This is a genomic window from Virgisporangium aurantiacum (assembly GCF_016863635.1).
GTDB lineage: Bacteria > Actinomycetota > Actinomycetes > Mycobacteriales > Micromonosporaceae > Virgisporangium > Virgisporangium aurantiacum.
This window is the reverse complement of record NZ_BOPG01000023.1, coordinates 171,018-228,688: the sequence shown is the minus strand read 5'-3', so window position 1 is coordinate 228,688 and position 57,671 is coordinate 171,018. Positions and strand designations below refer to the sequence as shown.

Annotated in this window: 39 protein-coding genes and 1 pseudogene (1 of these 40 only partly in view); 20 read left to right on the top strand and 20 right to left on the bottom strand. The window is 69.0% G+C overall.

Features of this window, described 5'->3' with window-relative positions; all coding sequences use genetic code 11:
* Positions 1-22 precede the first annotated feature (22 nt).
* From Vau01_RS18170 to Vau01_RS18155, 4 genes are all read left to right on the top strand, one after another.
* Positions 23-1,726: an RNA ligase family protein gene (locus Vau01_RS18170; protein ID WP_203993941.1), complete on the top strand. Its 1,704-nt coding sequence runs from the start codon at positions 23-25 to the stop codon at positions 1,724-1,726.
* A gap of 7 nt (positions 1,727-1,733) precedes the next feature.
* Positions 1,734-4,478: a poly(A) polymerase gene (locus Vau01_RS18165; RefSeq protein WP_203993939.1), complete on the top strand. Its 2,745-nt coding sequence runs from the start codon at positions 1,734-1,736 to the stop codon at positions 4,476-4,478.
* Between the two features lie 87 nt (positions 4,479-4,565).
* Entirely contained in the window at positions 4,566-4,784 is a 219-nt protein-coding gene (locus tag Vau01_RS18160) for a hypothetical protein (RefSeq protein ID WP_203993936.1), read from the top strand.
* Between the two features lie 54 nt (positions 4,785-4,838).
* Positions 4,839-6,194, top strand: a complete 1,356-nt coding sequence (locus Vau01_RS18155; protein ID WP_203993934.1) for an SPFH domain-containing protein — start codon at positions 4,839-4,841, stop codon at positions 6,192-6,194.
* Here the strand turns inward: Vau01_RS18155 and Vau01_RS18150 are convergent.
* The 4 genes from Vau01_RS18150 to Vau01_RS18135 form a co-directional block, all read right to left on the bottom strand.
* Positions 6,172-6,642: a GNAT family N-acetyltransferase gene (locus Vau01_RS18150; protein ID WP_203993932.1), complete on the bottom strand. Its 471-nt coding sequence runs from the start codon at positions 6,640-6,642 to the stop codon at positions 6,172-6,174. The two genes, Vau01_RS18155 and Vau01_RS18150, sit on opposite strands and share 23 nt — an antisense overlap.
* A 65-nt stretch (positions 6,643-6,707) precedes the next feature.
* A complete protein-coding gene (locus Vau01_RS18145; RefSeq protein WP_203993930.1) occupies positions 6,708-7,346 on the bottom strand; it encodes a hypothetical protein in 639 nt (212 codons plus the stop codon).
* Positions 7,347-7,431: 85 nt separating this feature from the next.
* Positions 7,432-8,304 carry a sulfite exporter TauE/SafE family protein gene (locus tag Vau01_RS18140; protein ID WP_203993928.1) on the bottom strand — a complete coding sequence of 291 codons (873 nt, stop codon included), beginning with the start codon at positions 8,302-8,304 and terminating at the stop codon, positions 7,432-7,434.
* Between the two features lie 119 nt (positions 8,305-8,423).
* Positions 8,424-9,893: a M28 family metallopeptidase gene (locus Vau01_RS18135; protein ID WP_239151678.1), complete on the bottom strand. Its 1,470-nt coding sequence runs from the start codon at positions 9,891-9,893 to the stop codon at positions 8,424-8,426.
* A gap of 367 nt (positions 9,894-10,260) precedes the next feature.
* On the opposite strand from Vau01_RS18135, the gene Vau01_RS18130 reads away from it, so the two are divergent.
* The 4 genes from Vau01_RS18130 to Vau01_RS18115 all read left to right on the top strand — a co-directional run bounded on the left by Vau01_RS18130 (position 10,261) and on the right by Vau01_RS18115 (position 14,485).
* Positions 10,261-11,796, top strand: a complete 1,536-nt coding sequence (locus Vau01_RS18130) for a hypothetical protein (protein ID WP_203993924.1) — start codon at positions 10,261-10,263, stop codon at positions 11,794-11,796.
* Between the two features lie 183 nt (positions 11,797-11,979).
* Entirely contained in the window at positions 11,980-12,465 is a 486-nt protein-coding gene (locus Vau01_RS18125; RefSeq protein ID WP_203993922.1) for a hypothetical protein, read from the top strand.
* A 33-nt stretch (positions 12,466-12,498) separates the two neighbouring features.
* Positions 12,499-13,206: a DsbA family oxidoreductase gene (locus tag Vau01_RS18120; RefSeq protein ID WP_239151677.1), complete on the top strand. Its 708-nt coding sequence runs from the start codon at positions 12,499-12,501 to the stop codon at positions 13,204-13,206.
* 94 nt (positions 13,207-13,300) lie between these two features.
* Complete coding sequence (locus tag Vau01_RS18115) at positions 13,301-14,485, top strand: sialidase family protein (protein ID WP_203993919.1); 1,185 nt, start codon at positions 13,301-13,303, stop codon at positions 14,483-14,485.
* 175 nt (positions 14,486-14,660) lie between these two features.
* Here Vau01_RS18115 and Vau01_RS18110 read toward each other — a convergent pair whose 3' ends face one another.
* Positions 14,661-15,206 carry a DUF1697 domain-containing protein gene (locus tag Vau01_RS18110; protein ID WP_203993916.1) on the bottom strand — a complete coding sequence of 182 codons (546 nt, stop codon included), beginning with the start codon at positions 15,204-15,206 and terminating at the stop codon, positions 14,661-14,663.
* Between the two features lie 22 nt (positions 15,207-15,228).
* Here Vau01_RS18110 and Vau01_RS18105 point away from each other — a divergent pair, with 22 nt between their 5' ends.
* Genes Vau01_RS18105 through Vau01_RS18090 form a run of 4 tightly spaced genes read left to right on the top strand, consistent with a single transcriptional unit; the run spans position 15,229 to position 17,523 of the window.
* On the top strand, positions 15,229-15,675 hold the full coding sequence (locus Vau01_RS18105) for a hypothetical protein (RefSeq protein WP_203993913.1): 447 nt from the start codon (positions 15,229-15,231) through the stop codon (positions 15,673-15,675).
* Entirely contained in the window at positions 15,672-16,391 is a 720-nt protein-coding gene (locus Vau01_RS18100) for an MOSC domain-containing protein (protein ID WP_203993910.1), read from the top strand. Before Vau01_RS18105 ends, Vau01_RS18100 begins: the two co-directional genes overlap by 4 nt.
* A gap of 23 nt (positions 16,392-16,414) precedes the next feature.
* Positions 16,415-17,083 carry an NAD(P)-dependent oxidoreductase gene (locus Vau01_RS18095; RefSeq protein ID WP_203993907.1) on the top strand — a complete coding sequence of 223 codons (669 nt, stop codon included), beginning with the start codon at positions 16,415-16,417 and terminating at the stop codon, positions 17,081-17,083.
* Complete coding sequence (locus Vau01_RS18090; protein WP_203993904.1) at positions 17,083-17,523, top strand: hypothetical protein; 441 nt, start codon at positions 17,083-17,085, stop codon at positions 17,521-17,523. The genes Vau01_RS18095 and Vau01_RS18090 overlap by 1 nt, the downstream gene beginning before the upstream one ends.
* On the opposite strand, the gene Vau01_RS18085 is transcribed toward Vau01_RS18090, so the two are convergent.
* Together Vau01_RS18085 and Vau01_RS18080 are read right to left on the bottom strand one after the other, a co-directional pair.
* Positions 17,506-17,964, bottom strand: a complete 459-nt coding sequence (locus Vau01_RS18085; RefSeq protein WP_203993901.1) for a hypothetical protein — start codon at positions 17,962-17,964, stop codon at positions 17,506-17,508. The two genes, Vau01_RS18090 and Vau01_RS18085, sit on opposite strands and share 18 nt — an antisense overlap.
* 114 nt (positions 17,965-18,078) lie before the next feature.
* Positions 18,079-18,318 carry a hypothetical protein gene (locus Vau01_RS18080; RefSeq protein WP_203993898.1) on the bottom strand — a complete coding sequence of 80 codons (240 nt, stop codon included), beginning with the start codon at positions 18,316-18,318 and terminating at the stop codon, positions 18,079-18,081.
* Between the two features lie 182 nt (positions 18,319-18,500).
* Between Vau01_RS18080 and Vau01_RS18075 the strand changes: the two genes are divergently transcribed.
* From Vau01_RS18075 to Vau01_RS18055, 5 genes are all read left to right on the top strand, one after another.
* A complete protein-coding gene (locus Vau01_RS18075; RefSeq protein ID WP_203993894.1) occupies positions 18,501-19,109 on the top strand; it encodes a helix-turn-helix transcriptional regulator in 609 nt (202 codons plus the stop codon).
* 5 nt (positions 19,110-19,114) lie between these two features.
* On the top strand, positions 19,115-20,263 hold the full coding sequence (locus Vau01_RS18070; RefSeq protein WP_203993891.1) for a pyridoxal phosphate-dependent aminotransferase: 1,149 nt from the start codon (positions 19,115-19,117) through the stop codon (positions 20,261-20,263).
* 81 nt (positions 20,264-20,344) lie between these two features.
* Positions 20,345-21,022, top strand: coding sequence for a hypothetical protein (locus Vau01_RS18065; RefSeq protein WP_203993888.1), 678 nt, complete (start codon positions 20,345-20,347; stop codon positions 21,020-21,022).
* A complete protein-coding gene (locus tag Vau01_RS18060) occupies positions 20,970-22,130 on the top strand; it encodes a hypothetical protein (protein WP_203993885.1) in 1,161 nt (386 codons plus the stop codon). Before Vau01_RS18065 ends, Vau01_RS18060 begins: the two co-directional genes overlap by 53 nt.
* Complete coding sequence (locus Vau01_RS18055; RefSeq protein ID WP_203993882.1) at positions 22,127-23,701, top strand: DUF885 domain-containing protein; 1,575 nt, start codon at positions 22,127-22,129, stop codon at positions 23,699-23,701. The genes Vau01_RS18060 and Vau01_RS18055 overlap by 4 nt, the downstream gene beginning before the upstream one ends.
* A 39-nt stretch (positions 23,702-23,740) precedes the next feature.
* On the opposite strand, the gene Vau01_RS18050 is transcribed toward Vau01_RS18055, so the two are convergent.
* Positions 23,741-24,781, bottom strand: a complete 1,041-nt coding sequence (locus tag Vau01_RS18050) for an LUD domain-containing protein (protein WP_203993879.1) — start codon at positions 24,779-24,781, stop codon at positions 23,741-23,743.
* Positions 24,782-24,811: 30 nt separating this feature from the next.
* The gene (locus tag Vau01_RS18045; protein ID WP_203993876.1) at positions 24,812-25,702 is read right to left on the bottom strand and encodes a sigma-70 family RNA polymerase sigma factor; all 891 of its coding nucleotides are present in this window, start codon (positions 25,700-25,702) and stop codon (positions 24,812-24,814) included.
* 88 nt (positions 25,703-25,790) lie between these two features.
* Here Vau01_RS18045 and Vau01_RS18040 point away from each other — a divergent pair, with 88 nt between their 5' ends.
* Complete coding sequence (locus tag Vau01_RS18040) at positions 25,791-26,114, top strand: VOC family protein (protein ID WP_203993874.1); 324 nt, start codon at positions 25,791-25,793, stop codon at positions 26,112-26,114.
* A 269-nt stretch (positions 26,115-26,383) separates the two neighbouring features.
* Positions 26,384-26,722 (top strand): annotated as a pseudogene (locus Vau01_RS65680) (DUF2637 domain-containing protein); the annotation flags it as partial.
* Between the two features lie 379 nt (positions 26,723-27,101).
* Here the strand turns inward: Vau01_RS65680 and Vau01_RS18030 are convergent.
* Positions 27,102-27,794 carry an excalibur calcium-binding domain-containing protein gene (locus tag Vau01_RS18030; protein WP_203993872.1) on the bottom strand — a complete coding sequence of 231 codons (693 nt, stop codon included), beginning with the start codon at positions 27,792-27,794 and terminating at the stop codon, positions 27,102-27,104.
* Between the two features lie 788 nt (positions 27,795-28,582).
* Here Vau01_RS18030 and Vau01_RS18025 point away from each other — a divergent pair.
* Positions 28,583-32,416 (top strand): Eco57I restriction-modification methylase domain-containing protein, encoded by a 3,834-nt coding sequence (locus tag Vau01_RS18025; protein ID WP_203993870.1) that lies wholly within the window; start codon positions 28,583-28,585, stop codon positions 32,414-32,416.
* A gap of 19 nt (positions 32,417-32,435) precedes the next feature.
* On the opposite strand, the gene drmD (Vau01_RS18020) is transcribed toward Vau01_RS18025, so the two are convergent.
* The 10 genes from drmD (Vau01_RS18020) to Vau01_RS17975 all read right to left on the bottom strand — a co-directional run.
* Positions 32,436-35,561, bottom strand: coding sequence for a DISARM system SNF2-like helicase DrmD (drmD, locus tag Vau01_RS18020; protein ID WP_203993868.1), 3,126 nt, complete (start codon positions 35,559-35,561; stop codon positions 32,436-32,438).
* Between the two features lie 245 nt (positions 35,562-35,806).
* Positions 35,807-37,960 carry a UvrD-helicase domain-containing protein gene (locus Vau01_RS18015; RefSeq protein WP_203993866.1) on the bottom strand — a complete coding sequence of 718 codons (2,154 nt, stop codon included), beginning with the start codon at positions 37,958-37,960 and terminating at the stop codon, positions 35,807-35,809.
* Between the two features lie 2 nt (positions 37,961-37,962).
* Complete coding sequence (locus tag Vau01_RS18010; RefSeq protein ID WP_203993863.1) at positions 37,963-41,658, bottom strand: AAA family ATPase; 3,696 nt, start codon at positions 41,656-41,658, stop codon at positions 37,963-37,965.
* A 20-nt stretch (positions 41,659-41,678) separates the two neighbouring features.
* Positions 41,679-43,199, bottom strand: a complete 1,521-nt coding sequence (locus tag Vau01_RS18005) for a serine/threonine-protein kinase (protein ID WP_203993859.1) — start codon at positions 43,197-43,199, stop codon at positions 41,679-41,681.
* 21 nt (positions 43,200-43,220) lie between these two features.
* A complete protein-coding gene (gene drmC, locus Vau01_RS18000; RefSeq protein WP_203993856.1) occupies positions 43,221-43,991 on the bottom strand; it encodes a DISARM system phospholipase D-like protein DrmC in 771 nt (256 codons plus the stop codon).
* Between the two features lie 5 nt (positions 43,992-43,996).
* A complete protein-coding gene (gene drmB / locus Vau01_RS17995; RefSeq protein ID WP_203993852.1) occupies positions 43,997-45,889 on the bottom strand; it encodes an MrfA Zn-binding domain-containing protein in 1,893 nt (630 codons plus the stop codon).
* Entirely contained in the window at positions 45,889-49,695 is a 3,807-nt protein-coding gene (drmA, locus tag Vau01_RS17990; protein WP_203993849.1) for a DISARM system helicase DrmA, read from the bottom strand. Before drmA ends, drmB begins: the two co-directional genes overlap by 1 nt.
* Positions 49,695-53,771 carry an Eco57I restriction-modification methylase domain-containing protein gene (locus Vau01_RS17985; protein ID WP_203993846.1) on the bottom strand — a complete coding sequence of 1,359 codons (4,077 nt, stop codon included), beginning with the start codon at positions 53,769-53,771 and terminating at the stop codon, positions 49,695-49,697. The genes drmA and Vau01_RS17985 overlap by 1 nt, the downstream gene beginning before the upstream one ends.
* Positions 53,768-56,914 carry a DISARM system SNF2-like helicase DrmD gene (drmD, locus tag Vau01_RS17980; RefSeq protein WP_203993843.1) on the bottom strand — a complete coding sequence of 1,049 codons (3,147 nt, stop codon included), beginning with the start codon at positions 56,912-56,914 and terminating at the stop codon, positions 53,768-53,770. The genes Vau01_RS17985 and drmD (Vau01_RS17980) overlap by 4 nt, the downstream gene beginning before the upstream one ends.
* Before the next feature lie 273 nt (positions 56,915-57,187).
* Positions 57,188-57,671 carry the final stretch of a DEAD/DEAH box helicase gene (locus Vau01_RS17975; RefSeq protein WP_203993840.1) on the bottom strand. The gene runs 2,627 nt beyond the window's last position, so the window shows 484 of its 3,111 coding nt (coding positions 2,628-3,111); the start codon falls outside the window, past its right edge; the stop codon is at positions 57,188-57,190.

Genomic DNA, 57,671 nt, shown 5'->3' with positions numbered 1-57,671 from the left:
ACAAGCGAACAAGGGAGGGGACGTGCGAACGCACTATCCGCGTACCCCGCACCTGCCGTGGTCGCCGGGGAAGGCGGCCGACGACGTCACCGCCGGCGACCTGTCCGGGTTCGTCGGGCGCGAGGTCGTGGTCACCGAGAAGCTCGACGGCGAGAACACCACGATGTACGCCGACGGGCTGCACGCGCGGTCGCTCGACTCGGCGCACCACCCGTCGCGGGCGTGGGTCAAGGCGTTGCACGGGCGGATCGCCGCCGGCATCCCGGCGGGCTGGCGGGTGTGCGGCGAGAACATGTTCGCGCGGCACTCGATCGCGTACGACGACCTCGAGAGCTACTTCTACGCGTTCTCGGTGTGGACCGGCGACGGCTGTCTCGGCTGGGACGACACGGTGCGGTTCGCGCGCCGCGTCGGCGTGCCGACGCCGCCGGTGTTGTGGCGCGGCACGTTCGACGAGCGCGCCGTGCGCGCGATCAAGCTCGACACCGCGCGGCAGGAGGGCTTCGTCGTCCGCACCGTGGAAGGCTTTGCCCGCAACGACTTCGGCGTCCGGGTCGCGAAGTGGGTGCGGCCCGCACACGTGCAGACCGACACGCACTGGATGCTGGCGCCCGTCGTCCCGAACGGTCGCGGCCCGGCGGCGGCCCTGTGGGACGTGCGGTCCGGCGCCACGCCCGACGCCGCGGCGCTGGGCGCCGCGATCGGGCTTCCGGCGACGGAGAGCGATGCGGTGGTCGAGGCTTCGGCACGATTGGACGTCGGGCAGCGGACGGGTGACGCGCGACTTGCCGGCGTTCTCGCGACGCTGCTGCACGACCGGCGCCGTTCGGAGCTGGCACCCGAGCTGGCCGTCCACATCGGACTGCCGCTCGCGCGGCGGGTCGCCGATCTCGTCGGGCTGCACAGCAACCTGCACCGCGCCGTCCCCGACGAGCAGCGGCGGGCCGGCCTGGCCCGGATGGCGATGTCGGCCGATCTCGGTGTGCTGCACGCGGTCGCCGCCGCGGTCGCACCGGAGCGGGCCGAGCGCGAGCAGGTCGAGTGGTCGCTGCTGCACGCCGACGACGCCGGCCTCCTCGGTCCGGAACCGCTGAAACCGTTGCGGGACGGGATGCGTGACGCGCTCGACGGGCTCGACGGCGCCGACCGGTGCTGGGCTGAGGCCCGCGACGCGTTCGCCGCCGGCCGCATCGCCACCGCCGAGGAGGGCCGTGCGTACACCTGGCGCTGGCGCGACGGCGGCTTCCCCCGGCTGGTGCTGACGAGCGGTCCGTCGGGCAGCGGCAAGAGCACGTTCATCGCCGGCCTGGACAACACCGACGTGATCTCGCTCGACGACCTCCGCACGGCACGAGGCGACCGCGGCGATCAGAAGGCGAACACCGGGATCCTCCACAGTGGACTCGACGCGCTCGACGCGGCGCTGGCCGCCGGCCGGTCGGTGGTGTGGGACGCCACGTCGATCAACGGCCAGCAGCGCGGTGTGGTGCAGGCGGTCGCCCGGCGCCGCGACGCGTGGCTCACCCACGCGGTGCTGCTGGTGCCCGCCCGGGAGCTGGAACGCCGCAACGCCCGGCGCGAGCATCCCGTGCCGGCGAAGGTGCTCGACGCGCAACTGCACCGGTTCGTGCCGCCGTACCCGGGCGAGGCGCACCGCACCTGGTACATCGGCGCGGCCGGCACCGTCGACGACGTGGCCGGCACGCTCGACAGCGAAGACCCGTGAGGCAGTGATGCGTACCAGCGAGGAGATCTACCACCGGGTCCGGTGGGATCCGCGGTTCGACCCGGCCCGGTTCGTGCTCGGCATCAACGTCCGCGGCGCGGCGCCCAAGCGCGTCCCGTTGCCGAACTTCGTTCCCGGCGGCGACATCCCGTGGCACCGCGTGCTGTTCGTGGAGGCCGACGGCGAGGTGGTCTGGGACCGCGCGGCGGGGGTCGACCGGGTCGACTCGTCGGGCGCCGGCCGCGTGCGGGAGGCGCGGCTGCTGCGCGCGCCGTTCTTCACCGCCCGCACGCCGTACGGCTACGACAACGGCTGGCGGCCGGCCGAGAACGAGGGAGCCGGAACGGCGACAGCGATTCGGCTGCTGACGTGGAACACGTTGTGGGACCGCTACGACAGCGACCGCATCGACACCGCCCGCCGGTGGCCGCTGCTGCTCGCCGCCCTCCGGAACGCCGACGCCGACGTCATCGCGCTGCAGGAGGTGCAGGCCGGGCTGCTGGCGATGATCCTCGCCGCGCCATGGGTCCGCGAAGAGTACACAGTGGACACCGACGAGCGCGGCCGCGAGGTCGAGGCGAGCGGGCTGCTGATGCTCAGCCGGCTGCCGGTGCGGGAGGCCGGCCGGCACGCGTTCGGCCCGTACAAGGCCGCCGCCGGGCTCACCGTGCTGACGGCCGCCGGCCCGCTGGTGGTGGTCGGCACCCACCTGACGAGCGACCACACCGACGGCGGTGCCACGCACCGGACGCGCGAACTCACCGAACTGGCCGACGGGCTCGGCGGGGTCGACGCCGACGTGGTGCTGCTCGGCGACTTCAACGACGGCAGCGCCACCCCGGCCATGACGCTGGGAATGCGTGACACCTGGACGGAGCTGACCGGCGACGACACGGCGACGTTCGACCCGGGCGTCAACCCGCTCGCCGCCGTCTCGTCGTTGTCGATGCGGGCCGCGCGGATCGACCGGGTCCTGCTGCGCGGGCCGACGTTCCGCCCGACCGGAGCCGTCCTCTGTGGACAGACGCCCGCGACACCCGACGGGCTGTTCGTCTCCGACCACTTCGGCGTGTGCGTCGAGCTCGCGGCGGGCGCACCCGACGGCACCGCGGTGCTCGACGTCGCGCCGACCGCCCGCACGGCCGTCGCCTGGTTGCCGCCAGACGAGTTGTGGCCGGCGATCCAGCGCGTCCGCGCCGCACACGATCCGCAGGTCGACCGGTGGCCGCCGCACGTGAACCTGCTCTTCGGCTTCGTGCCGGAGGCCGACTTCGAGCGGGCGCTGCCGCTGGTCGCCGACGCCGCCGCGAAGGTGGCGCCGTTCACGGCCCGCCTCGACGGGATCAGGACGTTCCGGCACCGCGACGAGATGACGGTGTGGCTCGACCCGGCCGCGGCCGATCCGGCGCCGTGGGCGGCGCTGCGGCGGGAACTGGAGCTGCGGTTCCCGCGGTGCCGCGGGCGGGCCGAGGGTTTCACGCCGCATCTCACGCTCGGTCGCACCGCCGATCCTGACGGCGCAACCGTACAGGTAAAGGGATCCACGGCACCCGTGGGCGAACTCGTGCTCCTGTCGCGCCGCGGCGACGGCCCGATGGAGACCCGCGCGACGGTCGCATTGGGAACGGGTGCTACGCGGTGGGCGTCATCTATTTTGTCCTTTGTAGACAGTGGCCGCGATGGCCCGGCACCGGCGATCGCGGCCAGGCTGGCGGTGGCGCTGGCCCCCGGCGTCGTCGAGGTGGTCGGGTCGCGGCGGATGGGATGCGCGCGGCCGGGATCGGACCTCGATCTGGTCGCCGCGTTGCCGGGTGTCGGAGACCTGTCCACAGTGGAGTCCGCTGTTCGAAGCGTATTGCCCGGGGCGGCGATCCGGGAGGTGGTCGGTGCGCGGGTGCCCGGCCTACGGCTGCGGATCGATGGTCTCACCACGGATCTCGTGGTGGTGTTCACCGGCGACGTCGCGCCGGCGGAGGCGGTCGCGCGGCGCATGGAGCTCGGTGAGGCGGCGGCGGTGGCGTTGCGGGCAGTCAGCGACGCCGACGCAATACTCGCCGCCGTCGACGGGAAGCGTGCCGCGTTCGCCGCGTTGGCCCGCACGGTCAAGGGGTGGGCGCGGGCGCGCGGGCTGGATTCCGCGCCGCACGGCGGGATCCCGGGCATCGCGTGGGCGGTACTGGCGGCGCGTGTCGGGCGCGAGCACGGCGACCTGCCGGCCGACGCGCTGGTTCGGGAGTTCTTCGGGACGTGGGCGGCGTGGGACTGGCGCGAGCCGGTGACGCTGGCCGGGCCGCCCGGTGACGCGGTGGGCCGCGCCCTGTCGATCTACACGCCGACGGCGCCGGTGCGGCTGTGCACGGAGCAGGTCGGTGCGGGCTGGCGTGACCTGGTGACGCAGGAGTTGTACGAGGCGTGGGAGAACCCGGCGGAACTGCTGGCGCCGCCGCCGATGCACCGCCGGCACGCGGCCTGGGCCGTGCTCTCCGTGCCGGCCCACGAGGCGACGAAGGGGCGGGTGCGCGGGCGGGTGCGGTCGTTGCTCACGGCGCTGGAAGAGGCCGGTGTGACGGATGCGCACGCGTGGCCCCGGCCGTTCGAATCCACTGTGGACACCGTGCGGTACGCGATCGGCCTCGGACGCCGACCGGTCGACCGGCCGGCGCTCGCCGCGCTGGCGGAACCGTGGTGCGCCGGGCTGGCCGGGGTCGAGGTGTCCTGGGTGGACGGTGGATCGGTGCCCACCTTGCGCTAAGGCCGGCCGACCGGCCGCCGATTGTCATATAGCCAAACTCCGTCGCTGGGCGAACCGTCGTCCGGCACCGGCCCAAAGGCAGGTCCCATGGCGATCAACGCAATCGGTTCCGGAAACGCACTGCAGCTCAGTTTTCCCACGGCCAACAACCAGAACCGGGATCCCGAGGCGTACCAGGCGGCGGTCAACGCACAGGCCGACCTCCTGCAGGCGGTCCGGCACGTCGACCTGCCCGCGAAGGTCGCCGCCGACCTGCCGCAGCCGAGCGAGCGGACCGACGGGGGACGGCTCGACGTCTACCTGTGATCGCTTGACTCGCCCCGCTAAACATTGGGTGGACATCGAGCGGGAAGGGTACCGATGGCGTCCACCCAGAACCGGAACGAGTATCTCGACCGGGTCGTCGCGCAGCAGCAGGTCCTCGAGGAGAACCTGAAGTCCAACCGCGGCGCGGCACCGGCGCCCGCGCAGGCTCAGGCGCCCCACGCGGCACGCGGCCGGGCAGCCGCGCGGCCGCCGGCCGACCGGCCCCGGCCGGCCGGGGTCGAGGTGCGGGTCACCGGCTTCTGGCGGTGGAGAACCGTTCTGGTGCCGCCGAACGCGTTCGTGGTGCACACCCGCCGCAGCCGGCCCGAGCCGCTGCACATCGGGCTCGGGGTGTCGTTCCGGTACCGGCCGCAGACCGACGCGTTCCTCGTCGTGCCCGGCGCGATGCAGACGATCCTCCTCAGCGCCTTCTCGATCTGCCGCGAGCTGCAGGGCGTGGTGGTGCAGGCGTACGTCCAGTGGATCATCGAGGACTTCGCCACCGCGTACCGCAAGCTCGACTTCAGCGATCCCGACGACCCGATGCGCCTGGTCAACCTGCAGCTGAAGGAGCAGGCGGAGGCCGCCATCAAGGACAAGGTCGCCACGATGGGCGTCCACGAGGTCCTCAGCGACAAGCAGCCGATCATCGAGGAGCTCACCGCCCGCCTGAGAGCGGTGGCCGAGGGCGACAGCGGGCTCGGGCTGCGCATCGTCACCGTGCAGATCAAGGAGGCCGTGGTCAGCTCGTCCCGCCTCTGGGAGAACCTGCAGAAGCCCTACCGCGCCGAACAGGAACGCGTCGCGCGGCTCGCGGAACTCACGGCCGCCGACGCGGTCTCCGAGCGCGAGATGAGCGTCGCCCGTGCCCGCGAGACCCGCCGCCTGGCCGACGAACGCGAACTCGGCGACCTGCGCCACCGCGACGAGTCGGCGGGCTTCGACCGCGACACGGCCGAGCGCGTCCGCCGGGCCGGCCGCGAGCAGGAGGACGCGCGGACGCTCGCCGACCTGGAGAACGAGACGGCGGCCCACGCGTTGGAGTTGCGCCGTGCCCGGCAGCGGCAGGAGCACGAGGTCACCCTGGCGCGGATGGAGAACGAGCAGGCATTGCGCGCCCTCGAACGGGAGGACGAAGCGGCGACCGCGGCGGCCGCACACGAACAGGCCCTGCTGGTCCTCGACCGGGACCGGTTGCGCGGCGACATCGCGAACGCCCAGTCGGCGGAGAGCATCCAGGCCCAACTGGTGGAGCGGCTGCCGGAGATCGTCGCGAGGATGCCCAAGCCGGCCGAGCTTCGCGCGGTGACCATCGGTGGCAACGACGGCACGTCGGTGGGCGGGCTGATCGCGGAGCTCGCGGCCGTCGTCAACGCCTTGCGTGACGCTAAAGGTCCCGGCGCAGGGTGACCGACATCGGCGCGAAGCCGTGCCGTCGGTAGAAGCGTTGGGCGCCGTCGTTGGCGGCGTATGCGCTGACGCTGGCATGGCTGGCGCCGTTGGCCCGGGCCCACGCGAGGAAGTGCTCCACGAGCCGGCTGCCGACCCCGCTGCCCCGGGCGGCGGGGTCGACCCGGATGCTCTCCAGCACCGCGACGGCAACGGGGCGCAGGTCGCCCGGGGCCTGCAGCTTGCCCACCAGATGGCCGACGGTCGCGGTGCCGGCCCGGGCGACGGTCAGCAGGCAGTCGTCGGTGCCGACCAGCCCGCCGTAGTACTCGGCGCCGCCGCGGGCCGGCCAGGTGATGTCCATTGTGGAGTCATGGGTGCCGGCGTCCTCCCGGAACAGGCCGGCCACGGAGACGAGTAGGTCGTCGATGTCGTCGGCGGTCACCACATGGATGTCGATTCCCGTCACCCGCCCGACTGTACGGGCCCTCCGCGCGGACGGAGGGCCCGTGACGCTCAGGCTCAGGCTCAGGCTCAGGTGAGGGTGAACCGCCAGCCCTCGTTGATGGTCGGAACGTGGGCGGTTTCCCGGGTGACGTTGCTGCCCAACCGGTACTCGCACGTCTGCATGTCGTGCCGCATGCCGACGGTGTGCACGTCCATGACGACGTCGAAGCTCTGCAGCCCGTACTCACCGAGCATGGTGCGGAACGGCGGGATCGGGGCGGTGGCGCCGACACCGATGGAGGTGGTGCGCGACACCTGGATCTGGAAGCCGGTGGCCAGCGTGACGGTCAGCGCCAGCGTCTCCGGGTTGGCGCGGCCGCCCTGGATGGTCAGGGTGATGGAGGCGGTCATCGTGACCGTCCGGGACTCGGTGGCGGTCCAGTTGCCGTTGATGGTCTGGTCGGTGCGGTTCTCGTTGAACCGGCCGTACGCCAGCTCGAATACGGGCGTCGTCGAGACGACGATGTACCGGATGCCGTCCCGTGCGTAGCCGCCCTGGTTGGTGCCCCACCAGTCGATCGGTCCGAGCGACGAGCACGGCGCCACCTGGATGGGAGCGTGCGGGAATCCGGGGCCGATGGCCGGGTCGGCGAGCGCGGCACCGGGTGTGGCCGTGATCAGGGCGACGAACGCCGCGAGGGCGCCGAGCCTCCTTGTCAGTTTCACATCGGGCTCCTTCCTGTCGACGAAACGCCGCCAGTCTGGAGTGGGGGACTGGACAACGACTGGTCGTCGACTGGGCGCCGAATGTCTAGCGCACCGGAACGGCGTCCTTCGTGGCGGGGGCGTCGGTCCGGCGCCGGCGCAGCGCCCGGGCGACGAGGACCGACGTCACCGCGACGGCGACCACGGCGACCGCCGGGTCGGGCAGGCGGAGCAGCTTGAGCCCGCTGGCGAGCAGGACAACGGCCAGGGCCGCCCGGACGAAGCCGGCCGGTGCGCGCGTGGACAGGTGCGCGCCGAGCAGCACGCCGGGGATCGACCCGACGAGCAGCGCACCGGCGACGTCGAGGTGCAGGTCACCGAAGAACAGGTGCCCGAGCGCGGCCGCGGTGACCAGCGGAACGGCCTGGATGAGGTCGGTGCCGACGAGGTCGTTGGCCCGCAGCGTCGGGTACAGCATGAGCAGGAAGACGATGATCAGGGACCCGGAGCCGACCGACGTCATGCCGACCACGAGCCCGCCGACCGCGCCGAGCAGCAGCGTGGGGAGCGGGCGGACCCGGATCGCGGCGGCCGTTCTCGCTGCCCGGGCCATATAGGCCTTGCCGACGAGACCGGCGACGGCCAGGATCAGCGCCACCCCGAGCGCGATCCGGACGACGTTCTGGACGTCACCGCCGCCGACCGCCCGGGCGAGGAGCGCGCCGCAGAACGCGCTGGGCACGCTGCCGGCGCACAGCCAGCCGACGAGGCGCCAGTTCACGGTGCCCCGCCGGGCGTGCACGACCCCGCCGAACGGCTTCATCACGGCGCTGACGACGAGGTCGCTCGACACCGCGGCGAGCGGCGGGATGCCGAAGAACAGCACCAGGATCGGCGTAATGAGAGCGCCCCCGCCCATGCCGGTCAGCCCGACCACGATGCCCACGCCGAAGCCAGCGGCCGCGAGTACCACGTCCATCCGACGAGTCTGAAGAGCGAATCCCCACCTTGTCCACCTTTCCTACTGAGAAGGGTGACTTTCAACACGACCGGGGCGGCGCCGTAGCGCCGCCCCGGGATGTGCAGGTGTGGTTGCGGTTACCGGACCGCTTGCGATCCGCGGTGGTCGAAGTCGTAGTTCTGAGCGGACCGCGCGGCGGCGCGGCTGCCGTCCGGGAAGAACCCGGACTTCGTCAACGCCAGCGTCAGGACGGCGTGCGCGGCGCCGTCACCGAGTTCGGCGAGTGCCTTGACGTTGAGGTTGTTGATGTCGTCGCAGGCCTGGTGGTAGCACGGGTCGTAGGCCACCCCCGCGGTACCGCCGTAGACCGCCGCCTGCGCCGGCGTCTTGACGCCCTCGGCGCCGCTGAACAGACCACCGGCCGGGATGCCGACGGCGATGAACGGACCGTAGTCCGACCGGCCGTCGAACGCGGTCGGGTCGGTGGCCAGGCCCTGGCCGGCGAAGTACTTGCCGAAGATCTCCTCGATCTGCGCCGAGCCGGCCGGACCGGCGGTGCCGGTGGCGGAGCCGTCTCCGTCGTAGACGAACCGGACGTAGTTCGGCGAACCGACCATGTCGAAGTTGAGGTTGGCGTAGATCTTGGCCAGTTCCGTGGCGGGCAGCGTGTCGACGTAGTGCTCGGAACCCAGCAGGCCGGCTTCCTCGGCACCCCAGAACGCGAAACGGAGCTTCTGCCGCGGCTTGATCTTCAGCGCGGAGATCTGCTTCGCGATCTCCAGGATCGTGGCCGTGCCGGACCCGTTGTCGTTGATGCCCGGACCGGGGACGACCGAGTCGAGGTGTGCGCCCACCACGACGACCTTGTTCGGGTCGCCGCCCGGCGAGTCGGCGATGACGTTGGTGGTTGGCCGGTTGCTGCTCTCGGTGCTCGTGACGACGTGCGCCGTTACGGTCCCGGCCTGGGTCTGCTGGTACAGGGCCGCCCCGTCGGCGAAGCTCAGCCCGACGCCGGGGATGGTGAACGGCCGGTTCATGGACCCGTGGAACAGTGCGTCCCGGCCCGGCTGGCCCTCGTTCATGAAGATGACCGCGTCGTAGCCGGCGGCCTGCGCGTTGGCCGCCTTCAACTCGAAGAAGCAGGTGCCGCGCTGGATCAGCGCGATCGACGGCCCGGCCGGTGCCGGCGCGAAGTCGCTGGCCTCGCAGCCCGAGGTGGAGCTGGGTGTGGGCGTCGGCGGCACCAGGATGTCGTTGGTCGGCACGACCGTTCCGGTGACGTCGCCACTGCCGGAGAAGTCGTAGGTGACGGTGTTGTACGTGGTCGGGGTCGGCGAGACCTGCGACAGCTGCGCGGGCGCGAGTTCCTGGTAGAACGGGAACTCGAAGGTCTGCTCCTTGACCTTGTACCCGGACTGCTTGAGCACCTGCTTCACATACGCCGCCGAAGCGGCGTATCCGGGCAGACCGGAGGCGCGGGTGCCGTTGTTCTGGTTGGCGACGCGCTGGAGAACCCGTTCGTGGGAAAGAATCCCGTTGACGGTCACCGCGTCACGCAGACGCTTGGAGTTGATGTCGTCGACGGCCTGTGCGGGCGTCGCGGACACGGCAATGACCACCGCAACTGCGACCGGAATGACGAGTTTTCGCATATTCCCCCCAGATCGTGGCCCATCGCCGGGGCCCAGCGATGTCAATCGAACTTATACCGATCGACGTGCCCGGAGGAGCAGATCTGTCACCCAGGCGTCGCTCAGCGTTCCCATATGGGTCGATCCCGCCGCCCGGTGGCTGGAGCCGGGTCGAAGCGGCGCACGCCTGGTGGCGCATCACCGGTGACGCGGTCGCGGCGGTTCCGGTGCTCGTCGCCGCCGTGGAACCGTTGCGCCGCCGCCGCCCTGCCGCTCAGGGTCGACAGGATTGGTAGCATGATCGGATGACGTCGAACTGGAAGGGCGGATTCCGCCCCGCTCGATGAGCGCCCGGGAGTGGCCGGAGCGCCACACCTATCTCGCACACGCCCTCGCGTTGTCCGCGCTGCACGGTCCCGGCCCCTGGCCCGACGGCGGCGCCCCGTTGCCCGACGCGAAACCACCGGCCGAGCAGCCGTTCCTGTCGGAGGTGGTCTTCGAGGGGATACGCACACACCATGGCGCGGCCGGCGACGACGAAGCCGACGCGATCCTCGATCTGGTGGCGCGGATCGAGGCGCTGACAAGCGGTCCACCCGACGCCGCGGCGCTGCACGACGCCGCGGCGCTGGAGGCGCTGCACGACGCCGCGGCCGCGGTCTCTCCGCTCAGTGTCGCCGACGTTCTGGTGCGCGAGTGCACGGAACGCGACCTCGACGGGGGACGCTTCCGCGAGGTCGGGCGGTGGCTGGCCGAGAACGGCGGTCGCCGGGCGGCGGTAGCGGTCGGCATCGTCCTCCTCGGGGTGGCCGGCGACACCCGCGACCGGTCCCTGCTGTTGCTGCTCGGCGCGTTGGAGGATCTGACCCTGTACGCCACGGTGGCCCTGCTGCGGTCGCAACCCGACCGCGACCGTGCGGTTTTCGACCTGGCCCGGCGGGTGGACGGATGGGGCCGCATCCACGCCGTCGAACGGTTGGCCGGCACCGGCGACCCGGAGATCAAGGGATGGCTGCTGCGCGAGGGCTACCGCAACGGAATCATGAACGAGTACCTCGCCCACCTCGCCGCCACCACCGGGGATCTGGCCGGTGCGCTGGCCGCCGACCCGGTCAGCGACGATGTGATCGACGGCGCCGGCGGAATCCTGCTCGCCCTCTGCAACGGCGGACCGGCCCGGGACATGACCGACTACGAGGACGGGCCGGTCGCGGTCGAGCGGTACCTGGTCCAGGTCGGTCGGCGACCGCCGGTGCTGCGCCGCATGGCGATCGTGGGGACGCTCAACAGGTCCCTCACGGATCTGCCGTGGGACGGAGCGGTGCGCGCTGCGCTGTCGGCACGCTGTACCGGGCTGACCGACCGCGCGGACTGGCGGGCGACGCTGGCCGACGCCGTCGGTAGCGACGACCTGGAGGTGTTCCGCCGGGCGATCTGGCCGGCCACCACCGTCGGGGTGCCCATCCGCGATCGGTTGAAGCACCATCTGCCCGCCGCGCCCTTCGACATGGATCTGTGGTGGCCGCTCGTCGACGATCCCGGCGACTTCGACGAGGTCGTGGAGCTCGCGACGGAGCTGCTGCCGCTCGACGACCTTGCCACCGGTCCCGGCCTGACCCTCACGTTCTGCGCCGGCCCGGCCGGCATCCTCGACGTGGTGGTGAGCCGACTCGCCGACCACCCGGGCACGGGCTGGCCGCTCATCCGCGCGGCCCTGTCGAACGAGACGATCCGCAACCGGAACATGGCACTCCAGGCCCTCGCGGCGTGGCCCACCGTTCCTGCGGAGGTCGCCGCCGCGGTCCGCGAAGCCGCACGGATCGAACCCGACGACCGGCTCCGTGCCGCCATGGCGGCGCTGCTCGCAGACAGGGGTTAGCTGGTCGCGCTGAGTGGTGTCGGCGGGTCGGGTTGCGCCCGGGTGCCGGGTTCGGTACCCGGGGGTGACCCGGTTCCCGCGTAACGGCCGTGGCTGCCGGCCGTTCGGCGCTGACCGGGTGCCCGGCAACGCCTCTATCGTCGCCCCGGACCGGAACGGGGTGCGGAACGGGGGCAAGGGCTGATGGGCGTCGCTCATTTCTGGAAGCGGGTGCCCGGCGCGGCCATCGACGGCCGGCGGCCGAAGGAGCTCAGCGACCTGGTCCCGTACTGGTTCGACCCCGGCTTCCCGGCCGAGCGCGACCGCGGTCTCCTGGTGGGCGTCCTGAACACCGGCGACCTGATCGGCACGCTGCTCGCCTTCGGCGCGGTCGGCACGGGACACGAACCGGCCGCCGGTGTCGTCTCGGGCCGCCCGCACGATTGGGACGAGGAGTGGACCGTCGGCACGATCGGCGTCGCCGATGTCCGTCAGGTGGCGGCGTTCCTCCTCGCGGCGCCGTTCCAGCAGTGGGCCGTCCGGCACCATGCCCCGCTCGCGGCCGAGGCGGAGTCGCTGGGCTTCGACCTCGAAGCCGCCGACGTGGTCGGCGGCGCGGAGCGGCTGGCCGCGTTGTTCGTCGCCGCCGCCGCGCACGACCAGGCGGTCGTCGTGAAGGTCTCCGCGTAGGTCTCCGCGTAGGGAATAGCCGTTGGCGGTCCGGTGTTGCCAGGCTTCGTGCAGATCGAGGTGTGGTCCGACATCGTGTGCCCGTGGTGCTACATCGGGAAGCGGCGGCTGGAGACGGCGCTGAGCCGGTTCCCGCACCGGGACGCGGTCGAGGTCGTCTGGCGGTCGTTCCAGCTCGATCCCCGCATCCCCGAGGGTCACACCGAGCTGACGCTGCCCGCGGTGGCCGCCAAGTACGGCATCGGCGAGGAGCAGATGCGCGCGCAGATGGCCCGCGTCGAGCAGTTGGCCGCAGCCGAGGGTCTCGACTACGACCTCGCCAACGGGGTCAGCGGCAACGCGCTGCTCGCCCACCAGCTCATCCACCTCGCCGCCGGGCACGGGCTGGGCGGGGCGATGAAGGAGCGGCTGCTGCACGCCCACTTCGAGGAGCGCCGCTCGGTCTTCGACATCGAGGCGCTGGTGCCGCTGGGCGTCGAGGTCGGGCTCGACGAGGACGAGGTGCGCACGGCGTTGACCGACAAGCGTTTCCTGCCCGCGGTGCGGGAGGACATCGCGACGGCGCGGGCGCTGGGCGGCAACGGGGTCCCGTTCTTCGTGGTCGACCGCACGTACGGCGCGTCCGGCGCGCAGCCACCGGAGGTGCTGCTCCAGCTTCTGGAGCGGGCATGGGCCGACAGCCACCCGCTCACGACCGTCCCGGCGGCCGACGGCTGCGACGACGGAAGCTGCGCCGTCTGACGCCGATTGACATGGAATAACGTTCCAGATAGCTTCGGCCCGCATCGGACCTGATCATCGAATGGCTATCCCTCGATGGAGTGATCCTGTGCGAATGCTTCGGCATGCCCTGCTGGCCGCGGTCGTCACGGCCACCGCGCTCACCGCTGCCCCCGTTGCCGTCCACGCCGCTGTTCCCGCCGCTGTTCCCGCCGCTGTTCCCGCCGCTGTTCCCGCCGCGCCCGGCGCGGGAACGCCGACCGACCCGGTCGTCGTCGCCACCGCCGAGCCCGGTAAGCGCGCGTTCTTCGGCGACATCATCAAGCTCCACAATGGACGGTTGCTCGCGGCCTACCGCGAGTCCGTCGCCCACATCAACCAGGACGGCCGCATCATGGTCGTCGAGAGCCGCGACCAGGGACACACCTGGAGCACGCCGCGGCTGGCGATCGACACCGCGATCGACGACCGCGATCCCAAGCTGATGCAGACGCGCGGCGGCGCGATCCTGTTGAGCTTCTTCCGCACCGACTGGACCGGCTACCCGCCGGGGCCGGTGACGCTCGTCGGAACGTTCGTCGCCCGGTCCACCAACGGCGGTGCCTCGTGGAGCGACCCGGTCGAGGTGGGCACGGCGATGGAGGGCCCGTCGACCGTGGTCGTCGGCGCCTACTACGCCGGGCACGCCGCGACCCACGGTCCGATCGTCGAACTTCCCAACGGCGAACTCCTCGTGCCGCTCTACGGCCGTCTCCCCGAAGGCGGAAGGCAACCGGCGACGGTCGTGCGCTCGCGCGACGGCGGACGCACCTGGCCGAAGGAGACGGAGTCGATGATCGGCCACACGACCGACCTCGACTTCCAGGAACCCAACCTGAGCCTGCTGAGGAACGGCTCGCTCCTGGCGATCCTCCGGACGTCGATCAACATCGCGTACGCATCCTGGTCGTACGACTTCGGTCGCACGTGGACGACGCCGGTCTCGACCGGGCTGCCCGCGTCGTCGCACCACCAACTGGTGCTGCACAACGGCGACGTCCTGCTGACCTACGGCGACCTGTCCGGCCAGTTCGGCCCCGGCCGCCCGACCGCCGGCCGGATCCTCGAACGCCCCGAACGAAACATCGAGGCCCGCCGGGACATCCTCATCTACGACGCGGTGATCCACGGCCCGGCCACCACCGACCAGGCCAACCCGTCGAGCGTCGAACTACGACCCGGCCGCTACTTCACGATCACCTCGGACCCCCACATCGCCGCGATCGTGGGCATCTACACCAACCACCGCGACTACCGCTAGAAAGACATGGCCCCATGGTCGGGCGGCGGCCCGAGCCCGGATCCGGGAGACAACGGTCGGCTGAAACCGAACGTTGTCTCCCGAAAGGCGGCCACCCGTCCGTACCGCAACAACGTGGTTGATTTTCCGTGTTATGACACGGGCCATCCACCGCATTGATGCGGTAGCCGGATGGTCAGCCCGGAGAGAGCAGGGCTTCGATCGCGATCAGCGTGCGCCAGTTCCGCGCCGTCCCTCCCACGCCGAGGCGCTTGAGTAACGGCGCGTGCTGCAACCGGCTCGCCCGGCTGGCCGCCGCATAACAGACGCACACCTCCAGGCCGCGCACGGCCAGCGCATCGGGCGACCAATCCGATTCCAGGAGGGGCGCCACTCCAGCCGGATCCGGCGGGGCGTCGAGGTGGATGACCTGGACGCCCGTCGGGCGCGCGGCCGCCTCCGACGGGAACGGGTTCCAGGCGAGCACGTCGCGGATCTGTTGCGGCGTGCGGACGACCACCGATGTGGTCACACCGAACTCGGCGTGGATCACCGCTTCCACCGCCTGCGCGGCCCGGGAGGCGCTGCGGTGGCGGGACCGCGCGACCACGTTGCCGCTCTGCACGTAGGTGCGGACGTCGTCGAAGCCGGCCACCGTCAAAGCCTGGCGCAGCTGTGGCATGGCGACCTTGTTGCGGGCGCCGAGGTTGATCGCGCGGGGTAGGAGGACCCACTCGGGCATGCCTGATCGTAAAGTAACCAGCGTGGAACCGTTGTACCGGCGGGTCAACACCCGGGCCCGGAACGTCCGTCACCGCCATGGTGGCGACTTCCGGCATCGGCGGAACACCGAGGCGGAGCGGGTCTCCGACGCCACGCGTGGGCCGATGAAACGACAGCGGCGCGGCCTGGACTACACGCCGCTGTTCCGGTTCCTGCTGTCGAAGGTCGGCGAGGACTGGGACGAGGTGTTCGGCGACGCCGCGAAGCGGCTCGACCGCACCGAGCCCGTCTTCTGGTTGGTCGCCCGGCAACCGCACGAACGACAGGCCTACGTACGGGTGGGGGAGAGCACCTACTACAGCGGGCTGTTCGTCGACGACGGGAATCGGCTGCGGAAAGTCGACCCGGAGCTCGGCCCGGAGTCCATGTCACGATCGTGTGAGTGTTGCACCCACACGTTCAACGGTGTCAGGTTCGGAGAACGATGAAGGTCACCAGGCTCACGGTCATCCCGCTCAAGGGTCTCGGCGCCCACCACCCCGAGGAGATCACGGTCACCGCCACCGGCATTCGGGGTGACCGGCAGCTGTTCCTCGTCGACGACAGTGATCGCCTGTTCTCGTGCACGCGTACCGGCGCCTTCTACGGCCTGCGCGCCGACTACGACGTCGAGGGGCGACGCCTGAGGGTCGGCGACGAAGAGGGGCCGATCGAGCTCGGCGCGCCGCTCACGGCGTCCTTTATCGGGTCTCGAAAGGTGAGCGCCCGGGAGGTGATCGGCCCGTGGAGCGAGATGTTCAGCCGGCTCGCCGAACGGCCGCTGCGGTTGGCGTTCGCCGACGAGCCGAACGGCGGCTGCGACGAGTACCCGCTCACAGTGCTCGGCGTCGCCTCGACGGAAGAGCTCGCCCGCCGGTCGGGAATGTCCACAATGGACGGCCGCCGCTTCCGCATGTCGATCGAGTTCGACGGTGCCGCGCCGCACGCCGAAGATGCCTGGAAGGATGTGGGGATCGGTGACGTCGTGGTGCGCGTCCGCGGGCCGGTTCCGCGGTGTGCGGCCACCACCCGCCACCCCGATCGCGGCGACGCCGACCTCAAGACGTTGCACCTGCTCAAGGCGGCCCGCGACAACACCCTGTTCGGCGTCTACGCCGAGGTTGTCACGCCGGGCACGATCAGATTGGGCGACCCGCTCCGTTGACCTTGGCCGGTACCGTCGGCGGGGTGAGGCTGACGATCCTTGCCGCCACCGGCGGTATCGGCAGGGAGTTGCTGCGCCAGGCGATCGCCGCCGGGCATGACGTGACGGCCGTCGTCCGGAATCCGGCCCGGCTGCCCGACACGCCGGCGCGGGTGGTGGCGACCGATCTCGCCGCACCCGATCCCGCGCTGCTGCGCGACGCGGTCGCGGGCAACGACGCGGTGCTCTCCGGGCTCGGGGCGCGCACGGGGGCCGAGGCGGGCGTCGCGTCCCGGGGCACCCGGGCGGTCGTCGAGGCGATGCGCGCGTCGGGTGTCCGGCGCATCGTCGTGGTCAGCGCGGCGTCCGTCGGCACCGTGCCGTCTCCGGGACGACCGCACCCACCGCGACACAATCCGGGCGACGGGCCCTTCATCCGGTACGTCGCGACGCCGCTGGCCAAGGCGGCGTTCGGCCGGCACTACGCCGACCTGGCGCTGATGGAGGACGTGTTGCGCGACAGCGGGCTCGACTGGACCGTCTCGCGCCCGCCACGGTTGCTGAACGTCGCGCTGCGGCGCCGGTACCGGACCGCCATAGGACGCAACGTGCGCGGCGGCGCGTTCATCTCGCGGGCGCACGTCGCCGAGCACATGCTCGACATGCTGGACCGGCCCGAGACGTACCACCGGGACATCGGCATCGCCTACTGATGAGACGACACCGCGTCACGTTCGTCGCCGCCGGCGTGTACAACATCGCCTGGGGTTGCTACGCGGTGCTGGACCCGCAGTGGTTCTACCGGGTCACCGGCCTGCCGCTGTCGAACTCGCCGCAGATCTTCGCCTGCCTCGGCATGGTCCTCGGGCTGTACGGCCTGCTCTACCTGGAGGTCGCCCGCCGGCCGGAGACCGGTTGGCCGATCGCCGCGGTCGGCCTCGCCGGCAAGATTCTCGGGCCGCTGGGCCTGGCCTGGCTGATCGCGACCGGCACGTGGCCGGCCAGCACCGTCGTCATGATCGTCACCAACGACCTGATCTGGTGGGTGCCGTTCGCCCTCTATCTCCGCGACGCCTGGCCGGCCTACCGAACGGGCCGGCCGGGCGAACCCGCCCGACCGGCCCCACCCGACGAATCAGCTCTCGGGGGATGAGCCGATGCGCTGGGTCAGCAGGATCACCTTGGTCAAGAGTTCCGGCTCGTCGGTCGCGAGCTCCGACGTCCGCACGACCTTGGTGAAGCCGCCGTCGTACGTGACGGTCACGGTGTAGATGAAGAAGTCGCAGCACGGGTTCTTGGGTCCGTAGAGCGGCTTCAACGCCAGGTACTCCGGCGTGGAGACGAGCGCCAGCAGCCGGGCGCCGGGCTCGCCGAAGTGTTCGGCGTCGACGGTCCAGGTCTGCGGGATGCCGGTGAAGCCGCCGGTACGCACGAGCTCAACCCGGTTGGCGACCAGGGTTTTAGGCCCCGGCACGTCCGCCGTGGACGCCGCGGTAGCGGCACCCGGCATGGCCAGCGCGGCGGTGGCGATTCCGAGCAGCAGCGCGGCCGCGGCGAGCAGGCGACGGATGATCCGGCCCGATTCGTTACGCATGAACGCATTCCTTTCGGTGATTAGCGGGACCGGTCGAGCATGGGCATGCCGGGCCGCTTTCCGAATGCGTACTTCTACGTACCGACGGGACGTATCTGAGGCGAACCGATCACCTCAGTCACGCAGGCCGAACGCGGTGCGTACGGCGGTGAGCGCCCAGCCCATGCGGGCCGCGGCGGTCTCCGGATGCTCGCCGAACTCGCCGGCGACGTGGACGGCGCAGCCGAGTTCACCGATCCGGTGGAGGGTGACCGTCACCGCGTCGCGGACCCGGTCGACACCGGGCGCCTCCGATGCCTGCACCGGCGACACGAACAGGGCCTCGGCCCGGACCGCCTCGATCGTCCTGCTCATGTCCCACCTCCGGGGTTCTGGTTCATCTTCCGAACACTGTTGAGTGTCGATCCGTGGACACCCGGAATCGAGGTGGCTAACGGGACTCTCGGTGGAGGCCAGCCCTCCAATCTCGGGTAGGGATTTCCCCACCCCTGTACTACTGCTTGACACATTGTCAAGTCTAGACACAAAATCCAGGAATGGCTCATCCGCAGTGGCTGGCGCCGGTGGTGCCGGCGGTGGAGGCGATCGTCGCCCTGTTCCATCCGCACGTCGAGGCCGTCGTGTACGACGTCGACACCGACACCGTGGTCGCGATCTGGAACCCGGTGTCGGGCCGCCGACCCGGTGACGCGTCCCTGCTCGAGCCGGAACTGATCACCGCCGGTGCGATGTACGGCCCGTACGCCAAGGTGGATGTGCGGGGCCGCACCTGGACCTCGGTGAGCGTGCCCCTCCCGTCCCATAACGCTCTGCTTTGTCTGAACTTCGACCGCACGGTCCTCGACACGGCGGTCTCCGCCCTCACCACGTTCGCGGCCGCGGTCGAACCGCGGCCGCCCGCGCTGTTCGAACGCGACTGGCGCGAGGAGATCAACCTGCTCGTCGACGGTTGGTGCCGCGCCGCGCAGCTGCCCCGCCGCGCCATGAACGCGGCCCAGCGACGCGAGCTGGTCGCCCATCTCGACGGCAAGGGCGTGTTCGGCGTCCGCCACTCCGCCAGGCACGTGGCCACCGCGCTCGGTGTGTCCCGCGCCACCGTCTACGGCCTGCTCAAGGCATGCCGTGCTTCGTTCGATGGAGAGTGACCGCCATGCGGCTGCCGTTGCCGGACTTCCGGCTGGAAAGTTACTTCTCCCGGTGGGAGTTCGCCGCGGAACACCACCTGACCGCCTCCGACGCGCAGACCCTCACCCTGGCCGAGTTGCTGGCCCTCGCGACCGACGAGGACCGCGCGGCGTTCACCGACCTGCCGCTGAGCTACGTGCCGACCTGGGGCACCGACCGGCTCCGCGCCGCGATCGCCGCCACCTACGACACCTGTGACCCGGCCGACGTGCTCACGTTCGCCGGCGCCGAGGAGGCCATCTTCTGGCTGATGCAGCTGCTCGTGGGCCCCGGCGAGCACGCCGTGGTGACGGTGCCGAACTACCAGGCGATGGAGACGCTGCCGATCGCGAGCGGGGTGCAGGTCTCCGGGGTGCTGCTCGACGAGGCCGACGGCTGGCGGCTCGACCTGGACCGGGTGCGGGCGGCGCTGCGCCCATCGACCCGGCTGGTCGCGGTGAACTTCCCGAACAACCCGACCGGCGCCGTTCCGGACCCGTCCACGTGGCAGGGACTGGCCGAGCTGTGCGCGGAGCGCGGGATCCGGCTCGTCGCCGACGAGGTCTTCCGCGGCCTCGAACTCGACCCGGCCCGCCGCCTCACCCAGGCCGCCGACATGTCGCCGACCGCGGTGTCGGTGAACGTCCTGTCCAAGTCGTACGGGCTGCCCGGGCTGCGCGTCGGCTGGGTCGCCACCCGCGACCGCGACGTGCTGCGGTCGCTGGAGCGGCACAAGCAGTACACGTCCATCTGCAACGCCGGCCCGAGCGAGTTCCTCGGCGCGATCGCCGTCGAGCGGGGCGCGGCGATCCACGCCCGCAACCGCGGCATCGTCGCCGACAACCTGGCCACGTTCGGCGCGTTCTTCGCGGTCCACAAAGATCTTTTTGAATGGACGCCACCCGACGGCGGCTGCGTCGCCTTCCCGCGCTACCTCGGCCCCGAGGGGGCGGGCGCGTTCTGCCGCAACCTGGTCGAGACCGCCGGCGTACTGCTGCTGCCCGGCGACATCTTCGGTTCCGACCTCGCCCCGGTGCCCGCCGACCGGTTCCGCATCGGCGTCGGCCGCCGCGACCCCGGCCCGGCCCTGGCCGCGATCGACCGCTTCCTGGGCCGCGGTCACCCGGCGGGGTGACCGAGTCGTCATCGCGTCTGAACGCCCGTGGGTGTGGCTGAAGCTCGGTAGCCTCGAACCGCCCGATTTCAGAGGTGAATTGTGCGATCCGACCTCGGCTACTCCCCGGACAACCCGATCACCGTGGGCGGCGGACGGGTGTTCGCGGCCTTCAACGAGCAGCAGTACCTCCGGCGCCTGCGCGGACCGGGCGGTGCACCGCTGGAGTTCCGCCGACGGGGTTCGACCGGCGGCCCGCGGATCCTCGACATCTACGAGATCGAGTCGGCCGAACCGCTCGTGCTGCTGCTCGACCCGTATCGCCCGGGGCCGAACGGCGTCCCGGACGGGTTCACGCTCGACCGCCCGGACGAACCCTGGGCGTTGGCGACCTCCATCGTGCCGGTGGACCCGTCCGCTCCCGCGCCGCCGCCCGCCGGTCCGGCGAAGTGGCGGATGGTCGGCGCGGACGGTGCGACGTACGGGTTCGTCGACTTCGGTGCCGGCGGCGCGGTCACCGTCGACATGCCGCAGCACACCGGTGCGCTGCTGCGCGAGCGGGTCGACCTGTTTGTCGGGATGACACCGCCGGAGTACCGGGCGGGTGTGCTCGCCGACGTGCTGGAGCGCGTCATCCCCTGGGAGAGCAGGGGAGCCATGCGTGGCATCCCGGAGGCCGCGCGGGCGGAACCCGGTTGGTCCGGGCCGGTCTGGGGAACGGAGAACGATGGGCAGACCCGCCGCCGATGGTGGCCGTTCGGTCGCGGCCGCGCCGGCTGACCGGGCAGGCGCGGCGATCGCGTTGCTCCTTCCGCTGATGGTCGCGCTCACCGGAGACCTCGCGGTCAACACGGCGGGGTCGGTGCCGGTCGCCGTCGCGCTGTCGGCGGCCGCCGCCCTCACGGCCTTCCAGTGCGGACGCGTCTACGTACGGCTGCAGAACGCGCCGTTGTATCCGCGCGAGAACTACTTCGGTGAAGCCGACATCGTCCCCGAACTGCCGGAGGCCCCGGTCGTGGCCCGCCGACGCTTCTACGTCGCGGCGGCCGCCGCCGGCGGAACCGCCCTTCTCCTCGCGACCGCCGAGGTCGTCGTCGGCATGCGCGCGCCGGTTGCCGCGCTCGCGCTCGCGGTCGGTGTCGCCGTCGACGCGGTCCGCGCCGGCCGGCTGGATCCCGCGCGTCGGGAGAAGGCAATGCGCGGCCGGTACGTGCTGTATCTCCGCAACTTCGCGCGAGCCCGTCCGTGGATCGTGCTGGCCACGGTGCTGGCCGCTGCGCCCGGTCCGGTGCTGGCTGTTCTGAGCCCCCGACGGACGGAGGCCCGTTCCCCGTCCTGGTACCTCCTCGGTGTCCTCTTCCCGGTCCAGTTCGCGCGGATCCGCTTCTGGGCCACCGGTGACGACCAGTGGCACCGCGTGGTGACCTCGTGCATGAACTCGTCGCGGGCGATCGTGTACGACTGCTCCGGCCTGCCGCAGACGGAGACGGCCACCTCGGGACTCGAACTGGAGATCGGCTTCTCCGCGGCGTTCGGTGGCGCGCACCCGACCGCGTACGTCACCGAACCCGGCCTGCTCCTGCCGGCGTGGCTGCCCGTGCCGGCGATCCTGCAGACCCGTCCGACGCCGTGGTGGCTGCTGCGCCGCTTCCGGGCCCTGGTCGGGCGGCTCCGCGCCGTCATCCTCCGCCGGCTGCCCGCGGCGGAGCAGGACTACCTGGACCGGTTCTACGCCGCCCTCGGCGAACAGTGGACCGAGGCGGCGATCCGCGACCGCAACCTGGCGCACCGGGAGGGCCGGCGGGATCCGCACGAGTTGCTGATGAGCCGCGATCCCGCCGCCGCGAGCGCCGCGGAGATCCGGCGTCGTGAAACCAACACCGGATGACAGAGCTCGCCGGTATCTGCGACGACCTCGTCGAAGCGCTCTGGGAGGCGGACCCGATCCGGGCCACCCGGATGGGGATCCGCGGGCACGAGCACGAGTTGCCCGACTACAGCGACGCCGGTGCCGAGCGGCACCGGGCCCGGATGAACGGGCTCGCCGCCCGCACGTTCGCCCTGGACGCGAGCCGGCTGGACCCGCAGGAACGGATCACCCGGGCGGTTGCGCTGCAGGCGATCGAGGACGAGCTGGTCGGCGTCGAGGTGCGGGCGCTGGAGTACACGGTAGTCGGCTCGTGGGTCGCCCCCGCCGTCGAGCTGCTGTTCGCGTTGCCCGGGACCGCCGGCACCGATCGGGCCGCTTATCTGGCCCGGCTCGCCGCGATCCCGGCGGCGCTCGATGCCCTCGCTCAGCGGCACCGCGACGGCATCGCGGCCGGCCGCCTTCCGGTGCGATCGCTGGCCCGGGACGCGGTGGCGTTCATCGACAGACATCTGGAGGACCCGGACCGGCTGCCAGCCGAGCACGTGCGTCCGGCCTACGTCCGGTACCGGGACGTGCTGGTCACCGAGGTGGTGCCCCGGTCTCGCCCGGACGACCGGCCCGGGCTGTGCTGGCTGCCGGACGGGACCCGGTACTACGCCGCCCTCTGCCGGCGGCACACCACCACGGTTCGGGACGCCGACGATCTGCACCGCACCGGGATCGACCTGATCGCGCGGCTGGACGAGGAGTACGCCCAGCTCGGCGCCCGCGCCCTCGGCGAGAGCGTTCCGAAACTGGTACGGCGGCGGCTGCGGCAGGACCCGGCGTTGCGCTGGACCGACGCCGACGAGGTGCAGGCGCACGCCCGGGCGACGATCGCCCGGGCCGAGGCGGCGGCACCGGACTGGTTCGGCCGGCTGCCCGACCGCGGCTGCGACGTGCGTGCGGTACCACAGGACCTCGCTCCCGGTGCGCCCGGCGCCTATTACGAGCCCCCGGCGTTGGACGGCAGCCGACCGGGCATCTACTACGTCAACACCCACCGCGTCGGCGAACGCCACCGCCACGCCGGCGAGGCCACCGCGTTCCACGAGGCGGTCCCCGGTCACCACGTGCAGCACACCGCGGCCCAGGGACTGGTCGGACTGCCGTTGCTGCGCCGGATCCAGGAGTCGACGGCATTCGGCGAGGGCTGGGGCCTCTACGCGGAGCGGCTGGCCGACGAGATGGGCCTGTACTCCGACGACCTGGCCCGGCTGGGCATGGTGGCGGCCGACTCGATCCGGGCCGCCCGGCTCGTCGTCGACACTGGGCTGCACGCGCACGGCTGGAGCCGGGAGCGGGCGACGGCCTACCTCCGCGAGAACACCGCGATGGCGGAGGTCGACGTCGAGTCGGAAACCGACCGGTACATCGCCGACCCGGGGCAGGCGCTGGCGTACATGGTAGGTCGACTTGAGATCCAACGGCTGAGAGCGGAAACGGCCGCACGGCTCGACATCCGGGCCTTCCACGACACCGTCCTGGGCAACGGCGCGCTCCCGCTCACCGCACTCACCGAGGTCGTGACGGGGCGGCCTCCCGCGTGAGGGAGGTTCCCGGCGTCGGCCGCGCCGACCTTGCGTCGCTCAGAACCCGATGGCCTCGCGGAGCAGGAGGACGGTGCCGCGTCCGGGGTGCGGCTCCGCGTTGAGGATGAGGATGCGGTTGGTGGCACTCGGTTGCCCGTAGACCCCCAGGGCGCGCTCGCTCTCCAGCGGGAGGCAGTGGTCCTCGATGCGACGCAGCGCGGTCGCCAGGTCGGGCACCACCTTCTGCGCCCCGACGACCCAGATCGCGCGGGTCGCGCCGCCGGCGTAGCCGGGCAGCTGGCTTCCGCTGGCCGAGGCGGCCACGAGGGAGCCGGTTTCGGTGACCGCGTGAACGCTGCCAACGATCACGTCGGGGACGGCGAGCAGCCGCAGGATCTCGGCCATCTGGGTGGCCCGGTCCATCGCGTGAGCGCGTGCCTTGACGGACTCGTACCGTCCGCTGGTGTTGATGTCCTCGTCGATGCCGGACAGGCGGAGGGTCTCGCTGGCGCCGGTGAACACGCTGGCGCCCGCCGGAATCAGCTCCTTGACGCGGTCCCGGGCAGCGGCGGCGTCGTCGAGGATCTCGACGTCGAAGTTGTTCGCCCGCAATGCTTCGGCCACCCGCTCCAGGCGCTCCGACGATGCCGGCTCGGTAAAGGGCACCGGCGCGGAACCCGCCAGCGGGCTCGTGTCGAGGTACCTGACCTCGTAGACCCGCTCGGCGAACTTCCAGCCGTCGTCGGTGCGCCGGTAGCGGTCGTGGTAGATGGCGAAGTTCTCGCCCTGGCGGCCGTCGAGGGCGCGCGCGAGCTCGTGGATGTAGGTGCGGCCGGACGCCGAGTCGCCGTCGAGGCGGATCGTGCCCGGGTGCGTGTTCTGCACGAAGAAGTCCCACTGCGCCTGCAGCCGCTCGCCGCCGGCCCGGATCTCCTCCCGGCCGATCAGCTCGACGGGGATGTTGGGCATCCGCAGCACGCCGTCCTCGGTGAACAGCGATGCGAGGCGGGCGCGGTCGCGCATCATGGCCGCGTCGGTGAACTCGCCGCGCAGCGCCTCGATCTCGACGCGATCGGCAATGACATCAAAATCGCTCATGCCAGTACGACACCGCGGCCCATGAAAATGTCAGGCGTCCACCTCGATCGCGGCGATGGCGGCCGGGTCCATGCGCAGGTCGATCGCGGTGATGGCAGCGCCGTCGAAGGTGAACTCGAACACCACCCGCACCGTGCCGTCGACCAGCCACGCGGCGCCGGGTGCACCGTCCACCAACGCCTCGACGGCCGCGCGTGCGCGTCCCAGAAAATTCTGCGCGACCGCCTGCGCCCCGCGGACCTCGGCCGACGACCCGGCCGCGACCGCCACCGCGTCCGCGCGGACCACGACGTCGGGGGCGAGCACCGCGAGGAGACCGGCGAAGTCGCCCTCGCGCGAGGCGGCCAGGAACGCCCGGACGACATCACGTCGCTGCTGCGGCTCGGCGGGCCGGTCGGTCGGCACGCCGCGGACCCGACCCGGGTCGGCGGGCTGGTCCGTCGGCACGCCGCGGACCCGGCGCCGGGCCCGGCTGGCCAGCTGGCGGGCGGCGGCGGGGGTCCGATCGACGATCGGGGCGATCTCCTCGAACGGCACGCCGAACATGTCGTGCAGCACGAACGCCAACCGCTCGGCCGGGGTGAGCGTGTCGAGGACCACCAGCAGGGCCACCCCCACGGCGTCGGCCTCGACGGCCTGGTGCTCGGGACTCTCGTCGCCCGCCGGGTCGCGCTCGGGCAGCGGCTCCTCCCGGCGCGACGTGCGGGAGCGCAGCATGGTCAGACATACCCGGGCGACGATGGTGGTGAGCCAGCCGGCCAGGTTGTCCACCTCGTCGGCGCCGGCCCGGTTGGCGCGCAGCCACGCCTCCTGCACCGCGTCGTCGGCGTCGCTGCGCGAGCCGAGCATCCGTTGCGCCACCGCGGTCAACCGGGGCCGGTGCGCCTCGAATACATCGGCCGGAAAATTCTTCTGCTCCACCGGTCACATCCCTTCGTCGACGTCGGTCAGGGAGGTGACCAACCGGAGGGCGCCGATGTGACGGCCCCACGTTTCGGAGGAGTTCACGATGAAGACGATTATCTTCCCGGTGACGGACCTGGCGGCGGCCAAGGCCGTGTTCGGTGCCCTGCTCGGCGAGCCGGTCATGGACGAGCCGTACTACGTCCAGTTCGCCCGCGATGGCCAGGAGGTCGGTCTCGACCCGAACGGGCACGCCAAGGGCATGACGGGTCCGGTGGCGTACTGGCACGTCGAGGACATCAAGGCCGTGGTGGGTGAGCTGATCGCGGCCGGCGCGGAAGAGGTCCAGGGAATATCGGACGTGGGGGGAGGCCGCCTGATCGCGTCGGTGCGCGCCGGTGACGCGGTGATCGGCGTCCTCCAGCCCTAGCCAGGCGTGGGGCGGGCGGGGTTCGAACCCGCGACCGAGGGGTTATGAGAGTGAAGATTGTCGATGGATTTGATCTGGACTGATCCCGGCGCGGGGCTGTGACCTGCGGTTTTGTTTACGAGGGTCCGGCCCCGTTCGGAGCGGTTCGGACTGGTACGGGGCAGTACCCTAGCAAATCCCTAGCATGATCTTGGACCTCCTTCTTCGATGGAGGTCGATGTATGTCTTCTGTTCGCCCGCGCCTTGAGGGCGTGGTTCAGGTCGGCATCATGCTGGTCATCGGGGTAGCGGCCGGGGCGGCGAGCTTCCGGCACGTGCACGATGTGGCGGCGGCGCACGGGCAGGCGGGGTGGTTGGCCTGGGCCGATGCGGCGACGTTGGAACTGATGTCGATCGCGTCAGGGCTGGAGATTCGGCGTCGCCATCTGGCTTCTCTTCGCGTCGCCTTCCCGGCGACGGTGTTGGTGTGCGCGGTTGTGCTGTCGCTGGCTGCGCAAGTGGTCGAGGCGGAGCAGTCTGTCATCGGGTGGTTGGCGGCAGCGCTGCCGGCGCTGGGGTTCCTGGCGATGGTCAAGCTGGCGATGGCGCGGACTTCCGGTCCCGGACCGGTGGACTCGAAGTCCTCGCCGCTCGACCAGCAGTCCTCGCCGCAGGATCCTGTCGCCGCGGCGCCGGACTCCAACGCGGTGGTGATCGTGTCCGGGACGGCGATGGCCCTCCTGGACGAGCCGGCCACGAAGGTCGAAGCGATGCGGCGGGCATTCAAGGCCGCCCTGGCGGAAGGACGAACGCCGGACCACCGGGAACTTGCCGACGTGACCGGCGCCGACCTGTCTCACGCCCGCCGAGTCCACCGACGCCTGGTCGACTCACTGGCCGAGTGACGATGGAGCGCCGGTCCACCTCGATGGGGGGTGGACCGGCGCTACTGCGTTTCCAACGCGGCCGTCGCTCTTGCACATTCGCTCGTTCGCCAGATGTGCATGACTACTTGTCGCAGGCGAACCCGTCGCCGTCGCGGTCGAGTCCTGACCGGTAGCCGGGCTGGCCCCGGCGGAGCGGCGCTTTGCCTGCCGCACGTACCTCGTCGCAGTTGCGGTAGTAGACGTCGGCGGGCGGATCTGCCGGTGCGGCGGTGGTCTGCGGCGGTGGATCTGCCGGCCGCTGCGCGGTAGGAGCGCTGGTCGCTGTCGTGACGAGCGGTGCCGCATCAGGGCACATGTGCTTGACCGCTGCGGCGACAAGCCTGGCACCCTGCAACTGGGTGACCTGTACGTTTCCTCCGCTGTAGCGCTGGGCGGCCCGAGTGGCGTGCTGCCCCGCGGGAAGGCCTCCACGGATGTCATCGCACAAGCGCCTCCCCCAATCGACGGCGCGGTTCTCGTTACCACGAATGAGATCTGGTCCGATCGTCCGAAGCTCGGTCAGGTACGCCGTCGGGTTCTCAGCAGATGAAGGGCTCGGCGGAGACGATGTCTGCGGAGGTGCTGGCGGCGGCGTTGCCGCGACGGCCTGCGAGGATCCGGTGGACTTCTCCTCGTCATCGCTGAGCGCGGCGCCGATTCCGCCGCAAATCAGGAATGCCGCAACGATGGGCAGCGTGATCCACAAGGCGAGATACTTTGACGGTGGTCGCCGCTGGGGCTGCGATTGATACGGCGCCTGCGGATAGGGGTTCACGGACGCCGATGGTAGGGGTGTACACACTGCCGGACAGGCCGGATCGACAATGTTCAGCCGAACGCCGGAAACGACAGAGCGACCGTTCGGGGCGACGTCGTCCAGCCACACGATGGCCGCGAGTACAACTGCGACCACTCCATTCGAGGGCCAGTTCCACTCATCGATTACGGGGTTGACGAGGGCGCAGCCAATCGCCCTGGCAAAGCAGCGGGAATCCGCATGAGGGTGATCGACCGCCAAAGTCGGCGATTGCGCCACTGCGGCGAGTCAGCCAGCCCGGCTATCGGCCGGATGTCCATTCGCAACGTCAAGTGTGGACTCGATCAACGCCTTCGCCAGTCAGGAATGGCCGCGCACTTCGAACGCTGAACGCGGCTATTCGCCTCAAGGCCCACCACAGTCGCGGAGGCAGTGACGTCTCGCACCGGCAACGGGGCGGAAGCCGATCGAGGTATTGATCCGGAGCGCCGCGTAGGCGACGATGACCAGAGGACATAGCTAACCGTGAACGAGACCGTACGGATCGTACTGTCCAAGATCATCCCTGCGGGGCCGGTCCCGACGACACCGCGAACTCGTCGGGCGTAGAAAACCTTGGGTGCCGCAGACGCCGCGAGGGGGTCGCCATGGGCCGGCACTTCCGTTTCCGAACGAACGTCGAAGGAGATCATCCCGAGTGGCTCGCGGCGGTGGCCGTCTCTGGGCCATTTCTCGCCTTGCCTGTACTCACCCGAGTGTGGCCGACCCTTCAGCCCATCGACCGTGCGTGGTGGCCCACGCTGCGGGTGGCACGAGCCGAAGGAGATCTCGATCCAAATCTTTGGAACGACTTCCTGCTACGTCGGCTGTGCGGCTGGGAAGAACTCCTGCGGCAAGACGGACTCGGCGGTCTACGCATTGACATTCCGGAACACTCGACGTCTGTTGAGCCGGACTTTGCGCTGCTGGACCCAGCCGATGGCAGCCCGCGCCTGCTTGGCATGACACTCAAACCGGGGAGTCATCCAACGGTCCGCGTCGCCGGTGACGCTTGGCCAGCGACTCCGGTAGATCGGATTGCCCGGTTGTGCCGACATCACCGGGTCACAATAGGCCTGGTCACCGACGGCCGTTGGTTCGCACTCGTCGCAGCACCCCTGCACTCGGTTACCTCAACAGCTGTCTTTGACACCGCAACCTGGACGGAAGCCGCCGACCGGAAGGTGGTGCGAGCGTTCGTCTCACTCCTGGAGCGTCGAAGGTTCTTCTCCGTTCCGGAGGAAGAGACCCTCCCCGCCCTACTTCGCGAAAGCCTGGACCGGCAAGCTGAAGTCACCGGCGCGCTCGGCAATCAGGTCCAGCGGGCGGTCGAGATGCTAGTGACCGCGATCGGTTGGTACGACGTCCGACAGCAGCAGCAACATCGGACGGGGCTCTCGGACGTTTCGGCGGCCGAGGTTTATCACGCTTCGGTGACCATGGTCATGCGCGTGGTCTTCTTGCTTTATGCCGAGGAGCGGGGGCTGCTTCCCGCTGACAACGATCTCTACTCGCGGTCCTACTCCGTCAGCAGTCTCGGAGAAGAGCTCGAACGCCGAAGTCAGGAAACGAGCGAAGAAGACCTGGAGCAGTCCCGCAGTGGATGGCTGCGGCTCCTTGCGGTGTGCGACGCGATCCACCTTGGAGTAGGTCATGAACGCCTCACGATGCCGACCTACGACGGTCCTATGTTCGATCCGGGAACTCACCCGTGGCTAGATCAAGTTTGGATCGATGACAGAACGGTGCTGCACATGCTTGCAGCGGTGCGGTTCGTCCGTATCGGCCTCGAAAGACGTCGACTGTCTTTTCGATCACTTCGGGTCGAGCAGATCGGGCACGTGTACGAACTCTTGTTGGCGTTCGATGCCTTCCGTGCCTTGGACGTCATCGTGGAACTTGAGTGGTCACCAAAGCGACCACCCACGAAGGTTACCCTTGCCAACCTCATGCGACTGCTGACCAGCGCGATCTCACCGGCGCAGCGAGCAGCGGCCTTGATCCAGGAGTACGGCGAGAAGACTGTCGGCAGCCGCTCTGCTCTCACCCGACGCTTAGAGGCGATCGACGGCCCCTCGCGCGTCGCGGCAGTTCGGCTGCTGTACGCAGCCACCGGCGGAGATCGAGAGCTTGCCGATCGGCTGCTTCCCGTCGCCGGCATCCTCGCTCGGGACCTCCGTGGTGTGCCGGTCGTGGTGCCACCTGGGGCGCTCTACGTTTCCGGATCAGGGGCAAGGGCAAGCACTGGCGCGCACTACACCCCACGCGAACTGGCGGACGAAGTCGCCGAAGGTGCGCTAGAGGACATCGTCTATCTTCCTGGCCCAGCGCAAACCGCCGACCGGAGCTTGTGGAAAGTACGCTCGGTTCGTGAGCTGCTCGCCCTACGTGTGGCGGACATCGCGGCTGGGTCAGGCGCGTTTCTCGTAGCCGCATGTCGATACCTGGCCGAGCGACTCATTGAGGCATGGGCCGATCAAGGGGACGTCGAGGCGCGCGAGGTTGTCGAGTCGATCCGCCGGGACGGCCCTGCCGACGATGTGGAAGCGGACCCGCTCACCATCCGAGCGCGGCGAGCGGTCATTCAGCATTGCCTGTACGGCGTCGACATAAACCCGATGGCCGTGGAGATCGCCAAGCTCAGCCTTTGGCTAATTTCCTTGGACAGGACCAAGCCGTTCACTTTCCTCGACCATCGCTTGGTAGCCGGTGATTCCCTACTCGGCATCACCTCGATTGTGCAGCTCGAGGAGTTGCATCTGGACGCGACAGCGGGACGGGTACTGCGTTCCCGCCGGGTCGGAGATCCTGGGCGCGGTGTCCGTGAGCTCGTCGCCACAACCGCACGCATTCGACGAGAGCTCGCCAAACTCGCTGACGATAACCTTCCTAACGTCCAGCGGAAGGGCGAGTTGTGGCGGGAGACCCAGCGAAGCACCGCGTGCGAGCGGTTGATAGCCGACCTTGTAGTTGGGGCGACTCTCGTCAACGCCGGGCGAACGGAACGCCAGTTGAACGTGGACCTGGTCGCGGTCGCGGACCTCGCCCGGCGGATTACTTCGGACCGGCCGGGTGCCGTAGACGAGGCCCGAACTCTCGCCGATCGATGGTTAGCATCCGACCTCATGGAGGGGGATGCACCCCGGGTACCGCTTCACTGGCCGCTGGTCTTCGCCGATGTCTTCGAGGAAGGTGGATTCGACGCCGTCGTCGGCAACCAGCCGTACCTCGGCGGACAGAAGATCACCGGCCTGCTCGGCGATCGATACCGGGAGCTGTTGGTCTGCCGGATCGGCAGCGGCGCGCGGGGCAGCGCTGACCTTGTCGCATATTTCGTGTTGCGTAGTCACGAGCTGCTCAACAAAAGGGGCGTGGCTGGACTAATCGCAACCAATACCCTCGCACAGGGCGATACTCGAGAGGTAGGGCTGGCGCGTCTACTTGCTGCCGGAGTGACCATCCGCCGGGCGACAAAGAGCCGTCGGTGGCCTACCACGTCAGTGACGTTGGAGGTATGCCTGGTCAAGACTGCCCAATGTGCCCCTGGAACGGATTCGGTACAGGAGATAGACGGCTCACCCGTACGTGCCATCACTGCGTCGCTGGAACCGGCATCCAGGGTCAGCGGAGCGCCCTACCGGCTGGCCACAAACGCTGACATCGCGTTCCAAGGCTCCATCGTCCTAGGTCTGGGATTCACGATGGAGCCCGAGCGGGCGCGGGAATTGATCGCGCACGAGCCTCGCAGCGCCGAAGTCTTGTTTCCGTATCTCACCGGACAGGACGTCAACTCCCGTCCTGATAGTTCCGCGAGCCGTTGGGTGATTAACTTCCACGACTGGACGACGGAGCGGGCCGCTGGGTACGCAGTCCCCTTTGCGCAGGTAGAACACTCGGTGAAACCTGAGCGGGCCGGCAACAACCGTAAACCGTACCGAACATTCTGGTGGCATTACGCGGAGAAGCGGCCGAAGCTCTACCGCTTCATTAGGGACATGCCGCAGGTGATCGCGATCACGCTGGTGAGCAAGGCAGTGATGCCGATGATGGTGCCAACCGGGCAAGTCTTTGCTCACAAACTTTGCATTTTCGCGACTGGCGATCTGGCGATGTTGGCGGTGCTGAGCAGCGCGCCGCACTACTGGTGGGCAATTAATCGCAGCTCAACCATGAAGGCAGATCTGAACTATTCGCCATCGGACGTATTCGAGACGTTTGCACGACCCGAGCTCACGGGCGACCTGCGCAAACTCGGAGGCCGGCTGGACACCTACCGGCGGGATCTGATGCTCGGACGGCAAGCTGGCCTCACCGCGACGTACAACCTCGTGCACAACCCCGCCTGCCGGGATGATGACATCGTCGAACTGCGCCGCCTCCACGTCGCTATCGATGAGGAGATGATGCGAGCGTATGACTGGACCGATCTGACCCTCGACCACGACTTCCACGAGACCCGACAGGGTGTCCGCTACACGTTCGGGCCGGTCGTTCGTCAAGAGATCCTCGACCGACTCCTCGAGCTCAATCATGCCCATCATTCCGCAGAACAGCGCGATGCCGCTGTGCATGCTCCTCGTCAGCTCGAGCTGGACGACTGAACGGCCACCTGTCTGGTGGTCATCGGACAGCCTCTCGCTGAGGTACGACACAGATCACCGCGACGGGGAAAAGGTGCGCTGTGGGGTTGGCATACCGAGCGTCAATCCGGCCCAGCTCGCGTTGCCGGTCGGACTCCAACCTGGCAAGCCGCTCCTCCCAGGAACGGCGGTCGTTGCGTGCCTGCGTCAGCTCGCGTGGGTCCTTCAGCAGGTCCAGCAACGTCAACTCGGGTTCATCATCGAGCTGACGGCGCAGGCTGTCGCCAAAGCGGTCAAGGGTGACCTTGATGCGCTGGCGCTCGTCTTCACGTCGTTTCTCCAGCCGGACGTCGAGGCTAGACCCGCGGTCCTTTGCGCGATTCTCCAGCGCGTTGAGCAGCCCGTTCCGCAGACGTGGCCAGGCCTGAACGAATCGGTCCTGCAATCGCAGACTGGCCGGCGTGCCGTCAGTCAGGACAGCGCTCAGGATCTCCCCTAGAGCACCGAGGCTCTCCACTCGGGCGAATCGTCCGTCGGCGCGCATCCAGCCACCGGCAGAGAGCACCTCCTCGTGAAGGCGGATGCCGTCAGCTCCAACAAGGACGTAGCGAGCGAATGCCGCGATCATCGGCCCACGGAGGCTGGCATGATCGCTGACGACGGCGGCCACGCGGTGCAATCCTGGTTCACTGCTCCAGACGGCTGCTCGCAGCAGCCGAGTCGACATGGCGACGAGTGGGTGGTTGAGGTGCGCCAGGACGACGTCGTCACGTCCCTTCACAGCTTCCGAGTCGAAGGTGATCGGGCGCTGCTCCCCGGTGAGCTTGTCGATGAGCCCGTCGACCGTGCGCCCCCAGGCACCGGTGAGCGGCGGCACCTCGTACAGCCCTTCGCTCAGGTGTTTGTCGTCCAGGTACGGCCGCAGTGGCTGCTGGCGCGCAAGATCGAGAGCGGTACTGACCACTCGCTGCACATTGGCTGGGGTGATGTCGAGGCTTCTCACCGTGCTGTCGATCGTCTGGTGCAGCCGATCGACCTGCTCGCGTACATTGCGTTTAGCTGCCACGCCGCCTCGCTCGGAGCGACGTTTCGTCGCCTTGGAACGAGCGCCGAAGACGTCGAAGGATGAGTCGAGCCGGCCGAGCATCCGCTGTTGGACGGCTTCGGCGAGGACCGCGTTCACTCTGCCGAGATCGGCCTCCATATCGGCTACCTTGCGGGCCACCCGAGAAAGAAACTCCAGGTCGGCCTCGAAGGAATTGCTGGCCTTCTCCCACCCCACGCCGACGAAGTGGAAGATCTCCGGCGGGTTCCTCTGGCCGTACCGGTCGATCCGGCCGATTCGCTGTTCGAGCTTGTTCGGATTGAACGGGATCTCATAGTTGACCAGCCGATGGCAGTGGTTCTGCAAGTCGATGCCTTCGCTGGCGGCGTCGGTTGCTAGCAGGATGCGCACCGGATGCTCGACCGGGTCGGCCTGAAACGCCAGCCGCAGCAGCTCCCTCTCGTCGCCGTCCATCCCGCCATACAGCAGCGCCAGCCGTTCTTCGCCGAGCCCTCGACTGCGCAGTAGCTGCTCAAGCCAAATCTGGGTGTCGCGGTACTCGGTGAAAATAGCCACGCGCTCATTGGTCCAGAGCTTGCCGTCGGGTCGACACACTGCAACGAGAAACTGGACGAGCTTCTCCGCTTTGGCGTCGGGGCGGCCTTCGTGCGCTCGCGCCCAGTTGTCCATCTGACGAAGCAGCGCCAGCTCGTCCTCAACCGGCTCCGGGGTGAGTCGGCCGGAGATGCTCAGCGCGCTGTCCTCTGTCTCAGCGAGCTCCTCGTCATCGAGGGTACCGACCTCTTCGATGAAATCGTCGTACCACTCGTCCTCGTCGAACCTCGCCGGCACGGTTGTCGCCGAGCCGACCTTGGTACGAAGCGTTTCTGTGTATACAGCGACGGTGTGCGCGAATGCCGCCGGGGAGGAAAACAACCGCTTCTTGAGTAGCAGGGTCACCAGGTCGGCAGCGCGCTGACCACGCTGCGCTTTCAGTCGCTTGCGTCGCAGCGCCGTGAATTCATTGAGCATGGCGTGAACGTTGCGTTCATCCTCGGGATACTCGACGGCGAGTTCCTGGGTGCGTCGCTCAACGAAACGGCGAGTGCCGTCGGCGTTCACGATATCGCGCTTGAGCCGACGTACCACGGTGTCCTGTAACGCCGGCTCATCTGGTGGTACCCCTCGCGCAAACCGCAGCGGATCGATGAGTTCCAGCAGTGCGGTGTACGAGCTCTGATAGCCGTTATGGGGAGTCGCGGACAAGAACAGCCGGTGCCCGAAATGAGGCGCTAGCCTTCGCATCAATTTGGTCTGTTGCGAATCGACTGCGTACTCCTGTTTCGGCGCGGCCGGAGCGACGTGGTGCGCCTCGTCGAGAATGAGCAGGTCGAATGTGGGTGTCTCGGAGGGGCCGTCCGAGGGCAGCACTTCGTCCAACAGCCGCTGGGCGCGAGGACCACGCAACCACGGCAGACTGAGGATCGTCAAGGGGTACGTGCGGAATGGATTGGCGGCCGACCCGTGGGTGCGTCGGAGCGTGACGCAACGGGAGCTGTCGACGATCACGAAGTCCAGGCCGAACTTCTCGGCCATCTCGTCGCGCCACTTTACGGTCAGCCCAGCCGGACAAACGATCATGACGCGGCGGACGCGGTGGCGCAGCAGAAGCTCCTGAGCGACGAGCCCTGCCTCGATCGTCTTGCCAAGGCCGACGTCATCCGCGAGCAGCAGGTTGACGGCCGGAGCTTCCACCGCTCGGGCGACCGGCTCGAGTTGGTAGTCCTCGATAGCGACGCCGGATCGGAACGGCGCCTGTAGGAGGGTCGTGTCGGCCGAGGTGACCGCCGACCAGCGCACCGCGTCCAGGAAGGCGGCGAGCCGCTGCGGCGGATCGAACTGATCGGCAGCCAGGGTGGGCAACGACCCGACCGGAAGGATCCGCCTGCCAGGCTCGATCTCCCAGACCACGTCGAGGGTCTCGCCGTACCGACCATCTTCAACGCTCTGCAGGGTCACGACCGTACTTGACCCATCGCCGGATCGGTCAAGATTGCTAACTACCCAGCGGTGCCCACGTACCTCAACGAGTGTGTTGACCTGTAAGACATCGGTCGACATTCGACCCCCTCAATCACGCAGTGCGATCCCTCAGACTCGCTCCGCAGTAATCTAGATGCCGATCCTTCCACTCGCATCGCCAGCTGGGGAGTCCCCTGAGGAGTTTCCTCCACTTCCGCCGGTGCCTGAACATAGATCCAGGTGCCCAGTTCAATGTCTGTCGGTCGGCGTAGACATCGGCGGAGTAACGACGCCGCCGTTCGCCCGCGCTGACAATCGTCGGCGAACCGACGCCGTCAGGGTCGCTACGACAACGCGGATCGGTCCGAGAAATGGGTCAGGAACGGACTTGCGGTTCCACCCCACGACACCCACAACGCTTCCCTCGCCCGCGTGCAGGCGACGAACAGCAGGCACCGTTCGCGAAGCAGATCACTGTCGTGCTGGATCCGGTCGACGTCGGCCGGCGTCACCTCTCTTGCGAACGGCACCGCCGACGCCGTCATCCCCACCACCGCCACGCACCGGAACTCCAGCCCTTTCATCGCGTGCATCGTTCCGAGCCGTACCCCGTCGTGGTCCGCTCCCGGGTTGTCCTTCAGCCGGACGGTAGGCACACCAGCGTCGGAAAGCGCGCCGTTGATCTTGTCGAGCAGCACGTTGAACCGAGCGCACACGGCAACCTCGCTCGCCGGCACGCCGCTGCCCAACCAGCTCTCGACCTGTTTGACCAGTGCGGCAACCTCGTTCTGCTGCGCCGGATATCCGGTCGCGGATGGCCGTGTGCCATGTAGCAGCGATAAGTAGCCGGCCAGGTCATCGCTGCCGTCGCCGGTCAGGTCCTCCACGGGTGTGGCATCGAGCAGCCCGATGGCCCAGGTGAGGATCTCCGCCGTACTGCGGTAGTTGACCCGTAGTCGGCTCGTCCGCCCGGTCACCGGTATGCCCAGGGCGGTCATCGACACGCGGGAGTCGTAGATCCGCTGGTGCGGGTCTCCGGTGATGAACAGGTCGTCCGGACCCTTCGCCACGGCCGCGCGCAGGACGCGCCACTGGGCCGGATGCAGGTCTTGCGCCTCGTCGACCACGACGTGGTCGTAACCGTGCTCGCTCAGGTCGGCGGTCCGGAGCAGGTCGGCCGCCTTGGCGCACATCTGAAGCTGCGTCGCCCGGCCCGACGCGCGCATGTCCGACGCGAACGCCGACACCGCTCGCCATACCTGCTCGCGCTGCGCGGGCCGGAGCGTCGAACCGCGACCGCGTCGGCTGACGGATGCGTACTGCTCTGCACTGCGCACGTCCTGCGCCAGTACGACGTGGCGGAACTCTTGAGCCAGGAACTGTTCGGTCCACGGCAGGTCCAGCCGGCGAATGACGCGGCGCCACGCCTGCCTCTCGTCGGCGTCGCCGACGGTGGTCGGCGCACGTCCTGCAACGTCTCGTACCACCTTGTGCGCGAAGGCGTTGACGGTCGTGGCGTCCACCCTCGACAGTTGGGTCTCGTCGTCGAGCAGCAGGGCAAGGTTCTCGCGGAGCGTGGCGGACAGCGCGTTGGTGAAGGTGGTGAGCAGCACGCGGGTTTGGGGCGACCGCGTCAATAGGTGCTTGACCCGGTGCAGCGCGACGACGGTCTTCCCTGTACCCGGACCGCCGGTGACCTGCGCCGGGCCGTTGTAGGAAGGCCGGTAGGCGACGCGGCGCTGTGACGGGTGGAGGTAGACCCGCCAGGCGGCGAACGGCTTGTCGAGGATGTCGGCGAGTTCGTCATGGCTGGTGACGAGCTTGATCCGGCTGGTGGTGTTGGCAATGGCCGTCGCCAACGAGTCGCCCGAGGCCGGTTCCGCCGGACGCCGTTCGGCGACCACGTCGCGGTACACCTCGTCAGGGCTGAAGCCCTCAGCCAAGTACTGCAGCACCTCGAACTGGTCCTCCGGCAGAAGTACGCCGAATGCGTGCAGTTGCTGTTTGTCCAAGATCGTGCGGACCGCCCTGAGCACCTGGTCGTCGATGCCCAGGTTCCGGAGCGCAGTGTCGGAGTGGCGCGCGAACAGGAGGGTCGGCGCCTCCGCCGCGGCCTGCTCCAGCGCCGGAGTCAGTTGTTCGATCGCGACGACGTTACGCACCTCCAGACCACGGGTCGCCGTGTTGACGGTGTAGAGCTGCCGCGCGGCCCAGGTGTAGGCGTCGTCGTGCGGCACGACGTTCACGAGCAGGAACGTGTCGCTGCCATCGTCGGGAGCGAGAACGACGCCGCGCCAGAAGTCGTTGACGCGGATGGTCCGCATCCGGGGGTCGCGGGCGTTGTTCACCGACTCCAGATGCAGGCCCTTGTCGGCGTAGAGCTCCGCGATAGTCAGTTGTTGGAACTTCGCCATCGCCTTGCGGACGCCGGACTTGACCTGCTTTTCGAGGGTGTCAAAGGCGTCCCAGAAGCTCTTCGCAAGCGCGAGTTGGGGCATGACTACAGTCCGATCGCCTTATTCGCCAGCTCACGCCATGCCGGGTAGTCGACGCCGTGGGTGTCATCGGTGACGAGGAGCGTGCCACCCTCCTCGAACGGCAGCACACCGTTGTCGGCGTACCACCGCAGCTTCCGTTGCCACTTCGCGGCGTACCGCGGGTCGGTCAGCATCCCGAGGTGCTCCCACAGCAGGGTCTCGCCGAGGTCGGTGAGGATGGTGAAGTCGGGCTTGACGGTGCGGCCGTCGGCACCGGTGAACGGCTGCTCGTACTCGTAGCTGACGTCGAGTTCGTGCAGCAGGTTGGCGATGAGCAGTTCGTTCTTGCTGCGGACGAGTTCACCGCGGGAGGTGCGGTGAACCAGCGCCCGATCGACGACACGGTCCCCGGCCACGATCGGGTCGGCGGCCGTGAACAGGTTCGTAAGCCGGGTGGCGGTGTCGGAAAACATCGGCGAGCCGTACTTGAGCACCTCGTCGAGGCTGCCCTCATGCAGCAGCACCACCTTGGTCCGCTGGCGGGTCAGCGCGGTGTAGAGCAGTTCGCGGCTCGGCTGTCCGCCTTCGGTCGGCAGCACAACGAAGGTGACCCCGAACTCGCTGCCCTGTGCCTTGTGGATGGTAATCGCCCAGGCGAGTTCGAGCATCGGTGCCCGGTCGTTGTCGGACCAGTCGTAGTAGTCGTACTTGACCTTCGCTCGGCCGTTGAACTCGATCTCGGTCTTGTTGGGCGTCCATTTCACCGGTCCCGACCGGCTCTGGCCGACGACCACGCCAAGCTCGCCGTTGGCGACGAACCGCTCGGCATCGCGAGGATAGATCCGCTTCTCCTTGAACTTGTGGTTGCGGATGTTGATGACCTTGTCGCCGACCACGATCCGCTCGGGGCCGATTGGCTTGGCGTGATAACGACGCCGGCCGACCGCCTGATCGAGTGCGCGGGTACCGAACCTGTCCTTCAGGATCCGGTTGATCTCTACCGTGCCCCACGCACGGCCGCGAACTGGAGACAGGATCTGCCAGCCGTCGACCTTGGCCGCTGCTCCGCCGGGGAAGTACATGTTGCCCTTCGGTGACACCACTCCGCCGTAGCTACGGCCGAACGCGTGCGCCAAATCGTCATCCGGCACATCGCGAAGCTCCGGCACCTCCTCCCGCAGGACACGCAGCATCGTCGGCACGAGGTCCGCGCGTCGGTACGAGACCGCGCGTACGGTGTCGGTCGTCTCGCCGCGTCGCAGCCGGTCCCAGACCAGGTCGGCGTCCGGCGAGAGCGCACCGCCGGCGAACCAGCTCGCCAGCACGAGGTCGTCGCGTTCCTGCCCGGCCTGCCGGCGGGGGATCGTGAGTTCGGCGTAGCCGGGAGCGCACCGCGGCGACCGGGTGGCGATGTCGTCGGGTGCGATCCGGCGCACGATGTCGACGAACGGCCGTCCGGCGCCGATCGGCGGGAGCTGTCGTGGGTCACCGACCAGGATGAGCCGCTGCATACCGGTGACGGCGTCCAGCAGAGCGGCGAGTTGCTCCTCGGTGAGCATGGAGGCCTCGTCGACCACAACGGTTTTGCGGTCCTTGACCCGTGTCTGCGCGTCGCCGGTAACGACGTACCGCTCGGTCCTCCAGTCGTACCGTTCGGTCGCGACGAGGAACTGCGCGAGGGTCGACGCCTCGGCCTCCACCCGTTCCGCGAGCTGGACACGCGCCTTGCCGGTCGGCGCGAGCAGCAGCACCCCGCCGGCATCCACCGATGGCGTGTGCCGCAGCACGTTCAGCAGGGTGGTCTTGCCGGTGCCGGCCGATCCGACGAGGACGCTGATCGGAGACGCGTACAGCGTCTCCAGCGCGGCCACCTTCTCCCGCCGGGCGAGCTGTTCGACGGCCAGTTCGTCGGGTTCGGTCGGCAATGAGCCGAGAACCGCGTCGAGCATCGCCGCGAAGTCGGGGGTGCCGACGATCGGCCTCGCCTTCAGCCGGCGTTCGATCTGATGGCGGATCACCTTTCCAACGCTGGACAGCTCCGCCAGTTGCAGGGCCGGCGCGCCGTTGCCGAGAGTGGTTCCGACCAGCGGTCCGTCCTCGGGCAGCATGTCGGCCGAGAGCTTGTGCGCGTCGAGCAGATCGGCGTCCACCGGACAGGGCTGGCTCAGTTCTCGCCCGCGGATCGCGGTGACGAGGGTTGCCTGCGCCTGCAGGGTGTGGCCTGCCGCCGTCGCCCGGTTCAGCTCGTCGATGAGCAGGGCGCGTACCCGCCGGGCGTCGAGGGCGTCGCTCATCGCGCTGGGATGTGGCATTGGGTGCGCCGCCGCGACGTCGGCGTCGGGGAAGCAGCCACGATCGATGATGGTGAACTCGACGGCGTCCGGCCGTACCCGGTCGACTTCGAACAGCCGGTACGGGTTGGCGAGGATGTCGGCGTCGGTGAGCGCGGGGTCGCGCTCCTCGGTGACGAAGAACCGCTCGGCCTGGTCGGAGGTCAGCGCGAACCGGCTGAGCAGGATCAGCAGTTCGCGCCGTTCAGGCCGGAGCGCCCGCCACTTGTCGCGCACGCTGGGCGTCAGGTGCGAGCCGGCGGTCAGGCTCAATGTGGCCGGATCGGCCATCGCACGGTCGATGACTGGCCACGGGTCGGCGCCCTTACCCGCCGCGGCTCCCACCACGTGCGCGAAGGTCACCGACTGCGTGACGCCGAACGCCGCCAACGCACTGCCGAGACCGGGGCATGGCCCGCGCAGCTTCCAGAGGCGGTTGAGCTGGGTCTCCAGCCACTCGAAGCCGAGCGGGCCGGTGGCGGTGCCAAGGATCCGTTTCGCCTGCCGACCGGCGGCGGCCAGGGTCAGGAGCGCGTCGATCGCGAGGTCGTGGCTTACGTGCTCGGTGACGTACGAGAAGGCGGTCCAGCCGGACTCGGGTGCGTAGGCGAGCGCGTCGTCGATGTCCTCGCCGGCGTCCTTCGCCTCCAGCAGCGCCTGGTACGGCAGGAGGAATCCGTGCTTCTGGTCGGGCCGTAGCGAGTGCTCGACGGTGGTCTCCCACATCTCTGCGGGGAACCGTTCGCCGCCCCGGCTGCGGTACCTGCCCGTCGGCGCGAAGCCGGACACCATCGCGGCGCCTATCAGGAGCCGGCGGGGGTCGTCGCTGAGCGGGCTGTGCTTGGCGTAGAAGAACACGAGGCTCGCATTCGGCCGTACCGTCTCGAAGAACGCCTCGAGAAGTGCCCGCTGGTTGTCACCGTGCATCACCCAGTTCGAGTCCGTCCAACCGGTGATCCCGTCGACCTCGTCCTCCAGTTCCGTCTGCAGGCCGACCCGGCGTTCCTTGCTGATGTCCTTGACGTCGTCGCGGTTCATCCACCGAAACGGAACGGCCTGGGCCGAGTAGGGCGGCAACGGTTGCGGCGTTGACTCGAACATCGAGAAGGCGTCGGACTTCTCAACAAACGGATGGGTGCGCTCGAACGCAATCGGGTGCGGTGACATGAACGTCGCGCGCTCGCCCACGCATGGCGGAGCCTCGGTCAACGACAGGTCGCTGATCGCCCGTCCGGCAAGACGCTGTTCGCGGCTGTCATCGCGACGGGTACCGATATTCTTGAGCAGGACGCAGGTGCCGTTGCCGCCGGGATCGCGGCACACCGTCCCGTTCCAACCGGCGTCGTGCCACGGCACGCGGATGGAGATGTGCTCGATGGGCTGGTCCATGAGGGTTCTCCCAAACAAGGTCACCGGCGGAGGCCGGCGAGTAGGTCGGCGGTCGCGGTGATCGAGGGGTGTTCCGGGCCGTGCAGGCGCCGGAGGTCGGCGAGAAGGCTCGTCAGCGTCTGCTCGGCGGCCTTGCGCTGGCCGGCGCCGAGTTGCAGTAATCCGATCTGACGGCGGAGGTCGAGCACGCGCGCGTCGTGCTCGCTGAACCGTGAACGTTCGTCGTCCAGCAGCGACTGAAGCTGCTTCAGCGCGTTCGTGGTCTGACCGAGCAGCGCTTGGCAGGTCGCTTCCCGAAGGCGGCAGAAGAGAACGTCATCCGCGAGCGGCCCGAGCCGTTCGGCGAGTCCTTTGCCCAACTCCCGGTACGCCGGACCGGCGCGGTGGTAGTCCCCACTCTCGAACAGCGCGTCGGCGTACTGGCGTCGCAGGCTGACCGCATCGTCGTCAGCAGCGCGGTCCGCCTGGTCGACGACGTCCGCGAGAACGTCGGCCGCCTGGTTGTAGCGCTCCTGTTCGAAGAGTCGTTCGGCCTCGTCACGTGCCGTTGCCACGTCCGCGTCGTCACTCACCGGGGCGGGAGTTGCCGGCTCGACGGACAACGCCGGCTGCGGCTCGTCCATGAAGACCCGGCCCACGACGGTGGCGTACATCCGCATAGGGCTGGCGGCGTCTGGCGATCGGAGCGCGCCCGCCAGCGGTTGCAGGTTCACAGCGAGCGGCAACAGTCTGTCGTAGACGGCGTCGGCGCTCGCCGGCCGGTCCTCCGGCTTCTTCTCCAGCAACGAGAGGACGAGTTCGTCCAACTCGGTCGGCACGTCGGCGCGGATCGATCGCACCGGGGCCGGAAGCTCCCCGACCTGCTTGTTCATCACGGTGAAGCTGGTCGACCCGGAGAACACGGGCGTGCCACACAGCATCTCGTGAAGCGTGCAGCCGAGCGCGTACAGGTCGCTGGCCGGGCTGCTCAGAGCGCCCAGCACCTGTTCGGGGGCCATGTAGTGCGGCGTGCCGATCGGCTGGCCGATGTGGGTGATCTTCGAGAAGTCATTCGCGTCGACGCCGACGGCAAGGCCGAAGTCGAGAACCTTGATGCTGCCGTCGGGTTCAAGCATGAGGTTGCTCGGTTTCAGATCGCGGTGGATCAGGGACGCGGCGTGGGCAACGGAGAGCACGGCGCACGTCTGAGCGGCGATTGCCGCGGCCCACCCGACCGGCAGCGGGCCCTGGTCGGTGACAAGGTCCGAGACACTGGTCCCGTCGATCCGCTGCATTACGAGGTACGGCCGTCCTTGGTACATGCCGACGTCGTAGACGGCCGGCACACCGGGGTGTTCCAGCCGTGCCGCGATGCGCGACTCCCGCACGAAGCGCCGGATCATCACGTCTTCGGGTTTGCCCGCGCCGAATCGGACGAACTTGACGGCGACCCGGCGTTCGAGCTTCATATCGCGTCCGAACCAGACCTCGCCCATGCCGCCCTTGGCGGCGGGCAACGGTTCGAGTTCGTAGCGGTTGTTCACGACAACCCGCGTGGACAACGGTCCTCCCCAGTGAACAGATCAGCGCAGGCGCTCCAGAACGCCTCGGGCGCGTAGTTCGGCGACGTGTTCGGCCGCGCGCTGCGGTGCGGCGCCACCGCGCACCAGCAACCCGGCCTCGATGTTCTTCCCAATGCCGGCCTGGGTAAGGTTCGCGCTCGACACGAGCAGTACCCGACGGTCGGCAACGGCGATCTTTGCGTGCATCTTCGCGCCCGGCTCGGTGCGCTGACCAATGGGCCAGTGCCAGAGTTGGACGCCGGGAACGGTGGCGAACGCGGCGGCCGGCTCGGCGCCGGCGAGCGCGCTTCCCGCGCCCTGCAACGTCTCCACGACCACGGTGACGGTGACACCCCGGCCCACGGCCGCCGTCAACGCGTCGAGGAGCGGCTCGTACGCCTTCGCCGAGTACGTCATCAGCAGCAGCTCGTGCTTCGCCTCGTCGGCGACCTCGATCAGCACCTGGGCGGTGGCCCGGACGGGAACGGGGTGGGTGCCGGGCCCGCTCCATACCGACTCGACCCGCACGGCGGCCGCCTGCTGGGCGTGCCCGGCCGCCACACCGCGCAGGTAGGCCGCCGCCTCAGCGTCCGGTAGGCCGGCCGCGTGCTGCGCGGCGAGGACGGCGCCGGCCGTCTCGGCGAAGCCCAGAATCGCGACGACGTGCCGGGCGGCGTGGTCGGGCCAGCCGGCCGCGACCCGGTCGGCCAGCGCGCGCAGGTGCGCCGGCCCGAGGCCGGCCACCGCCGCCAGCGCCGCCGACTCGAATGCCGCCCACCCGACCGACTCCACCGAGATCACGGGATCTCGCGGAACAGCGCCAGGTCCGGGTCGTCGATCGGCACGACGAACCGCCGGTCGAGGAACCGGTTGCCGCGCTCGCACGTGGTCTCGCTGACGAACAGGCACACGTGGCAGGCGGCGCCGTGCAGGAAGTCCTCGGGGAACTGCGGCAACCGCTCGGAACACAGCGGATCGGAGGAGCAGTGCGTGGCGTCGGCGAGCGCCCGCCGGGTCAGCCGAACCAGGTTCTCCGGCTCGGCCAGCGACACGAGGCCGCCGAGGGTGCCTTCCGCGTCGGGAACGGCGGTGTAGATGAGGATGCCGCCGCGCGGGTCCTCGTCGGTGCCGGCGTAGATGCGTTCGGACAGGCTGGCCGAACTGTAGCCGCACTCCAGCGCGATCGTGCGGATCAGGAGGTGGGACAGCGTGTGCAGGGCGACGTACCGCTCGCCCGGCCACAGGCGCATCTCGTCGAACGCGCCCTTGATGCGGTCGGAATACCGGTTGCGCCGGAACCGCCCGTACGCGGCGCGGTGCGCCTGCATCGCCAGCGACGGCTCCACGCGCTGGGCCCAGGCATTGAGCAGGTCGTCCGGTACCCGCAGGAAGATGCCTTCGCCCCGGACCTCGCTCGCGGGAACCCAGGTCGGCACCGAGCGGGCGAGCGGCGCCCGCTTCACCATCTCCGGGTCGTCGGGGTCGGGTGCGTCCAGGCGGGTGAAGCCGATCAGGGCGCGGACCTCACGCAGCCGCTCGGCCTGGACCACGTCGACGAAGAACTCCTTGAGCTGGGCGGGTACCCCGTCCGGGTCGCGACGCAGCGTGAAGTCGTCGGTCTTCGGCAGCGGCCCGTTGGCGGTAAAGATCTCCCACTCCGGCGTGCGCAGGTCGAGGTACGTGCTCTCGCCGTCAGCCGACGGCCCGGCCCGGTGTTTCTCGATCGCGGCCCACAGCTCGTCGTTGTCGGGCCACTTCGCGAAGTCCCGCAGCGCCGGCACCGTCTCGCGGGCGAACGGCAGGATCTCGTGCGACGGAAGCTTCTTGAGCACCTCCCAGTGCTGTTCCACCTTGGTCTGCAACTCGCTGGCACCGGTCTTCGGTACGGCGAGCGTCGCCATGGTCTGCGCGAACCACTGGTTCGATGCGCCGACAACCAGCAGCTTGATCTGCCCTTTGTCGCAGCCGTCCGGGTCGAAGTCGCCGAGGTGGGCCCGGCGTCCTCGGCACGCCGGCAGCTTGTCGGCTCCGCGCGGGCCCAGCACCTCGCGCATGTTGCGCCGCTCGGCACAGCTGAGGCACCGGATCTCGACGTTGGCGCCGAGGTTGCCGCCCCGGTCATCCATCCGCAGCCGCGGGTGGCTCGCCTTCGGACAGTCGGCGCCGTGGTGCACGAAGTGGACGTACGGGAAGTCGTCCAGGTGACCGTACGTGCAGGCCAGGACGAAGCGGGCCGCCACCGCGAGCGGCTTCCGTCCGGACTTCTTGCGCGGGCAGTTGCCGTGGAAGAAGCGGGCTTCGTGCGGCTTTCGTGCCTTCAGGTTCTCGAACCCGAACACCTGCGAGTCGAGCGGGGCCAGCTCGTCGCACACGGTGCAGCGCAGCCACCCCGGGAACGGCGCGGTTGGCACACCGATCTTCGCCGCCGGCCCCTGCGGCTCGCGGTCGGCGCCCTCCATCCACGGCGCCGGCCGAAGTTCGGTGACGCTCTTCCCGACCACCGCCCGAACAGCGGCCAGCAGGCGTGGCTCTGCGACCGCCTCCCAGCCGGGATGGGCGTAGTTCCAGTCGTCCAGGCCACGCACGATGACCGAGAAGTTCGGCAGGTCGACCAGCGCGCCCACGCCGGTGGTGAACATGAGGTGGCTGGGCCGCACCGCACCAACCCGGCGGAAGTGGTTGGTCGCCATCAGCTTGCCTTCCCGCTCAACGTCGACTCGCCCATCTCGTCACCGGCCGGCAGCTCCTCCTCGGTCGGCTGGCTGTCGTCCCGGCCGAACGTCCACGGTGGAGCGTTGTAGAGCGGGTTGAACAACTCGCCGCCCGCCGGCACCAGCAGGTTGACCTCGTTCTCCGTCTCCCGCATGGACTGCCCGACGGTCAGCCCGTCCCACCGGCCACCACCGGCCGGGGTCAGAAGCCCGGCCAGCTGCTGCTTGCCGGTGCTCGCCTGGTAGCCCAGCCGGGTGGAGCCGGTCTTCTTCTGGTTCCACTGGTCGGCCAGCTCCTTGAGCCGCTCCTCGAAGTAGTCCCGCCCACGGGGACCCCCGATCGCCTCGGCCCGGGCGAGGAACCGCGCGACGATCCGGCTCACCTCGGGTCCGTCCAGCGGCACATCGTGCGCGTCGGTGTTGCGGGAGAACGCGTCCTCGACGTTGCGCACCGCCGCCACCAGCGTCGCGGCCACGCCTCGGTCCAGTGACCGCCGCGTGTACGGGGTCACCGACAGCGCCTCGACCTGGCGATAGAACGTCGAGTGGTAGTACTCGAAGTCCTCGAAGTGGGCGAGGTCGCGCGGCCGCGTCCAGTTGTAGAGGGCGACGACGAGGCCGGGGCGCTTCGCGTCGCGGCCGACCCGCGACGACGCCTGGATGTACTCCGCGGTGTTCTTCGGCTGACCGGTCACCACCATCAACCCGAACCGGGAAACGTCGACGCCCACCTGGAGCATCGAGGTGGCCAGCACCACGTCGACCGGCATCCGGTCCTGGTTGTTGCGGTCGCGCTGCCGGTCGGCGAGCGGATGCACCACGATCTTCGGGTTCGAGGTCGTGCGGGCCTTCATCGCCTCCCGCACGTCGTCGGCGATGGCCCGCCGCCGCACCGACGTGTCGAGCTCCGGATCGAAGCCGATCTCCAGCCGCTTGAGCACGTCGCTGATGTCGGCCGAGGAGATGCGCGACGTCAGCTCCTGGATCGTCAACATCTGGGTGGCGGTGGTGAGCCGGTCCGACAGGTCCTTACGACGGCCGTGCGTGCGTACGCGGGTCGCGACCTGGTCGTCCAGGTACCGGCGCATGCCGGCCAGCTCGCGGGTCGAGCTGAAGTAGCCGACCAGCGTCATGTACGGGTCGGCGACGTCGCCGTACCGGTCGAACAGCGTCTGCCCCGCGATGAGCAGGATCTCGGCGAGCCGGATCTCGGCGGACTTCAACCGCACCCCGTGCGCGCAGATCCCGAGGTACCGCCGGCCGGGATTCTCCTTGCTCAGCGGCACCTGCCGACTGAAGAACGTGTCGGTGATGTCGATGACCGGCGGCGGGAAGACAGCGAGTTCCCGGCCGAAGACTCCGCGCACCTGCTCGCGGGCACGCTTGGTGGTGGCCGTCGACGCGACGATCTTCGGACCTGTCTCGCCGCCGCCCGGTAACGGCCAGGTGCACAGCTCGTCGACGGCCGCCTCGAACAGGCCGACGGTGGTGCCGAGCGCACCGGAAATCAGGTGCATCTCGTCCTGGATAATGAGGTCCGGCGGACGCAGCCGCACCACCGGCTGGCTGGTCGACGCTGGCAGCTTGCCCTTGGTGTGGTGCTTGCCGGTGCAGGCCGTCTTCGCGTCGAGGTCGTCGTGCCGGTAGCCGTGACGCGGGCACCACTGCCGCACCCGGCCGAACAGCATGCCGGCGTACCCGCGCCACGGTAGCTGGGCCAGCTTGTCGACGGTCGCGATCACGAGACTCGGCGCGTACCGGTAGATCTCCTCGTCGATGGTGAGGATCGGCAACCCGTCCGGCGACAGCGTCCGGGAGAACGGACACGCGTCGGCGCCCTCGCCGTTCGGGCAGTGCAGCAGCACCCGCCGCCGGTCAGCGTCGACGTACAGGTCGTGATGGGCGCGCAGCTTGGTGCCGCACCACGGGCAGGACAACGTCTGCAACACGTTGGTGCGCTTGCCGTCGGCGGCCTCGCGGGCCTCGGCGATCTGCTCCTCCGCGTCGTGGAACCAGTTCGGAGAAACGCCGCCGCCGACCCACAGCCCGATCCGGAACGGCTCCGCTCCCCACCGCTCGTCGTCTCCGCGCCGCAGGTATTCGGCCGCGCACACCAGCGCCGCCGCCCGCTGGAACTGCTGGGCGGTGAGCAACCGCAGCGTGTACCGCATGAGGACGTTCACCCCGGCGGCGCCGCTGCGCGCGTCGGCACCCACGCCGACCGTCCCCTGTAGACGGCGGATCGCGAAGGTGAATGCGGTGAGGCCGAGGTACGCCTCGGTTTTGCCGCCACCGGTCGGGAAGAACAGCAGGTCCACGGTCGCGGTGTGGCTGGCGGCGCGCTCCGGGTGCGCGGGATCGGTCAGCGATGGCAGATTCAACAGGACGAAGGCCAGCTGGAACGGTCGCCACGAAGCTGCCACCACTCCTCTGTCTTTCACCTGTTGGTTGGCGGCGGTGAATGACAGACCGGTCTCCTCGCGCAGCCGGCCGATCTCGGTGTGCCGACGCTGCAACGCCATCGCCTCGTTGGCGAACCGGAACGCGGCAAGCGCCTGATCGTGACGCGGCTGCGCGGGATCGGTGAGAAGGTCAATGCCCGCCCGGATCCGTTCCGCGGCCCGCTTCGCCACGAACACCGCCGACTCGGCCGCCGCTTGCAGCGGCACCGGCAGCGTCGGGATGGTGGCCTCCTGCTCAGCCAGCCAGGTCTTGTATCCCTCGGCGAGAGGCAGCAGCTTTGTTCTGAGCGTGGCGGGCTCTGCCGTTGCGAGCGCGTCCATCGACAGCTCGACGTCCGCGAGTGGCGTCTTCTCGCCGGACGGCGCCACCGTCGCGGGCACGTTGAAGGTCGGCAGCCAGGTCGTCTCCAGCCGATGCGCGCACCGCTGTCCGTCGTGGACATCCGCGTGGACGGCGACGTTGCGGCCCGCCGCGTACCGCCGCTGCTTGCGGTACAGCAACCGCAGGTGCGCCTCCTCCAGATCGCCACCGACGGCGGCCAGATCGTCTGCCGGGTCGTCGATCGGCTGGAAAGCGGCCTGGGTGCCGTCGAGCGCGGTGACGGTGATCCGCGGCTGGAACAGCCAAGCGGTGTCGCCGTTGCTCGACGGCTCGATCTGCGTGTTTATGAGCACCAACTGCACGATCCGCCGGCCTGTCTTCGGGCGTACGTCGACGGCCAGCAGAACGCCCGGCGCCTCCAGATCATCGGTGAGCAACGGCAGCTTCGCGGACCGGTCCCCGTCAAGGCGGACCTCCCGGCTCCTCTCCACCGGCTCGCGCGCCCACGTCTGCTTCATCTTGCCGCTGTCGTCCTCGACCTCCTGCCTGCCGTACTGGCCCCACGAGAGGTCGACCTTCAGAACGTCAACATCGGTGGCGACCGCGAACGACAAGCCCATCGACGACGCCCACAGCTTGCCGAGGCTCTGCGGCGTCATCACCTCGGGTAGTTCCGCCTCTTTGGCGTCGCCCTGGGCGGTGGACACCTCGATGTCCTGGGCAGGGCTGTCGCCCTTGGCACGCGGACGCGGGCCCAGCATGCCGACGAGATAGCGTTCGCGCGGACCCATGGCGCTGGGGCGGAACACCTCGGTGTCGCCGTCCCACGGGCCGAGGAGATCCTTACGGACCAACGCCTCCAACTCGTCGCGAACCTGGAACGAGGTGGCGTCGGCGAACCGCTGCGGGAGGTCGAGCGCTGGAGTGTCGGTGGGGTCCAGCGGGATCTCGGACTGCTCGCCGCGCGGATTCGGGAAGAGGCTGCCCTGGTCGCCAGCCATCAGAACATCGTCTCCTGATCGGAGTTCTCGGGTTCGGACTTCGATGCCTTCGACTTGGCGGCCTTACGGCCCTTCTTGTCGTGGAGGCCCTGCGCCACTTCCTCGGCGTACCGCTGGTGGTTCAATTCGAGCAGACGGTCGACCATCTCCCGCTGCACAGCCGGCCCAACGGTGTACCTGGTGTAGGGGCCGCTCTTGTGGAACCCGTGGTCTAGCCCTGGCTTCACGAGGTCATGCCAGCCGTATGCTTCACAGACCGCCACATCGATGTCTTCGTGGATGCGGCGGAGTTCGGCGACGTCGTCATCGTTGTTGGTCGAGTCGAAGACGAGGTTGTAGGTCGCGGTAAGGCCCGCGTTGCGGGCAAGCATTACCTCACGTCGACGCCGATCAAGTCGATTGCCTAGGTTGCGCAGAACGGGGGTCAACATCGGCAGTGGCAACGTCTCGAATACATCGGACGGCGAGTAGTTCAGGTCGGCTTTCATCGTTGAACTGCGACTCACGGCCCACCAGTAGTGAGGCGACCCGCTTAGCACCGCGAGCAAAGCCGGATCATCCGTAGCGAACACTGCCAATTTGTGTGCAAATACCTGTCCCGTTGGAATGATGGCAGGCATCACGACCTTGCTTACGAGGGTAATTGCAATAACGTGATCTAATCCCACAATTGCGCGTTGCAGATCGGGCGCTGGCCGCTTGAATTGCCACCATACCTCTCGCAGGCGCCTATCGGGACTCTCGGCGCGGTCGGGCTTCACCGCTCGCAGGACCTGCTCAAAGCAGTCTGGGTAAGCCTTCGCCTGCTCTGCATTTCGGTTGGCGAAGTTGATGACCCACCGACTGGCGGAGCAGTCGGGCCGAGAGTTGAGGTCGTGGCCGGTAATGTATGGAAACAACACGTCGCTGTTGCGTGAGTCCTTTTCGATGAGGAGGCCAGCCATTTCGGGGCTCATCGTGAACCCCAGCCCCAAGAGGTACGACCCGATGAAAGACCGCCCAGCATTCGTCGACAGACGGTGAGCGTTCCCGGCCACCCGCGACACCGGATCCAGGGAAGGTCTGATCCCTGGCACAATGCCCCCGTCGAGGACGTAGTTCGCCCGATTTTCGAGAGGCATCCGACTCGTCCAAACAGCACAGAACTCAAGCACTGCCGACTTCGATGGCCACGGCCGACTCTTGATCGCACGGCGGATTACGGCACCCTCCCTAGTAACAGAATCGAGCGCGACCTCACGGGTGTCGCCTTGAGCGAGTGTGTTGGTGGCAATGATCCCCATCTGGCCGCCCGGATTCAATACGTCGTGCGCTCGAAGTACGAAATAGGCGATGAGGTCGGCGATGCCACGCACGCCATCGCCGATGACGTTGACGAGCATCTCCCTATACGCGTGGCCGAAGGCCCCGCTGATCTTGGAACCGCCAAGGAATGGTGGATTTCCGATCACCGCATCGAAGCCTTCGCGTTCGAACACCTCCGGAAAAACCAGTGGCCAGTGCACCGTCTCGCGCGCAAACGCTCCTGTCACAAGATCCGTGGCGAGCCACCGCATCCGGGTTTCGCCGGCATCGTGCGTGTGTCCGGCCATCGCCATATTGGCAAGCCGGGCAGCCTCCGGATAGAACCCGTCTCGCCCGCCCGTTCGTCCAGCAGCCAATGCCGCTCCGACAACCAGGTCAGAGAGAAACCGCAGCCGCTCTGTCTGCGCCTGAACAGCGCCAAGTAGGTTGCGTTTGATGACGAGCGCCACGGCCGGATCGTCGTGGCTGACGGCCGAGATCTGCCGACGCTGGTCGGCGACCTCATGCACAAGCGGCCCAACACTCGCTGCCCAGCCGAACAGGTCCTCGTGCAACTCCCGACCGCGTTTCGGGTCCAGGTGCATGTACTCCAACTGGTCCAGCGAGGTGATGCCCAGTAGCGAATCCCCGGCTACCAGCCGGTCGTCGAGGAACGTGAACGGGCGCTGCGGGTCCATCGACACCAGCCAGAGCGACAGTTTCGCCATCTCCACGGCCATCGGGTTGATGTCGACCCCGTACAGGCAGTGCTCGATGACCTGCCTCCGTGCCTCGATGACCAACGGCTCCTCGTCAATCCCGACGCGGTGGTCGTGTGCCCGTTCCAGGAACGCCCGTGCCCGCTCGTCGCCCTCCCGCGACCAGGCGTCGATGAGGTGCCTGGCCAGATACCGTGCCGCAGCGACAAGGAACGCCGCCGACCCCATCGCGATGTCGGCCACCTTGAGCGACAGGACCTCCGCCGAAGACCGCGGCCTCCACTCCGCCTTGTCGGCCGTCTGCAGCGGCCCCGGCGAGTACACCAACGGCTCCAGCGACCCCTCCACCACCTCCTCGGCGAGGAAGCGGGGCGTGTAGTGCGTTCCGGTGTTCTTCCGCAACGGTGACTCGGTGACGAACAGCGCCCCGGGCAGGATCACGGTCGGCAGCCCACGCAGATCAAGACGGATGACACCGACGAACGGCAGCAGCCGTTCGGCCAACGGATAGTCGCCGCCGGTGACGGCGAGCAGCTTCTTACGGATCTCCTCGCGCTCCACACCGTCGACTGGAGCGAGCTTCTTCGCCAGCGCCGTAGCCGATCCGATCCGGGAATCCTTGTGCCGGTCGGCCAGCGCGGCCGCCAGCCCAGGAATGTCCGAAGTAGACGAACGCAGCAGCTCCAGATCGGCCAGCGGTACCTCGTCCTCCTGACCTTCCTTGCCGATCAGGCCGACCACCACATCGCCGGCCCGGAACCCCTCGTACGACAGCAGGCCCTCGTACACGTAGCCGATCTGTTCGACGTCGAGGGTCCGGAAGCTGAGCCGACGGCGTTCCCGCGACCGGCCGCTGCCGATCACGACGTACTGAACTGAGCGGAGCATGTGCAGGACGGTCCGGTCGTCGATCGACTCCGGCAGCCACGCGTGCTCGTCAGGGTCGAACAGCGAGCCGTCGTGCCCGTGCATGACCAGTCGCGGGTGGTCGATGCCGTGGTAGACGGCGTTGAACAGCGCGATCAGCCGCAGCCAGGCGTGGTTGGTGTGCTCCAGGTCCTCCTCGCTGCCGTCGATGACGCGCTGTTCCAGTTCGTCGCAGAGCCGGCCAGCCGAGTACGCGGCGGTGTAGAGGTCGTTGTCCGACGGCAGGAGCCGGCGCTCTTCGGCGAACAGCAGGAAGACGATGCGCATCATCACGGCGACGGCGCCCCGGTACACGTCGTGCGCCGTCACGTCGCGCAGGCCGGGTTCGCCGCGCTCGCGGTCGCGCACGTCGGCGCGTCCAATGGCGGTGACCAGCAGTTCGACGGCCTGGCGCACCTGGACGCCGAGCGCCTCGGTGATCTCCTCCTGGCTGTCGAGGCTGGTGCGTAGCAGCGGCACGAGCCGCTCGTTCTCGGGCACACCGAAGAACCGCTGGCGGTTCAGCAGCGAATAGAACGCCCGCACCACGTCGCGTTCGGCCGCCTCGGGCCACGCGACGGCGTCGAAGACCGCCGTGGTGGTAACGCCGCCGCGCGGCGCCCACACCATCGCCCACCAGCGGCCGTCGGTGGCCAGGCCCAGTTCGATGTTGTGGTGCCGGCACAGATGCGCCAGCCGGTCGACGGTGGTGGCGCTCCACGCCGAACCGGCGACGCGTGCCGTCGGCTGTGCGCCGGGCGGGCAGACCATGCCGAGCAGACGCACCGCGTCGGGCTTGACACCGAGATCGGACACCGCCGCGTCGGGCTCGACGAGGACGAATGAGGGCACGATGTCGGTGTCGTGCTCGGCCACGTGCACCGCCAGCGGGCCCAGCCGGTCCTCGTGCAGCAGTTCACCCCAGCCGAGCAGATCGCCGAGGATGTACCGGATCCATGCCTGCTGGCCTTCGGAGACGTCGTCCTGCCAGGTCGCGTGCTCGACCCGGAGCCGTTCGCGCACCTTCTTGTCGAGCGGGTCGAGCGTCGGCCAGGTCGCCCGCAGTACCGGCAGGCTGAGGAACGGTCCGCTCACCTCGACCAGGCTGAGCCAGTTCCGGTGCTGCTGCACGCCGTCGGGCGCCGCGTGCTTGTACGGGCGCTTCATCGGGTCGCCTCCGCCTTGGGAACCACAAAGATCACGGCCACCGGGAACCGGTGCGGTTTCGGGTCGCGGTAGCGGGCCGCGATGATGTCGAGTTCGCGGTCGCGTTCGGCCTCCAGGCTCCGCAGCCGCTCCTCCCACGCCTCGCGGTCGCGGCGGAACTGGGCCAGCTCCTCGCGGCTCTTCTGCAACGTGTGCAGCTCCTCGCGGCTGAACAACGCGTCCTCGGCCTCTTCCTCCGGCACGGCGAGGGCGCCGCGCAGGGTGGCCGCGAACTGGTCGAGGTTGCTGGTGACCCGGTCCTGCTCGGCCTGTTGGCGCTGGGCCAGCTTGCGTTCCAGCGAATCCCGGCGGATGGCGGTGCGCCACTCGATCGCGGCCAGGAGACCATCGGCGACGCGGGGCCAGCGCTCGACCAGCCGGGCCTGCACCGGTTCCGAGGCGACGACGCCGCCCGTCAGTCCACGGTCCATGATGCTGCCGAGCGTGGTGAGGTTCTCCAGCCGGCGGAAGCGGCCCCGTTCGGGCGCCCAGCCGCCGGCGTACAGTACCTCCTCGTGCAGCCGCACACCGTCGGCGCCGACGAGGACGAACCGCGAGTACGCACCCACGAGCACGTCCTCCAGCGCGGGGTCGTCACTTATCACTGCCGTGACGCGGTGCAGGCCGATCGCGCTGTTGGAGACCGCCGCACGTAGCAGCCGGGTGGACATCGCGACCAAGGGGTGACCCAGGTGCGCGAGCACGGCGGTGCTGTCGTGCTCGGACATCTCCTTGGCGACAGCGGCGTCGAAGGTCACCGGCAGTTGGCGGGGCGGTTCGCCGGGGCGGTTGAGCTTGTCGGTCAGCCCGGCCGCCGCGCGCTGCCAGCTTCCGGTCAACGGGGGGACGGTGTAGAGCCCGCCGATCGGGTGCTTGTCGTCCAGGTGCGGGGTGAGCGGCTGCTGGCGGGCGAGTTCCAGCGCGGTTTCGACGACCCGCTTGACGGCGGACGGCGTAACGCCGAGTTCCCGCACGGTCTCGTCGAGGTTGGTGCGCAGGCGTCGGACCTGCTCGCCGACGTTGGACTCCACCGGGACGTCCGGTGCCGCGACGGTACCGACCACGTCGACGTCGACGGTCTCCCCGAGCATGGCGCGCTGGACGGCGTCGGCGAGCACCGCGTTGACAGAACCCAGGTCTTCCTTCATCTGGGCGACCTTGGTGGCGACCCGGGACAGGAACTCCAGATCGGCCTCGAACGAGTCGACCGCGGCACCGAAGCCGGTACCGACGAAGTGGCGGACGTCCGGTGTCGTGCGCTGCCCGTACCGGTCGATGCGGCCGATGCGTTGTTCCAGCTTGTTGGGGTTGAACGGGATGTCGTAGTTGACCAGCCGGTGGCAGTACTTCTGCAGGTCGATACCCTCGCTGGCGGCGTCGGTGGCGAGCAGGATCCGCACCTTGTGATCGGTGGGGTCGGCCTGGAACGCCAGTCGCAGCTGCTCCCTGTCCTCCGTGGACACTGCTCCGTGCAACTGGGCCAGCCGGTCGCCGGCCAACCCTTCCTGCCCCAGCAGTTGGGCCAGCCAGATCTGGGTGTCGCGGTACTCGGTGAAGACCACGACCCGCTCTTGGAGCCAGTTGTTGCCGTCGGGGCGGCATACGGCCTTGAGGTAGGTGACGAGTTCCTTCGCCTTCGCGTCGGGTTGGGCCTCGCGGGTGGCGGCCCACTCCTGCATCGCCACGAGCAGTTGGATCTCGCGGTCGTTGGCGTCGGGTTGCATCGGGCGGGCGCGGCCGAGCGCGTCGTCTTCGGCTTCCGCCAGCTCCTCGTCGTCAAGTGTGGCGACGTCGTCGAAGAAGTCCTCCATCCACTCGGGAACGTCCTCGTCGACCAGCTGAGCGGGAGCCTTGCGGGACCGCAGTGTTTCCAGATACACGCCGACGGTATGCGCGAACGCGGCCGGGCTGGAGAACAGGCGCTTCTTCAGCAGCAGCGTCACGAGGTCGGTGGCCCGCCGCCCACGCTGCGTGACGAGCCGCTGCCGCCGGAGCTTGGCGAACTCCTTGAGCAGTGCATGAACTTCGCGTTCGCTCTGCGGGTACTGGACCGGCATCGCCCGGGTGTGCCGTTCCGGGAATCTCGGCGATCCGTCGAGGTTGACGATGTCGCGCTTGAGCCGGCGCACGACGGTGTCCTTCACCGCCGCCGGGTCCGGGTCGACACCGCGGGCGAACCGCTGGTTGTCGAGGATCTCCAGCAGAGCGGTGAACGATGCCTGGTAACCGTTGTGCGGGGTCGCGGAGAGAAACAGCCGGTGCGCGAAATGAGGAGCCATCCGGCGGATGAGCTTCGTCTGCTGCGAATCGACGGCGTACACCTGCTTCGGCGCCGCCGGGGCGACGTGGTGTGCCTCGTCGAGGATGAGCAGGTCGAAGGTGCGCGGGTACGTCGGGCCGTCGGCGGGCAGTACCTCGTCCAATAGTCTTTGTGCCTTCGGCCCGCGCAGCCACGGCAGGCTCACGATGCTCTGCGGATACACCACGAACGGGTTGGCGGCCGAGCCGTGCGTACGGCGGACCAGCGCGCAGCGCTCGGTGTCGATGATGGTGAAGTCCAGGCCGAACTTCTCGGCCATCTCGTCGTGCCACTTGATCGTGAGCCCGGCCGGGCAGACGATCATGATTCGCCGTCCCCGGTGCCGGAGCAGCAGTTCCTGAGCGACCAAGCCGGCTTCGATCGTCTTGCCGAGACCGACGTCGTCGGCGAGCAGCAGGTTGACGCGTGGCGCGTCGACCGCACGGGCGACGGGTTCGAGCTGGTAGTCCTCGATCGCCACACCCGACCGGAACGGCGCCTGCAGCGTCTTGACGTCGGCGGAGGTGACGGCCGACCAGCGCACCGCGTCGAGGAACGCGGTCAACCGCTGCGGCGAATCGAACGCCTTCTCGTTGACTTCCGGGAGGGCGCCGGTCGGCAGTACCTGGCGGGCGGGCTCGACCTCCCAGATCACGTCGAGGGTGTGGCCGTACCGGCCGTCTTCGACGCTTTGCAAGCTGACCAGGTTGCTGCGCTCTCCGGTGCTGATGTCACTGACCACCCAGCGTTGCCCACGTACGGCGACCAGCGCACCGATCGTCGGAATGTCCGTTGTCGCGCTCAACGCGCCATGCCCCCTACCCCAAGTGGCAGGCTCGCGGTGACCTGCCTGTGATCATGGACTCGCAATCGGTGTTTTCTGACCTCATCATGAGCGTGCCGCAATCGGGGTCCCCCTAACGGGTCATGTCCGTGATTCGCCTGACTGTCCGGTTTTACCCCCCTGCGAAGTACGCCGTCTGCTATCCCTTCGGTCGCCACACGCAAAAGATCGGTTCCGAGATCGGCTGCTCGTCTTCATTCACACAGGAAGGACACACCTGGTAGCCCATGCCCCCTACTCTGGCCCTGGCTGCAGGTCGATCGCCTCCGCCGCGACGCCGTTACCTTCGGCGCCGTCGTGCGCGATCAGCGCCAGCAGATCCTCCTGTCGTGGCTGGCCGAAGGCCAGCCGGTAGTGCACCAGGTCGGTCTTCAACCGGTCCAGCCGCGGCAGGTCCCGGCTCAACGGGTATGGCAGCACGTGCCGTTCGATCTTCGCCGGTCCGGGGTAGACCCAGTACGGCGCGAAGTCTCCGAGGCCGCTGTCCACTGCGCGGGCGGCGTCGAATGCCGCCTCCCACACGTCTGGCCGGTCGGACCGTAGCGCTTCGGCGCGGTGCGCCGTGGCGATGTTGCGCCGGATGGCGTGGCCGCCGAAGCGATGCACCCGACCTTCGCGCTGCTCGAAGTCGACCGGATTGGCGGGCGTGTTCCAGTGGACGACCGCCGAGCACCAGACGTGGAAGTCGATGCCTTCCTGTCCGGTGCTGGTCGTGGCC

Excerpts from the sequence above, each read along its gene's own strand:
- Vau01_RS18015 (WP_203993866.1), bottom strand. The coding sequence starts at position 37,960 with ATGCCCCAACTCGCGCTTGCGAAGAGCTTCTGGGACGCCTTTGACACC.
- drmA (WP_203993849.1), bottom strand. The coding sequence starts at position 49,695 with ATGGCTGGCGACCAGGGCAGCCTCTTCCCGAATCCGCGCGGCGAGCAG.
- Vau01_RS18140 (WP_203993928.1), bottom strand. The coding sequence starts at position 8,304 with ATGGACGTGGTACTCGCGGCCGCTGGCTTCGGCGTGGGCATCGTGGTC.
- Vau01_RS18055 (WP_203993882.1), top strand. The coding sequence starts at position 22,127 with ATGACAGAGCTCGCCGGTATCTGCGACGACCTCGTCGAAGCGCTCTGG.
- drmD (WP_203993868.1), bottom strand. The coding sequence starts at position 35,561 with ATGTCGACCGATGTCTTACAGGTCAACACACTCGTTGAGGTACGTGGG.
- Vau01_RS18070 (WP_203993891.1), top strand. The coding sequence starts at position 19,115 with ATGCGGCTGCCGTTGCCGGACTTCCGGCTGGAAAGTTACTTCTCCCGG.
- Vau01_RS18125 (WP_203993922.1), top strand. The coding sequence starts at position 11,980 with ATGGGCGTCGCTCATTTCTGGAAGCGGGTGCCCGGCGCGGCCATCGAC.
- Vau01_RS18165 (WP_203993939.1), top strand. The coding sequence starts at position 1,734 with ATGCGTACCAGCGAGGAGATCTACCACCGGGTCCGGTGGGATCCGCGG.
- Vau01_RS18160 (WP_203993936.1), top strand. The coding sequence starts at position 4,566 with ATGGCGATCAACGCAATCGGTTCCGGAAACGCACTGCAGCTCAGTTTT.
- Vau01_RS18115 (WP_203993919.1), top strand. The coding sequence starts at position 13,301 with ATGCTTCGGCATGCCCTGCTGGCCGCGGTCGTCACGGCCACCGCGCTC.
- drmB (WP_203993852.1), bottom strand. The coding sequence starts at position 45,889 with ATGGCGACCAACCACTTCCGCCGGGTTGGTGCGGTGCGGCCCAGCCAC.
- Vau01_RS18155 (WP_203993934.1), top strand. The coding sequence starts at position 4,839 with ATGGCGTCCACCCAGAACCGGAACGAGTATCTCGACCGGGTCGTCGCG.
- Vau01_RS18130 (WP_203993924.1), top strand. The coding sequence starts at position 10,261 with ATGAGCGCCCGGGAGTGGCCGGAGCGCCACACCTATCTCGCACACGCC.
- Vau01_RS18010 (WP_203993863.1), bottom strand. The coding sequence starts at position 41,658 with ATGGACCAGCCCATCGAGCACATCTCCATCCGCGTGCCGTGGCACGAC.
- Vau01_RS18060 (WP_203993885.1), top strand. The coding sequence starts at position 20,970 with ATGGGCAGACCCGCCGCCGATGGTGGCCGTTCGGTCGCGGCCGCGCCG.
- Vau01_RS18075 (WP_203993894.1), top strand. The coding sequence starts at position 18,501 with ATGGCTCATCCGCAGTGGCTGGCGCCGGTGGTGCCGGCGGTGGAGGCG.
- Vau01_RS18100 (WP_203993910.1), top strand. The coding sequence starts at position 15,672 with ATGAAGGTCACCAGGCTCACGGTCATCCCGCTCAAGGGTCTCGGCGCC.
- Vau01_RS18085 (WP_203993901.1), bottom strand. The coding sequence starts at position 17,964 with ATGCGTAACGAATCGGGCCGGATCATCCGTCGCCTGCTCGCCGCGGCC.
- Vau01_RS18110 (WP_203993916.1), bottom strand. The coding sequence starts at position 15,206 with ATGCCCGAGTGGGTCCTCCTACCCCGCGCGATCAACCTCGGCGCCCGC.
- Vau01_RS17985 (WP_203993846.1), bottom strand. The coding sequence starts at position 53,771 with ATGAAGCGCCCGTACAAGCACGCGGCGCCCGACGGCGTGCAGCAGCAC.
- Vau01_RS18050 (WP_203993879.1), bottom strand. The coding sequence starts at position 24,781 with ATGAGCGATTTTGATGTCATTGCCGATCGCGTCGAGATCGAGGCGCTG.
- Vau01_RS18090 (WP_203993904.1), top strand. The coding sequence starts at position 17,083 with ATGAGACGACACCGCGTCACGTTCGTCGCCGCCGGCGTGTACAACATC.
- Vau01_RS18040 (WP_203993874.1), top strand. The coding sequence starts at position 25,791 with ATGAAGACGATTATCTTCCCGGTGACGGACCTGGCGGCGGCCAAGGCC.
- Vau01_RS18080 (WP_203993898.1), bottom strand. The coding sequence starts at position 18,318 with ATGAGCAGGACGATCGAGGCGGTCCGGGCCGAGGCCCTGTTCGTGTCG.